Annotated in this window: 52 protein-coding genes (1 of these 52 running past the window's edge); 27 read left to right on the top strand and 25 right to left on the bottom strand. The window is 69.0% G+C overall.

Translation table 11 applies throughout. The features are described from left to right. Together K2F54_RS07330 and K2F54_RS07325 are read left to right on the top strand one after the other, a co-directional pair. Positions 1 to 238: the 3' portion of a sensor histidine kinase gene (locus tag K2F54_RS07330; RefSeq protein WP_220605213.1), read on the top strand. It extends 998 nt beyond the left edge of the window; 238 of the gene's 1236 nt are visible here — the last part of the coding sequence; its start codon lies off the left edge, out of view; the stop codon is at positions 236 to 238. Next, complete coding sequence (locus K2F54_RS07325) at positions 235 to 1284, top strand: hypothetical protein (protein ID WP_220605212.1); 1050 nt, start codon at positions 235 to 237, stop codon at positions 1282 to 1284. The genes K2F54_RS07330 and K2F54_RS07325 overlap by 4 nt, the downstream gene beginning before the upstream one ends. Positions 1285 to 1565: 281 nt before the next feature. On the opposite strand, the gene K2F54_RS07320 is transcribed toward K2F54_RS07325, so the two are convergent. Continuing rightward, positions 1566 to 1805: an acyl-CoA carboxylase epsilon subunit gene (locus K2F54_RS07320; protein ID WP_220605211.1), complete on the bottom strand. Its 240-nt coding sequence runs from the start codon at positions 1803 to 1805 to the stop codon at positions 1566 to 1568. Positions 1806 to 1813: 8 nt separating this feature from the next. Then, positions 1814 to 3412, bottom strand: a complete 1599-nt coding sequence (locus K2F54_RS07315; protein WP_220605210.1) for an acyl-CoA carboxylase subunit beta — start codon at positions 3410 to 3412, stop codon at positions 1814 to 1816. 182 nt (positions 3413 to 3594) lie between these two features. Here K2F54_RS07315 and K2F54_RS07310 point away from each other — a divergent pair, with 182 nt between their 5' ends. Further along, positions 3595 to 4437, top strand: coding sequence for a biotin--[acetyl-CoA-carboxylase] ligase (locus K2F54_RS07310; protein ID WP_220605209.1), 843 nt, complete (start codon positions 3595 to 3597; stop codon positions 4435 to 4437). A 6-nt stretch (positions 4438 to 4443) separates the two neighbouring features. Then, positions 4444 to 5007 (top strand): PH domain-containing protein, encoded by a 564-nt coding sequence (locus K2F54_RS07305; protein ID WP_220605208.1) that lies wholly within the window; start codon positions 4444 to 4446, stop codon positions 5005 to 5007. On the opposite strand, the gene K2F54_RS07300 is transcribed toward K2F54_RS07305, so the two are convergent. Next, positions 4966 to 5511, bottom strand: coding sequence for a GtrA family protein (locus K2F54_RS07300; protein ID WP_220605207.1), 546 nt, complete (start codon positions 5509 to 5511; stop codon positions 4966 to 4968). The two genes, K2F54_RS07305 and K2F54_RS07300, sit on opposite strands and share 42 nt — an antisense overlap. A gap of 106 nt (positions 5512 to 5617) precedes the next feature. On the opposite strand from K2F54_RS07300, the gene K2F54_RS07295 reads away from it, so the two are divergent. From K2F54_RS07295 to K2F54_RS07285, 3 genes are all read left to right on the top strand, one after another. Next, a complete protein-coding gene (locus tag K2F54_RS07295) occupies positions 5618 to 6784 on the top strand; it encodes a 5-(carboxyamino)imidazole ribonucleotide synthase (RefSeq protein WP_220605206.1) in 1167 nt (388 codons plus the stop codon). Positions 6785 to 6864: 80 nt separating this feature from the next. Continuing rightward, positions 6865 to 7332, top strand: coding sequence for a 5-(carboxyamino)imidazole ribonucleotide mutase (gene purE / locus K2F54_RS07290; protein ID WP_220605318.1), 468 nt, complete (start codon positions 6865 to 6867; stop codon positions 7330 to 7332). Further along, on the top strand, positions 7329 to 8693 hold the full coding sequence (locus K2F54_RS07285) for an LCP family protein (RefSeq protein WP_255576825.1): 1365 nt from the start codon (positions 7329 to 7331) through the stop codon (positions 8691 to 8693). The genes purE and K2F54_RS07285 overlap by 4 nt, the downstream gene beginning before the upstream one ends. 58 nt (positions 8694 to 8751) lie before the next feature. On the opposite strand, the gene K2F54_RS07280 is transcribed toward K2F54_RS07285, so the two are convergent. Genes K2F54_RS07280 through rfbB form a run of 3 tightly spaced genes read right to left on the bottom strand, consistent with a single transcriptional unit; the run spans position 8752 to position 11751 of the window. Continuing rightward, a complete protein-coding gene (locus K2F54_RS07280; RefSeq protein WP_220605205.1) occupies positions 8752 to 9897 on the bottom strand; it encodes a glycosyltransferase family 4 protein in 1146 nt (381 codons plus the stop codon). Beyond that, complete coding sequence (rfbD, locus tag K2F54_RS07275) at positions 9897 to 10748, bottom strand: dTDP-4-dehydrorhamnose reductase (protein ID WP_220605204.1); 852 nt, start codon at positions 10746 to 10748, stop codon at positions 9897 to 9899. The genes K2F54_RS07280 and rfbD overlap by 1 nt, the downstream gene beginning before the upstream one ends. Positions 10749 to 10764: 16 nt before the next feature. After that, complete coding sequence (gene rfbB, locus K2F54_RS07270; protein ID WP_220605203.1) at positions 10765 to 11751, bottom strand: dTDP-glucose 4,6-dehydratase; 987 nt, start codon at positions 11749 to 11751, stop codon at positions 10765 to 10767. Positions 11752 to 11826: 75 nt separating this feature from the next. Here rfbB and K2F54_RS07265 point away from each other — a divergent pair, with 75 nt between their 5' ends. Next, positions 11827 to 12435, top strand: coding sequence for a dTDP-4-dehydrorhamnose 3,5-epimerase family protein (locus K2F54_RS07265; protein ID WP_220605202.1), 609 nt, complete (start codon positions 11827 to 11829; stop codon positions 12433 to 12435). Between the two features lie 3 nt (positions 12436 to 12438). Continuing rightward, positions 12439 to 13305, top strand: a complete 867-nt coding sequence (gene rfbA, locus K2F54_RS07260; protein ID WP_220605201.1) for a glucose-1-phosphate thymidylyltransferase RfbA — start codon at positions 12439 to 12441, stop codon at positions 13303 to 13305. 56 nt (positions 13306 to 13361) lie between these two features. Here the strand turns inward: rfbA and K2F54_RS07255 are convergent, their stop codons facing one another. From K2F54_RS07255 to K2F54_RS07245, 3 genes are read right to left on the bottom strand one after another with little or no spacing between them, the layout of a single operon-like run. Next, positions 13362 to 14330, bottom strand: a complete 969-nt coding sequence (locus tag K2F54_RS07255) for an NAD-dependent epimerase/dehydratase family protein (protein WP_220605200.1) — start codon at positions 14328 to 14330, stop codon at positions 13362 to 13364. Continuing rightward, positions 14327 to 15343 carry a glycosyltransferase gene (locus K2F54_RS19525; protein ID WP_308287563.1) on the bottom strand — a complete coding sequence of 339 codons (1017 nt, stop codon included), beginning with the start codon at positions 15341 to 15343 and terminating at the stop codon, positions 14327 to 14329. Before K2F54_RS19525 ends, K2F54_RS07255 begins: the two co-directional genes overlap by 4 nt. 40 nt (positions 15344 to 15383) lie before the next feature. Next, the gene (locus tag K2F54_RS07245) at positions 15384 to 16292 is read right to left on the bottom strand and encodes a glycosyltransferase family 2 protein (protein WP_220605198.1); all 909 of its coding nucleotides are present in this window, start codon (positions 16290 to 16292) and stop codon (positions 15384 to 15386) included. An 81-nt stretch (positions 16293 to 16373) separates the two neighbouring features. Here K2F54_RS07245 and K2F54_RS07240 point away from each other — a divergent pair, with 81 nt between their 5' ends. From K2F54_RS07240 to K2F54_RS07225, 4 genes are all read left to right on the top strand, one after another. Further along, positions 16374 to 18635: a hypothetical protein gene (locus K2F54_RS07240; protein ID WP_220605197.1), complete on the top strand. Its 2262-nt coding sequence runs from the start codon at positions 16374 to 16376 to the stop codon at positions 18633 to 18635. Further along, the gene (locus K2F54_RS07235) at positions 18632 to 19591 is read left to right on the top strand and encodes a glycosyltransferase (protein ID WP_220605196.1); all 960 of its coding nucleotides are present in this window, start codon (positions 18632 to 18634) and stop codon (positions 19589 to 19591) included. Before K2F54_RS07240 ends, K2F54_RS07235 begins: the two co-directional genes overlap by 4 nt. Beyond that, a complete protein-coding gene (locus K2F54_RS07230; RefSeq protein WP_220605195.1) occupies positions 19588 to 20427 on the top strand; it encodes a glycosyltransferase in 840 nt (279 codons plus the stop codon). Before K2F54_RS07235 ends, K2F54_RS07230 begins: the two co-directional genes overlap by 4 nt. A gap of 183 nt (positions 20428 to 20610) precedes the next feature. Then, positions 20611 to 22959, top strand: a complete 2349-nt coding sequence (locus K2F54_RS07225; RefSeq protein ID WP_220605194.1) for a hypothetical protein — start codon at positions 20611 to 20613, stop codon at positions 22957 to 22959. 98 nt (positions 22960 to 23057) lie between these two features. Here the strand turns inward: K2F54_RS07225 and K2F54_RS07220 are convergent, their stop codons facing one another. The 4 genes from K2F54_RS07220 to glf form a co-directional block, all read right to left on the bottom strand. Then, on the bottom strand, positions 23058 to 23774 hold the full coding sequence (locus tag K2F54_RS07220; protein ID WP_374107274.1) for an ABC transporter ATP-binding protein: 717 nt from the start codon (positions 23772 to 23774) through the stop codon (positions 23058 to 23060). Between the two features lie 19 nt (positions 23775 to 23793). Next, entirely contained in the window at positions 23794 to 24666 is an 873-nt protein-coding gene (locus K2F54_RS07215) for an ABC transporter permease (protein ID WP_308287562.1), read from the bottom strand. A gap of 97 nt (positions 24667 to 24763) precedes the next feature. After that, a complete protein-coding gene (locus K2F54_RS07210) occupies positions 24764 to 26770 on the bottom strand; it encodes a glycosyltransferase (RefSeq protein ID WP_220605192.1) in 2007 nt (668 codons plus the stop codon). 15 nt (positions 26771 to 26785) lie between these two features. Next, positions 26786 to 27952 carry a UDP-galactopyranose mutase gene (glf, locus tag K2F54_RS07205; RefSeq protein ID WP_220605191.1) on the bottom strand — a complete coding sequence of 389 codons (1167 nt, stop codon included), beginning with the start codon at positions 27950 to 27952 and terminating at the stop codon, positions 26786 to 26788. A gap of 134 nt (positions 27953 to 28086) precedes the next feature. Here glf and K2F54_RS07200 point away from each other — a divergent pair, with 134 nt between their 5' ends. Next, the gene (locus tag K2F54_RS07200) at positions 28087 to 29967 is read left to right on the top strand and encodes a hypothetical protein (RefSeq protein WP_220605190.1); all 1881 of its coding nucleotides are present in this window, start codon (positions 28087 to 28089) and stop codon (positions 29965 to 29967) included. A gap of 13 nt (positions 29968 to 29980) precedes the next feature. Here the strand turns inward: K2F54_RS07200 and K2F54_RS07195 are convergent, their stop codons facing one another. The 3 genes from K2F54_RS07195 to K2F54_RS07185 form a co-directional block, all read right to left on the bottom strand. Continuing rightward, a complete protein-coding gene (locus K2F54_RS07195) occupies positions 29981 to 31264 on the bottom strand; it encodes a hypothetical protein (protein ID WP_220605189.1) in 1284 nt (427 codons plus the stop codon). Positions 31265 to 31347: 83 nt separating this feature from the next. Next, positions 31348 to 32652, bottom strand: coding sequence for an O-antigen ligase family protein (locus K2F54_RS07190; protein ID WP_220605188.1), 1305 nt, complete (start codon positions 32650 to 32652; stop codon positions 31348 to 31350). Beyond that, a complete protein-coding gene (locus K2F54_RS07185; RefSeq protein ID WP_220605187.1) occupies positions 32649 to 33962 on the bottom strand; it encodes an O-antigen ligase family protein in 1314 nt (437 codons plus the stop codon). Before K2F54_RS07185 ends, K2F54_RS07190 begins: the two co-directional genes overlap by 4 nt. A 121-nt stretch (positions 33963 to 34083) precedes the next feature. Between K2F54_RS07185 and K2F54_RS07180 the strand changes: the two genes are divergently transcribed. Both K2F54_RS07180 and K2F54_RS07175 read left to right on the top strand, forming a co-directional pair. Then, a complete protein-coding gene (locus tag K2F54_RS07180; protein WP_220605186.1) occupies positions 34084 to 34392 on the top strand; it encodes a rhodanese-like domain-containing protein in 309 nt (102 codons plus the stop codon). Further along, positions 34392 to 34682 carry a metal-sensitive transcriptional regulator gene (locus tag K2F54_RS07175; RefSeq protein WP_220605185.1) on the top strand — a complete coding sequence of 97 codons (291 nt, stop codon included), beginning with the start codon at positions 34392 to 34394 and terminating at the stop codon, positions 34680 to 34682. The genes K2F54_RS07180 and K2F54_RS07175 overlap by 1 nt, the downstream gene beginning before the upstream one ends. A gap of 98 nt (positions 34683 to 34780) precedes the next feature. Here the strand turns inward: K2F54_RS07175 and K2F54_RS07170 are convergent, their stop codons facing one another. The 3 genes from K2F54_RS07170 to K2F54_RS07160 form a co-directional block, all read right to left on the bottom strand. After that, the gene (locus tag K2F54_RS07170) at positions 34781 to 35224 is read right to left on the bottom strand and encodes an SRPBCC family protein (protein ID WP_220605184.1); all 444 of its coding nucleotides are present in this window, start codon (positions 35222 to 35224) and stop codon (positions 34781 to 34783) included. Between the two features lie 17 nt (positions 35225 to 35241). Further along, on the bottom strand, positions 35242 to 36711 hold the full coding sequence (locus K2F54_RS07165; protein ID WP_308287561.1) for a phytoene desaturase family protein: 1470 nt from the start codon (positions 36709 to 36711) through the stop codon (positions 35242 to 35244). A gap of 79 nt (positions 36712 to 36790) precedes the next feature. Beyond that, on the bottom strand, positions 36791 to 37969 hold the full coding sequence (locus K2F54_RS07160) for an acyl-CoA dehydrogenase family protein (protein WP_220605183.1): 1179 nt from the start codon (positions 37967 to 37969) through the stop codon (positions 36791 to 36793). A 130-nt stretch (positions 37970 to 38099) separates the two neighbouring features. Between K2F54_RS07160 and manA the strand changes: the two genes are divergently transcribed. After that, positions 38100 to 39398, top strand: coding sequence for a mannose-6-phosphate isomerase, class I (gene manA, locus K2F54_RS07155; protein ID WP_220605182.1), 1299 nt, complete (start codon positions 38100 to 38102; stop codon positions 39396 to 39398). Here the strand turns inward: manA and K2F54_RS07150 are convergent. Next, a complete protein-coding gene (locus K2F54_RS07150; RefSeq protein ID WP_220605181.1) occupies positions 39311 to 40354 on the bottom strand; it encodes a GlxA family transcriptional regulator in 1044 nt (347 codons plus the stop codon). The two genes, manA and K2F54_RS07150, sit on opposite strands and share 88 nt — an antisense overlap. Positions 40355 to 40443: 89 nt before the next feature. On the opposite strand from K2F54_RS07150, the gene K2F54_RS07145 reads away from it, so the two are divergent. The 6 genes from K2F54_RS07145 (at position 40444) to K2F54_RS07120 (ending at position 47806) form a co-directional block, all read left to right on the top strand. Further along, positions 40444 to 40587, top strand: a complete 144-nt coding sequence (locus K2F54_RS07145) for a hypothetical protein (RefSeq protein ID WP_220605180.1) — start codon at positions 40444 to 40446, stop codon at positions 40585 to 40587. A gap of 51 nt (positions 40588 to 40638) precedes the next feature. Continuing rightward, the gene (gene galE, locus K2F54_RS07140; RefSeq protein ID WP_220605179.1) at positions 40639 to 41604 is read left to right on the top strand and encodes a UDP-glucose 4-epimerase GalE; all 966 of its coding nucleotides are present in this window, start codon (positions 40639 to 40641) and stop codon (positions 41602 to 41604) included. A gap of 149 nt (positions 41605 to 41753) precedes the next feature. After that, positions 41754 to 42107 (top strand): WhiB family transcriptional regulator, encoded by a 354-nt coding sequence (locus K2F54_RS07135; protein WP_220605315.1) that lies wholly within the window; start codon positions 41754 to 41756, stop codon positions 42105 to 42107. An 85-nt stretch (positions 42108 to 42192) separates the two neighbouring features. Beyond that, positions 42193 to 45228 (top strand): glycosyltransferase family 2 protein, encoded by a 3036-nt coding sequence (locus tag K2F54_RS07130; protein WP_220605178.1) that lies wholly within the window; start codon positions 42193 to 42195, stop codon positions 45226 to 45228. After that, positions 45218 to 46672, top strand: coding sequence for a DUF5719 family protein (locus K2F54_RS07125; RefSeq protein ID WP_220605177.1), 1455 nt, complete (start codon positions 45218 to 45220; stop codon positions 46670 to 46672). Before K2F54_RS07130 ends, K2F54_RS07125 begins: the two co-directional genes overlap by 11 nt. 51 nt (positions 46673 to 46723) lie before the next feature. Further along, positions 46724 to 47806 (top strand): NAD-dependent epimerase/dehydratase family protein, encoded by a 1083-nt coding sequence (locus K2F54_RS07120; protein ID WP_220605176.1) that lies wholly within the window; start codon positions 46724 to 46726, stop codon positions 47804 to 47806. On the opposite strand, the gene K2F54_RS07115 is transcribed toward K2F54_RS07120, so the two are convergent. Both K2F54_RS07115 and K2F54_RS07110 read right to left on the bottom strand, forming a co-directional pair. Further along, complete coding sequence (locus K2F54_RS07115) at positions 47803 to 48936, bottom strand: sensor histidine kinase (RefSeq protein ID WP_220605175.1); 1134 nt, start codon at positions 48934 to 48936, stop codon at positions 47803 to 47805. The two genes, K2F54_RS07120 and K2F54_RS07115, sit on opposite strands and share 4 nt — an antisense overlap. Next, complete coding sequence (locus K2F54_RS07110) at positions 48933 to 49694, bottom strand: response regulator transcription factor (RefSeq protein ID WP_220605174.1); 762 nt, start codon at positions 49692 to 49694, stop codon at positions 48933 to 48935. The genes K2F54_RS07115 and K2F54_RS07110 overlap by 4 nt, the downstream gene beginning before the upstream one ends. 127 nt (positions 49695 to 49821) lie before the next feature. On the opposite strand from K2F54_RS07110, the gene K2F54_RS07105 reads away from it, so the two are divergent. Genes K2F54_RS07105 through K2F54_RS07095 form a run of 3 tightly spaced genes read left to right on the top strand, consistent with a single transcriptional unit; the run spans position 49822 to position 51790 of the window. After that, a complete protein-coding gene (locus K2F54_RS07105; RefSeq protein ID WP_255576832.1) occupies positions 49822 to 50463 on the top strand; it encodes a glycosyltransferase family 2 protein in 642 nt (213 codons plus the stop codon). Further along, positions 50460 to 51101: a TIGR04282 family arsenosugar biosynthesis glycosyltransferase gene (locus K2F54_RS07100; protein ID WP_220605172.1), complete on the top strand. Its 642-nt coding sequence runs from the start codon at positions 50460 to 50462 to the stop codon at positions 51099 to 51101. Before K2F54_RS07105 ends, K2F54_RS07100 begins: the two co-directional genes overlap by 4 nt. After that, a complete protein-coding gene (locus K2F54_RS07095; RefSeq protein WP_220605171.1) occupies positions 51098 to 51790 on the top strand; it encodes a class I SAM-dependent methyltransferase in 693 nt (230 codons plus the stop codon). Before K2F54_RS07100 ends, K2F54_RS07095 begins: the two co-directional genes overlap by 4 nt. Here the strand turns inward: K2F54_RS07095 and K2F54_RS07090 are convergent. Further along, positions 51739 to 52230 carry a hypothetical protein gene (locus K2F54_RS07090; protein WP_308287559.1) on the bottom strand — a complete coding sequence of 164 codons (492 nt, stop codon included), beginning with the start codon at positions 52228 to 52230 and terminating at the stop codon, positions 51739 to 51741. The two genes, K2F54_RS07095 and K2F54_RS07090, sit on opposite strands and share 52 nt — an antisense overlap. Further along, entirely contained in the window at positions 52227 to 53495 is a 1269-nt protein-coding gene (locus tag K2F54_RS07085) for a molybdopterin-dependent oxidoreductase (RefSeq protein WP_220605170.1), read from the bottom strand. Before K2F54_RS07085 ends, K2F54_RS07090 begins: the two co-directional genes overlap by 4 nt. A 109-nt stretch (positions 53496 to 53604) precedes the next feature. Between K2F54_RS07085 and K2F54_RS07080 the strand changes: the two genes are divergently transcribed. Further along, entirely contained in the window at positions 53605 to 55005 is a 1401-nt protein-coding gene (locus K2F54_RS07080; protein WP_220605169.1) for a glycosyltransferase family 87 protein, read from the top strand. On the opposite strand, the gene K2F54_RS07075 is transcribed toward K2F54_RS07080, so the two are convergent. Next, positions 54920 to 56503 carry a glycosyltransferase family 39 protein gene (locus K2F54_RS07075; protein ID WP_220605168.1) on the bottom strand — a complete coding sequence of 528 codons (1584 nt, stop codon included), beginning with the start codon at positions 56501 to 56503 and terminating at the stop codon, positions 54920 to 54922. The genes K2F54_RS07080 and K2F54_RS07075 overlap by 86 nt on opposite strands. Positions 56504 to 56810: the final 307 nt, after the last annotated feature.

The following is a 56810-nucleotide window of genomic DNA, read 5'->3' as shown; positions in this document are numbered from 1 at the left end:
CGTGCAGCGATCCGTGCGGATGAACTCCAACCTGCTGGGCGGCTGCACCATCGAGATCGTCGACACCGGGGTCGGCTTCGACCCGGCCGCGGTACCCAGCGAACGCCTGGGCCTGCGCATCTCCATCCAGGAGCGGGTCGCCACTGCCGGCGGTGTGGTGCACGTGCGATCCGCACCGGGCACCGGCACCTCGATCCTCATCGAGTGGCCGCTCACCGAGGGCGAGGTCGACGCATGATCACCGTGCCCAGGGGCCTGATCCTGGTACTCGCCGCCCTGTTCTCGACCTACCACGTGGTTTTGGCGTTCTACTCGCTGGATGTCGCCAGGGCGCCGGAGCCGGTGTTGCAGGCGGTGTTGCTCTACGTGGTGGCCACGATCATGAGCCTGTGGCCCACCAGCCCGGCCAGGATGTCGCTCTGGCAGGGGTTCTTCAACGTGGCGGTGTGCATCGCCATTCCGCTCCTGGTGGGCAGCCAACTCGACTGGTCGGTGTCCGACAACGGCTACGCCACCTGGTACGTGGCCGCCGTCGGCACCCTGATGACTATCACGGCCACGCGCAGGCGCGCCACCCTGGCCTGGGTGGGGTCGGCCTTCCTGGTCGCTCACACGCTCGTTTCGGCCAATGCGGGAGCTCTCGCCTCGATGGGCGTGATCGGCAGTGTGGTCTGGGTCGCCATCGCCGTGATGCTCTCCAGGGCGCTGGCGAAGGCCGGCAGAGACGCCCGCCAGTACGGCCTGGCTGAGCGCGAGGCCACCGAGTGGCAGGCGGCGCAGGAGGCGCACCTCTATGAACGCCAGGTGCGCCTGGCTCAGACCATCCGGCTCGCCGCGCCCATGCTGCGCCGCATCACCGACAGTGCCGGCGTGCTCTCCAACGCTGACCGGCTGGAATGCCGCTACCTGGAGGCCGCCATCCGGGATGAGATCCGCGGTCGCCGGCTGCTCAACGACGCCGTGCGCCGTGAGGTGATGAGTGCCAGGCGACGGGGGGCGATCGTGACCCTGCTCGACGAGGGCGGCATCGACGACCTCACCGGAGCCGCTCTCGAGGTAGTGCTGAACACGCTGGCCGACGCGATGGCCGGCACCACGGCGGCGACCATCATTGCCCGTACGGCAGCGGATGACGCCGGCACGGCCGTCACCGTGGTGGGCCTGAGCGGCCCTGACCCGCGGCTGAGCGCGCTCGGCCAGGAATCGCCAGACGAAGAGGTCGACCTGTGGCTGGAGATCCCGCGGGCCACCCCTGAGCTGCGCCGGGCCACCAGGCGGCACTGAGCCCGTGCGGTGGCATCCGCACCGGGCGCACGGGCGACGCACCGGACATGCGGAAGGGGACCCGCCCTTAGGCAGATCCCCTCCCAACAATCCGTGTCGAGGCGACAACCCGAATGTCGCCCTGACGCGCCCCCAAAACATTCGCCTGCTTACCCTAGTCGGCGAATGATTGAGTGTGCCGCTCCGAAGAGCGTCACCCAGCACTAACAATAATGGTGCCGACGCCCGTGCGGAAAAAGTCGTCATTTAGGGGGACAGTGTCCGCCGGCGATCCCAGCGGTTCAGGCCGTGAAGCCCCGCCAACGTTCGTCACCGCGAGCGAGCACCGGCCGGATGGCGCGCTGGCTGTCCAGCCAGGCGCTCCTGGTCGCCGCAGGGGCGGCCCGCAGACTGTCGGATTCCTCCCGCAGCAGGGCGCGCAGCACCGCGGTCACGGCCGCGGCCTCCTGGTCGGTGACGCCGCGGGTGACGAAGGTCAGGTCGGCAGGGTCGAAGCCGCTGGGGTTCTCGGTGTCGGTCATGGTGCCGCCTACAGCGGGATGTTCCCGTGCTTCTTGGCCGGCAGGCTGGCACGCTTGGTGCGCAACGCCCGCAACGCCTTCACGACGGAGACCCGCGTCGCGGCCGGTTCGATGACCCCGTCGAGCTCGCCGCGCTCGGCGGCGAGGAACGGGCTGGCCACGTTGTAGGTGTACTCGTTGGCCAGTCGGCTGCGAACGGCGGCCACATCCTCTCCACCGTCCTCGGCCTTCTTGATCTCGGCCCGGTAGAGGATGTTCACGGCGCCCTGGCCGCCCATCACCGCGATCTCCGCGGTGGGCCAGGCCAGGTTGATGTCGGCGCCGAGCTGCTTGGAGCCCATCACGATGTACGCGCCGCCGTAGGCCTTGCGCAGGATCACGGTGATCAGCGGCACGGTGGCCTCGGCGTAGGCATAGAGCAGCTTCGCGCCGCGGCGGATGATGCCGGTCCACTCCTGGTCGGTGCCGGGCAGGAAGCCGGGCACGTCCACCAGGGTGAGGATCGGGATCGAGAACGCGTCGCAGAACCGCACGAACCTGGCGGCCTTCTCACCGGCCGGGATGTTCAGGGTGCCGGCCATCGAGTTGGGCTGGTTGGCGACGATTCCGACGCTGCGGCCCTCGATGCGGGCGAAGCCGACGACGATGTTCGGCGCGAACAGCGGCTGGGTCTCGAGGAAGTCGCCGTGGTCGACGATGTGCTCGATCACGGTCTTCACGTCGTACGGCTGGTTGGGCGAGTCCGGGATCAGCGTGTTGAGCTTCTGGTCGGCATCCGTGGTCTCGAGCTCGACCTCGCTGTCGAAGACGGGCAGCTCGGCGAGGTTGTTGTCCGGCAGGAAACTCAGCAGGGTGCGGGCGTAGTCCAGCGCGTCGGACTCGTCGCTGGCGAGGTAGTGCGCCACGCCGGAGACCGAGTTGTGGGTGAGCGCGCCGCCGAGCTCTTCCATGCCCACGTCTTCGCCGGTGACGGTCTTGATCACGTCGGGGCCGGTGACGAACATCTGGCTGGTCTTGTCGACCATGATGACGAAGTCGGTGAGGGCGGGGGAGTAGACGGCACCGCCGGCCGCGGGCCCGCAGATGATCGAGATCTGCGGGATGACGCCGGAGGCTGCGGTGTTGCGGCGGAAGATCTCGCCGTACTTGCCGAGGGCGACGACGCCCTCCTGAATGCGGGCTCCACCGGAGTCGAGGATGCCGATGATGGGCACCCCGGTCTTGAGGGCCAGGTCCATCACCTTGATGATCTTCTCGCCGGCGACCTCGCCGAGCGAGCCGCCGAAGATGGTGAAGTCCTGCGAGTACACCGCCACCTGGCGACCGTGGATGGTGCCGGTACCGGTGACGACCGCGTCACCGTACGGGCGCTTCTTCTCCATGCCGAACGCCACGGTGCGGTGCCGCACGAACTCGTCGAGTTCGACGAACGACCCGTCGTCGAGCAGCTCGGCGACGCGCTCCCTGGCGGTCATCTTGCCCTTGGCGTGCTGTTTCTCGATGGCCGCCTCACCGCTGGCGGTCACGGCCTCGTGATAGCGCTGCTTGAGGTCGGCGAGTTTTCCCGCCGTCGTGTACAGGTCGGGTCCGGTCGGGTTCTCAGTCACGCCGTTCACTCTACCGGCCCCGCCATGCCCGCCCCAGAGTCGCCGCCCTCACCAGCCCTGCCCGGGTGCATAACTCCTGCAATTCCGCTGCCGTGGCCACCAAATACCCGGTTCCTGGTCAAACTGGGCAGAATTGCAGGAGTTATGCACCCCACGGCGGGGTGTGGGAAGCGACAGGACAGATGGAATTTCCGATCAGCAGCGGCATCGGCGCCCGGTTCGAGTACCTCGATGAGGCCGGCTCCACCAACGATGTGCTGGTGACGCGGGCGACGGGGCCGGATGCGCAGGCCTGGCCCGACCTGTCGGTGGTCGTCACCGACAACCAGACCAGCGGTCGCGGCCGCCTGGGCCGCACCTGGCTGGCTCCGAGCGGCAAGTCCCTGGCCATCTCGGTGCTGCTGCGGCCGAGGCTGGCCACCGGCCCGCTGCCCGCCAACCGGTACGGCTGGTTTCCGCTGCTGGCCGGTGCGGCGATGACCCAGGCCGTCCGGGGCGTGGTCGAAGCCGCAACGGAGGTCACCGTCGATACCGCCGCCGACGATTCGCCCCGGCACGAGGTGACCCTCAAGTGGCCCAACGACGTGCTCATCGACGGCTACAAGGTCTCCGGCATCCTCTCCGAACTGTTGCCGGACGCGAGCGGCCTGTGCATCGGCACCGGTCTCAATCTCGCCCTCGACGAGCACGACCTGCCCACGCTCACCTCCACGTCGCTGTTGCTGGTCACCGGCGCCGTTCCCGACCCGGATGCCGTCGTGGCGGCCTACCTCACCGAAGTGCGTGACCTCACCGAGGCATTCCTCGCCGCGGGGGCCGATCCCGTCGCCAGCGGCCTGCACGCGCGGGTCACCGCCCTGTGCGGCACCCTGGGTGCGGCCGTGCGGGTGGAGCTGCCCGGCGGGGAGGACCTGATCGGCACGGCCGTTGGCCTCGACCCCGACGGCCGGCTCATCGTGGAGGAGCAGGCGACGGGCGAGCTGCAGGCGGTCGCCGCCGGGGATGTGACCCACCTGAGGTATTAATGGGTTATGACCAACCCAGCGAGCACGAGCCCAGCGGCCCCGCCGGCAGAGGTGGTCGTCGCTCGTCTGCGCCCGCACGGCCGGGCCCTGTTCTGGCCCACCCTGATCCTGTTCAGTGTCTGCGGGGTCACCGGGTATTACTCCGGCAGCCTGAGCGAACCGTGGCAGAACACGCTCCTGCTCGCTGGAGCGGCGGCCGTGGTGACGCTGCTCTGGCTGCTGCCGCTGGTGTCCTGGCTCACCCGGCGGTACACCATCACCACCAGGCGGATCATCTTTGTGCACGGCATCTTCGTGCGCACCCGCCAGGAGCTCCTGCACAGCCGCGGCTACGACGTGAGTGTGCGCCGCACCTGGCTGCAGTCGCTGCTGCGGTCTGGCACCGTACGGCTGAGCTTCGGCGGGGAGCACTGGCTCGAGCTGCGGGACGTGCCGGATGCCACGCTCGTGCAGCAGGCGCTGCAGGAACTCTCCGAGCGGGCCAGGGCCCAGCAGGCGCGGGCGGCGCCGGGGTTCGGAACCGACCCGTCAGCGCTCGGTGACCAGTCGACCTTCTGGACGGGCCGGTAGCCGCAGCGAACCCGTCGCGGTCTGGCCGGCCGGCGCGGTCGGGGTCGCGCGTCGCGTCGGCGAGAACACCCAGTAGCGGTACAGCACAAACCGGAACACCGCGCCGAGCAGCAGGCCGACGACGTTCGAGGAGATGTTGTCGGCCAGCACGCTGGTGTAGCCGAGCACGTAGTGGCTCACCCACAGGCAGGCCAGGCCGATGCCCATGCCGACCAGGCTGACGGCGAAGAATTCCAGGCCCTCCCGCAGGGTCTGCGACTGGCGGTCCTTGGAGAAGGTCCAGTACCGGTTGCCCACCCAGTTCGCCAGGATGGCCAGAACCGTCGAGATCACCTTCGCCCAGATCGGGCCCGCCTCAACGGCATCCGGGGAGAGCACCGTGGCCCGCAGCAGGTTGAAGACCGTGATGTCGACCGCGAAACCGACCAGTCCGACCATGCCGAACTTCGCGAGCTGCGCCACGAAGGCGAGCAGTCGGTCTCTGCTGACGGTTATTCTCGACATGTATCCGTCCGGCCGATGAGTGAAAATGGAACATGGGGCGAGAACTGCGCTCCCTCGAAGTCTATGATGCGGCGAAATCCTGAGCCTGAGAGTTCCCCGCCCTCGGATGAACGCTCGCACAGAAATTGGTGAACAAATGAGCACGATCGTTGGTGTGATCGGTGGCGGTCAACTGGCCCGCATGATGATCCCGGCCGCGGTGAACCTCGGCCTCGACCTTCGGGTCCTCGCCGAAGCCGAGAGCATGTCCGCGAGCCTGGCAGCGGTGTCGGTGGGCGACTACCGCGACCTGGCCACGGTCCTCGCCTTCGCCGAGACCGTCGACGTCGTCACCTTCGACCACGAACACGTTCCGCAGGCGATCCTGCGTGAGCTGGTCAGCCGGGGTATCCAGGTGCACCCGGGACCGGACGCGCTGCTCTACGCCCAGGACAAGCTGCTCATGCGCGAACGCCTGACCGAACTCGGCCTGCCCGTGCCCGACTGGGCCCGGGTGCAGGACGCCGACGAGCTGGCCGTGTTCCTCGCCGACCACGGCGGCCGGGCCGTCGTCAAGACCGCCCGCGGCGGCTACGACGGCAAGGGCGTTCGTGTCGTCGAGCACGCCCACGAAGCCGACGACTGGTTCCTGGCCCTGGCCGAAGACGCCAACGGCGGCGCCCTGCTGGTGGAGGAACTCGTCGACTTCCGCCGCGAACTGGCCCAGGTCGTCGCCAGGCGTCCGTCCGGTGAACTGGCGATCTGGCCGGTGGTGGAGACCGTGCAGCAGGGCGGCGTCTGTGCAGAGGTCATCGCCCCCGCCCCCAAGTCGGCCGGCCGCGTCAGCGATCTCGCCGCAGAGATCGCCGAACGCGTCGCGGAGGGCATCGGGGTCACCGGGGTGCTCGCGGTGGAGCTGTTCGAAACCGTCGATGGCCGGCTGTTGGTCAACGAGCTGGCGATGCGCCCGCACAACAGCGGGCACTGGTCGATCGACGGCTCCACGACGAGCCAGTTCGAACAGCACCTGCGCGCCGTGCTCGACCTGCCGTTCGGCGGCACGGGGCTGCGCGAACCGTGGTCGGTGATGGTCAACGTGCTCGGCGGCCCGGCAACGGGCAGCATGGCCGACCGCTACCCGGCCGCGTTCGCCGACCAGCCCACCGTCAAGGTGCACAACTACGGCAAGGACCCCCGGCCGGGCCGCAAGATCGGCCACGTGACGGCGACGGGTTCCGATCTGGACTCGGTCACCTACCAGGCGCGTGCCACTGCGGCGTTTTTTCAGGACTAAAGCCTAAGATCGACTCCGTGCCAGACAACCCCGGAACTCCCGTGCCCGAAAACAGTCCCGCCATCCTCGTCGGAGTGGTGATGGGGTCGGACTCGGACTGGAACGTCATGAGTGACGCCGCCGCCCTGTTGACCGAGTTCGGTGTCGGCCACGAGGTCCAGGTGGTGTCCGCGCACCGCACGCCGGAGAAGATGATGCGGTACGGGGCGGATGCGCACGGGCGCGGCCTCAAGGTCATCATCGCCGGAGCCGGCGGTGCGGCGCACCTGCCCGGCATGCTCGCCGCCGTGACCACCCTGCCCGTCGTGGGTGTACCCGTGCCGCTTGGGCGGTTGGACGGCCTGGACTCGCTGCTGTCGATCGTGCAGATGCCGGCCGGGGTGCCGGTCGCCACGGTGTCGATCGGCGGCGCCCGCAACGCGGCGCTGATCGCGGTCAAGATCCTGGCCACGGCCGATGACTCACTGCGCCTCAAGCTTGAGGCGTACGCCGCCACCCTGAGCGAGCAGGTGGAGCAGAAGAACACGGCCCTCCAAGCGAAACTATGAGCAGCGCCAGCAGCCCGATCCGGTACCCGAATTCCGGTTCCAGCCAGCTCATGACCCGGCGGGCCTGGTGGCTCGTGGTCCTCAACCTGCTCATCCCAGGGTCGGCCCAGGTTTTGGCCGGCAACCGCAGGATGGGCCGGTTCGGGCTCGGCGCCACCCTGAGCTTCCTGGCGCTGCTGGTCGTGGCCGCCGTGCTGTACCTGGTCAATCCTGAGGTTCTGCTCACCATCGCCACCAACTCCATCGGGTTGTGGGTGCTCGCGATCGTGATGGTGTTCTACGCGGTGGTGTGGGTCGTCCTGACCCTGGACACCATCCGACTGGTCCGCCTGGTCAAGGCCCGCCCGAAGGCCCGCCCGTTCATCGCCGGGCTCGCGACCGTCGCCATGATCGTCGTGGCCGGCACCGCGGGCTACGGCGCCTACGTGGCCACCACCGCCAGCGGGTTCCTCTCCTCGGTGTTCACCGCCGGCCCCTCCGAGCCGCCCGTCGACGGCCGGTACAACATCCTGCTGCTCGGCGGCGACGCCGGCGCCGACCGGGAGGGCATGCGCCCTGACAGCACCTCGGTGGTCAGCATCGACGCCGACACCGGCAAGGCCGACATCATCGGACTGCCGCGTGACCTCGAGCACGCCCCGTTCCCGGCGGAGTCGCCGTTGAACGCGGTGTACCCGAACGGGTACGGCTACAACAACACCTGTGACGTGGATGTCTGCCAGCTCAACTCGATCTACACCGAGGTCGAGCTCAAGAGCCCGGAGATGTACCCCAACGCCGTCGAGGAGGGCAGCGAGCCCGGCATCGAGGCCATGCGCGACGCGGCCAGCGGCGTCACCGGGCTCACTATCCAGTACTACGTGCTCATCGACATGGAGGGCTTCTCCCAGCTCATCGATGCCCTCGGCGGCGTCGACATCAACGTGGAGGAGCGGCTGCCCATCGGCGGCCAGCTGGAGGACCTGAGCGACGTTGAGGGCTGGGTGGAGCCCGGTCAGCAGCACATGGACGGTTTCACCGCCCTCTGGTACGGCCGGGCGCGGCACGGCTCCAGTGACTACGACCGGATGGCCCGCCAGCGCGTCCTGCAGGAAGCCATCCTGCAGCAGTTCAACCCGGCGAACGTGCTCACCAAGTTCCAGGGCGTGGCGCAGGCCGGCGAGCAGGTCGTCAGGACGGATGTGCCGCAGGGCATGCTCGGGTACTTCACCAACCTCGCCACCAAGACCCAGAAGCTGCCGGTCGGTTCCGTCGAACTGGTCCCGGACAACGGCATCGACCCGACCGAGCCGGACTACGAGTACATCGCCGAGCTGATCGACGCCGCACTCAACCCGCCCACCGAGACGCCTGCCCCCTGACCCGTCCGCTTGCGCGGGACATACTCGCGGAACGGAACGGTGGGAGGCTGCCGGTGGATCAGAGGTCGGCGTGCAGCTGCCAGACCCGCTCGGCGGTGTCGCGCCAAGTGAAGGCCTTGGCCCGGTCGCTGCCGAAGATGCGCAACCGGTCGGCCAGTTCGGTGTCGCCGAGCACCCGGTCGATGGCGGCGCCGAGGCGCTCGGGGTATCCGGCCGCGTCGTCGCGTTCCACCGTGAAGCCCGCGTCGCCGCCGGCCTCGACCAGGGCGGGCGCATCCGAGTGGATGACGGGCGTGCCGAACGTGAACGCCTGGATGATCGGCAGGCCGAAACCCTCCTCCAGGCTCGGGTAGACGAACACCGACGCCCGGGAGATCACCAGAGCGAGTTCCTGGTCCGTCAGGGCGTCCAACGACCGCACCCGGTCTGGGGCCAGTCCGGCCTCGTCGGCGACGGAGGCGAGCGTCAGCTCCCCCCAGGAGTCGGGGCCGAGAACGAGCAACGGCAGGTCGGAGGCGCCGGGCCGAGCCAGCGCGTCGATGAGCGCGGTGACGCCGCGGCGGGGCTCGAGGGTGCCCGCTGTGAGGATGTACTGGTCGGGCAGGCCCAGCTTGGTCGCCAGGGCCTCGGTGGCGGCGGAGTTCGTCGGCAGGCGCAGATTGCTGCTCACCGCCCCGCCGATGACGCGGATGCGGTCGCCGAAATCCATGATCTCGCCGAGCTGGTCGGCCAGGGCGTGGCTGGGAACCACGATGGCGTCAGCGTGCTTGCGGGCCCGCTTGAGCATCAGCTTGGTGCGCGCCACCGTGGTCGGGGTGAGCGATTCCGGATGCGTCCAGGCGAGCACGTCGTGCACCGTCACGGCCACCTGGGTCTCGTCGCGCACCCGGTCGTGACGGCGCAGCGGAGCGAACAGTCCGGGGGCGTGCACGAGGCCGTGCCCGGCGGAGGTGGCCACGCCCAGCTGCCAGGCGGCAGAGAGTTCCCGCCGCGCCAGGGCCATCTTGTGCAGGCCGGCCAGGCCGGGTAGAGCCGTGGTGATCTGGTCGTAGTGCTCGGCGGTGGTGGCCGAGACGATGCCCTCGACGACGCAGTCGGTCGGCGCGGTGCTGATCAGCGACCTGGTGAGTTCTTCGGTGTACCGGCCGAGACCGCCGGGAACGGGGGAGACCAGCTGATCGACGATGACGCGGAGGGTGATCACTATGGGGTGAATGCGCCGTGGGCGGCGGCGTCGGTGAGGGCCTCGGTCCAGGGGCGGATGGGCTCAAGGCCGGCGGCGGCCCAGGCGTCGTGGCCGAGCACGGAGTACGACGGCCGCGGAGCCGGGCGCACGAACTTGCTGCCGTCGGTGGGCAGCACCCGCTCGGGGTCCAGGCCCGCGCTGGCGAAGACGGCCTTGGCGAAGCCGAACCAGTTCGTCTGCCCGGCGCTGGTGCCGTGATAGATCCCGGCCGGCGCATCCGCGTCGAGCATCGCCACGATCTGGCGGGCCAGGTCGACGGTCCAGGTCGGCTGGCCGAACTGGTCGGCGACGACGGAAACCGTGTCCCGGCCGGCCGCGAGAGTGAGCATGGTGCGACCGAAGTTCGGCCCGTGCGCGCCGTAGAGCCAGGCGGTGCGCACGATGTAGCTGCCGGCGGGGTTCTCGGTGAGCACGAACTGCTCCCCGGCGGCCTTGGTGCGGCCGTATGCGTTGATCGGGTCGATCTCGGTGTCCTCCGGGTACGGCGTGCTGCCGGTGCCGTCGAAGACGTAGTCGGTGGAGATCTGCACGAGCTTGGCGCCCACGGCGGCGGCGCCGATGGCCAGGTTGCGCGGGCCGATGGCGTTCACGGCGTACGCGGTCGCCTCGTCGTCCTCAGCGGCATCCACCGCGGTGTACGCGGCCGCGTTGATGATCACGTCGTGGCCGGCAACGGCCTCCCGAACAGCGGCGAGGTCGGTGATGTCCAGCTCGCTGCGGTCCACAGCGGTGACCTGGCGGCCGCTCAGGGCGTCCTGCAGGTCACGGCCGAGCATCCCGGCCGCGCCGGTGATCAGGTAACGGGTCATGTCGGTCAGGCGCCGTTCAGCTCAGTGCCGCGCGGGCCTTGAGGGGTTCCCACCAGCTGCGGTTGTCGCGGTACCACTGCACGACGTCGGCCAGGCCCTGTTCGAAGGGCACCTGGGGGGTGTAGCCGAGTTCGGCCTGGATCTTGCTGATGTCCACGGAGTAGCGCAGGTCGTGGCCGAGGCGGTCGGCGACGCGGTCGACGTATGACCAGTCCTTACCGGCGGACGTAAGGAGCATCTCGGTGAGTTCCTTGTTGGTCAGCTCGGTGCCGCCGCCGATGTTGTAGATCTCACCGGCGCGCCCGTCGACGAGTACCATCGCGATGGCGCGGGTGTGGTCGTCCACGTGCAGCCAGTCCCGGATGTTGTTGCCCTCGCCGTAGAGGGGAACGTGCAGGTCGTCGATGAGGTTGGTGACGAACAGCGGGATGACCTTTTCGGGGAAGTGGTACGGGCCGTAGTTGTTGCTGCAGCGGGTGATCGACACGTTCAGGCCGTGGGTGCGGTGGTAGCTGCGGGCGAGCAGGTCGCTGCCGGCCTTCGACGCGGAGTACGGCGAGTTGGGCTCGAGGGCGCGTTCTTCGTTCCAGGAGCCTTCGGCGATGGAGCCGTAGACCTCGTCGGTGGAGACGTGCACGAAGCGGGGCAGGTTGTTGCGCAGGGCCGCGTCGAGCAGCTGCTGGGTGCCGAGCACGTTGGTCTCGACGAAGATCGACGCGTCGCGCACGGACCGGTCCACGTGGGACTCCGCGGCGAAGTGCACCACCGCGTCCAGGCCGGGGAAGAGGGAGTCGAGCAGGGCGCCGTCGCGGATGTCGCCCTTGACGAAGGTGTAGCGGGGGGAGTCGGCCACTGGGGCCAGGTTCTCCAGGTTGCCGGAGTAGGTGAGGGCGTCCAGAACGACGACTTCAGCGCCTTCCAGTCCGGGGTAAGCGTCTTGCAGGGTTCGGCGAACGAAGTTCGAGCCGATGAACCCGGCGCCGCCGGTGACGAGAATCTTCATAGAGTAAGTAACCAATCCGTTTTGCGTAAGGTGCCTACGCGATTGTAACGGACGCGCATTGCTAGGCTGGCAAACGTGCAGATTCGCGAACTATCCGTGCCCGATTCCTACGAGGTGACCCCGAAGCAGTTCGGGGACGACCGGGGAGTGTTCCTCGAGTGGTACCGCTTCGACAAGCTCAGTGAGGCCGTCGGCCACCCGCTGGACCTGCGTCAGGCCAACACCAGCGTGTCCAGCCGCGGTGTGGTGCGCGGCATCCACTTCGCCGACATCCCGCCGGGCCAGGCCAAGTACGTCACCGCCACGCACGGCGCGATCATCGACTTCATCGTCGACATCCGGGTCGGCTCGCCCACCTTCGGCCAGTGGGACTCGGTGCTGCTGGACGACGTCGACCGCAAGGCCGTGTACCTCTCCGAGGGCCTCGGCCACGCCTTCGTCGCCCTGACCGACAAGGCCACCGTGAGCTACCTGGTCTCCTCCACTTACAGCGCCGGCGCCGAGCACGGGATCAACCCGCTCGACGACGAGGTCGGCCTGATCTTCCCGTCCGCGGCCGGTGAGCTGCTGCTCTCGCCCAAGGACACCGACGCGCCCAGCCTCGCCGAGGCCGCCGCGAGCGGGTTGCTGCCCAGCTGGGACGCCGCCCGTGCCTACTACCAGTCGCTCAACGAACGGAACTGACCCATGCGCGGAATCATTCTCGCCGGAGGCTCTGGCACCCGCCTGTGGCCGATCACCAAGGGCATCTCCAAGCAGCTCATGCCCATCTACGACAAGCCGATGATCTACTACCCCCTCTCGACGCTGATGATGGCCGGCATCCGCGAGGTGCTCATCATCACCACCCCCGAGTACAACGACCAGTTCCGCGCCCTCCTCGGCGACGGCAGCGACTTAGGCCTGCGCATCGAGTACGCCGTGCAGCCCTCGCCCGACGGCCTCGCGCAGGCGTTCACCATCGGTGAGGAGTTCATCGGTGACGACAGCGTCGCCCTGGTCCTGGGCGACAACATCTTCCACGGCGCCGGCCTCGGCACGGCGCTGCGCAACAACGCCGACATCGACGGCGCGCTGATTTTCGCGTACCACGTGTCCAACCCCACCGCCTATGGTGTGGTCGAGTTCGACGACGACTTCACCGCCGTGTCGATCGAGGAGAAGCCCACCAAGCCCAAGAGCAACTACGCCGTGCCAGGCCTGTACTTCTACGACAACTCCGTCGTCGAGATCGCCAAGTCCATCGAACCCTCCGCCCGCGGCGAGCTGGAGATCTCGACCGTCAACGAGCGCTACCTGCAGCGTGGCAACCTGCACGTGCAGGTCTTGGACCGCGGCACCGCCTGGCTGGACACCGGCACCTTCGAATCGATGATGCAGGCCTCGGAGTACGTGCGCGTGATCGAAGACCGCCAGGGTCACAAGATCGGCTGCATCGAAGAGATCGCCTGGCGCGCCGGCTGGATCGACGACGCCCAGCTCGCCGCTCTCGCCGCCCCGCTGGCCAAGAGCGGCTACGGCGTCTATCTGAGCGGACTGCTCAAGACCGACTAGCAGCTCGCCCATTCGCCGCACAGGCCCCGTGGAACGCATCCACGGGGCCTGAACGTTTAGCCGCCGGACTGGATGTGGGTGAGGACGTCGTCCATGGTGGCCTTGATGCCGGCGGGCAGGCTGGTCAGCTGCCGCCGGTCCAGGTCGGGCCACACACTCGAGCTGATGCGCAGGTCCAAGCCCTGCATCGACGCCTCGGCCGAGTAGCCGAGCATCACATTGGGCTGGCCCTTGGCCAGCGAACGGATGTGTCCGAGCAGGTTGCTGATCGTCACGGCCTGGCCGGAGGCGAGGTTCTTGATGATCTCGGCGCGCCCGGTTGTCGCGGTGACGGTGAGCAGCCTGGCGACGCTGTCCAGCAGCAGTTCGGCGCAGTCGCGCACGAAGATGTAGTCCCGCATGGTCTCCAGCGGCACGAAGATCGACGCCGGCTTGGGCGAGAACTGGGCCTTGGCCAGATGGGAGATCAGGCCCTGCATCTTGCCCAGCTTCTGGCCGGGGCCGTACAGGTTGGCGATGCGGCCGGCGAGCACCGAGACGCCGGTGCTGCGGGAGAAGTCGAACAGGGCGGCCTCGGCGTCGAGCTTGAACCGGCCGTACCCCGAGATCGGTACGGGGGTGCTGTGCTCGTCGAACGGCGGATGCGCAGAACCGCCGTACACACCGCCGGCGGAGGACGCGTAGAAGACGCCGCCGGTGTGGGCGGTGCCGTGCGACCCGGCCGCGAGGCCGACCGTGTCGAGCACGAGCCGCAGCTGGTGCAGCTCCCGCTCGATGGCGGCGGGCGGCGTCGAGGTGACCGCGTTACCGGCCAGCCAGAGCACCACCCAGTTCGCGGAGTCCGTCGCCGCGACCCGCAGCAGTCGTTCGGCGGTGGCAGCGGCCGCGTCCACCAGGGCGGTGTCGTCGTCCCAGGGCAGCGGGTCCGCCGGCAGCAGCACCCAGTCGGCCCGGCGGGCGATGGCGGCGGAGGTGGCGCTGCCGAGCAGGCCGCGGGCGCCGATCACCCAGGCGTATGTGGTCACTGGACGGACTTGCGCGTCCGCCCGAGAGGACCGTCCGCCGGGTCGGTCGTGATCAGGTACGGCGGCTTGCCCATGGCCATGTTCACGTTGATGCCGATGTACTCGGCGATGACGCCGAGGGAGAAGAGGATGAACCCAGCGCTGAGCAGCACCAGCACGCTGAGCGACGCCCAGCCCTGGATGGCGATGTCGCCGGCGAGGCGCTGGATGAAGATGACCACGGCGAAGACGACGCCGACGAGCGCGAACACCACACCGAGTCCGCTCACGAGGCGCAGGCCGCGTGTTCCAGTGGTGAGGATCATGCGCCAGAAGTGCGAGAACAGGCGTCGGGCGGAGTAACCGCTGGAGCGTTCGCCCTCCTCGCGCAGTTCGACGGGGGAGGTGGTGACCCTGGCGGCGACCCAGCCGATGGCCACGTCGAGGTAGACACCGCTGCCGGCGTACGCGGCGACGCTGCGGCCGATGTTGCCGAGCATCAACCGGTAGCTCTGGTAGTCGGCCGCGGCACCAGACCCGCTCAGCTTGGTGAGCAGGTACTTGGCGCCCTTCGAGGCGCTGTTACGCAGGGCACCGTGCGGCGCGGGGTTGGTGGGCTTGGCGTACACGACGCTGGCCTGCTCACGCATGGCCGTGTCGAGCATCCCGCCGATCGCCTGGGGGTCGTGCTGGCCGTCCTCGTCCAGGGTGACGATCCAGTCGCCGCCGGAGGACGCCATGCCGGCCAGGGTGGCGGCGTGCTGGCCGAAGTTCTTGCTCAACCAGATGCCGCGGGCGAACGGGTACTGTGTGGTGATGTCACGGATTGTCGACGCCGAGTTGTCAGGGCCGTGGTCGAAGACCAGCAGAACCTCTTCAACCTGGAAGGTGTACCCGTCGGGCGTGATGCTCAGTCGGGTGAGGGGTTCGATCTCGTCGAGCACGCCGGCCAGGGTCCGTTCGCCCTGGTAAACCGGGATGACGATGGAGATGCTGTGGTCGGCGACGCCGGGTTCTGCTGCGGGGAGTGTCACGGGTTCAGAACCTATCACACGGCCCGTTTCACCGGCCGGATCAGGAGCTTGCTGCTGCATCCGCCTTCACCGCCTTCGACATGCGGCGGCCGAGCCAGACATAGGCGAGGCGACGGGCCTGGGCCATGACCCTGGCGCGGGTGTTGCCGATCAGACGGTCGGTGTTCGACACCACATCTGGCCGGGTCTCGTGCATCCAGTTGTGGAAGCCCATCGCCTGTTCGGCCTGCTCGGCGACGAGACGGACGCTCCACTGGCTGTCCGAGATGCGAAAGCCGGCCAGGCTTCCGGGGACGCCGACGAATTTGCCCTCGAGCAGCACCCGGGAGTACGAGGCCTGGTCGATCAGGTACGGCCACCGGGAGTCCCACCAGCCGGTCTGCTCGAGCGCGGTGCGGCGCATCAGCACGCAGCCGGGTTCGCCGAAGATGTTGGTGCCCGCCATGATGCTCTTGCGCACGGCCACGGTGCCGTCGTGTACACCGGTGAGGCCGGCCAGCCCCCGGTTCTTGATCACCGGAGCGCCGTTGGCGTCGACGATGTCGCGCGGGGAGGCGGCAAGCACGGCGCCGGGCTCGGCAACGAGCGCGGCCACCTGCGCAGCGACGATGGTGGGGTAGAGCAGGTCGTCACCGCAGACGAGCTTGATCAGCTCGCCGGTGGCCGCCTGGCTCACCCGGTTCCAGTTGCGGAGGGCTCCGCCACCGCCCTCGGTGTGCAGCAGGATCACCCGGGGGTCGCTGCGGTAGCGCTGCATGACCGTCCAGGTGGCGTCGGTGGACGCGTGGTCGGAGACGATGACCTCGAGGTTGGTGTAGGTCTGACCGAGAACCGACTTCATAGTCTCGTCGAGGTAGTCCGCATTGTTGTATGCGGGAATGACGATGGAGACGAGGGGCTCGTCCGCTGCGGCGGGGGTGGGGCCGGAGGGCTGCGCGTGAATGCTCATATGTAGGTGATTGCTCGTTTCGTTGGGGAAACTACCCCACCACGATACCCGGTGGCCCCGCCGTGCGGTTGTGAAGGCACCGTGAGGGATAATCTTCTGGTGCAGTCCAAAATAGTGTGGCCCATGCTCGTCGTGGTGGCGGTACTGGCGGGAGCGAGTATCCCGCTGTTCTTCGACCCCGGTTTCTACTTCGTCGACGACACCCAGTCCGGCGCCTTCGGGCAGTGGTACGAGATCGGCCGCCGGGTGCTCGACCTGGACTGGTCGCTGATCAACCCCCGCGTCTGGCAGTCAGGCAACTACCTCGCCGAGGGCGCCTGGGGCATCTTCAGCCCACCGCTCTGGCTGGTCGGCATCGGCGCGTACTACGCCGGAAACGCCCTCATCTTCAGCACCGTCATCAAGATCGTCTGCCTGCTGCTCGGCGCCGTCGGCGTGTACGCGCTGGCCCGCAACTTCGGCGCGCTGCGCCCCTGGTCGGCCCTGGTGGCCGTCGCCGCCCCGCTGGCCGGGTTCACCTTATATATGGATGCGGCGTCCTGGGTCAACGGCCTGATGGCGTGGAGCTTCCTGCCGCTCACCTGGGTGCTCGCCCGGCGGGCCGTGCTGCACGCCAAGTCACCCGTGCTGCCCATCGTCTCGGCGATCTTCCTGGTCGGCATCGGCTACGCGCACGCCACGATCTTCCTCGCCCTCGTGCTCGGCGCCCTCATCGTCGAGGCCTTCGTCAGTGCGCACCGTCCCTCCATCGTGCGGTCGTTCGCCCTGTCGTTCGCGGCGGGCAGCTTCGCGGTGATCGTGCACCTGCCCGGCGTGCTGACCGCGCCGATCACCGGTCGCACCAGCACCTATGAGAACACCGGCCTGCTCACGGTCAACCTCAGCGGCCTGTTCGCGTCTTCCACCCCTGTCGGCACCCCCAGCATGCTGTTCTTCAGCGGGAACTTCCCGTACGCGCCGCTGCTCTACATCGCCTGGTTCCTGCCGCTGCTGGCGTTCGTGGATTTCGGCCGCCTGCGCACGCTGCTGCACACCCGCCTGAGCATCATGATCATCCTCATCGCCGCGCTGATCGGTGTGCTGCTGCCCAGCGACTTCGGTGCGCTGCGGTTCCCGGTGCGGATGATGCCGTACGTGACCGTGGCGCTGCTGGTGCTGCTGGCCGTGGCGATGTCGCACGCGCGAGCGCCCGTGCTGGGCCGCAGCCGGTTCCTGGTCGCCGCCGGCATCGTGCTCGTCGGCGCCGGACTCACCTGGTCGGCGGCGCCGCAGTACATCAAGCTGTTGCTGCTGGTCACCGCCATGATCCTGGTCGCCCTCTGGGTGGCCTACATGATCCTCTCCGATCGCAAGCTACCGCTGCTCGGCAGCAACTCGTCCGGTCTGCTGGCCGGTCGCGGCGTGGCCACGCTGGGCTGGGCCGGGATCGGCCTGACCGTGCTGCTGCTGGTTCCGCAGCACGTGTCATCGCCCACCTCGCCGTTGCCGGACTACAACGTGCCCAACGACGTGGCCGACTACCAGTCCCAGCTCGAATCCGCTGTCGGTGACGTCATCGTCGTCGGCGGGGTGCCAGACGTGAACGACCCGGATGCCTGGGACGAGCTGCTGGTCGGCAACCTCTGGTACGTGGCAGAGGAAGACGTGCAGAACGCCTACTCCGCGGTGTACTACAGCCCGTACAACAACCTCACCTGCATGTCGTACAACGGCTCCACCTGCCCCGACCTCTACGACCGGTTGTTCGAGCCGATGAAGGAGACCGGGTTGACCCCCGTCGACCTGATGGGCATCAGCTCGGTGCAGTCGGTGAAGGGGGTCGTGAAACGGCAGGACTGGAACGACGTGCCAGAGGGCTGGTCGATCGTCGAAGACTCCGACCAGACCCGTCTGATCGTGCGTGACGAACCCGTCGCCGGTGCCGGATCCGTCGTCTGGGCCGCAGAGGGCACCGAGGTCAGCGTGCTGAGCGAAGACGCCATGGGCGTGACCTTCAGGGTCGACGCCGTCGGACCGGACGGGGGACAGGTGGCGCTCAGCCGCCTCCCCTGGCCCGGCTACCAGGCCGACGGTGCCACCGTGTCCGCCGACCCCGTCGACACCTTCCTGCTCGGGGTGGACCTCGACGCCGACCAGGCCGGTGCGACCGTGACGGTGTCGTACTACGCGCCGGGCTACCCCCTGCAGCTGGCCGCCGCCGCGCTGCTCCTGCTGATCCTGCTGGGCTGGCCGCTGCTGCGCCTGATCGGCCGCCGACGGAGCAACGCCGGCGACGAGCGCGGCAACGCCCTGGTGCGCCTGGCCGTCGCCAGCCGTCGCCCGGTCACCGAGGTGACGGTATGACCGGTGCGGCCGGCCGCACCGTCGCCGTGGTCGTCGCGTACAACCGTCGGGACCTCCTGATCGAGGTCCTGGACACCCTGGCCGCGCAGAGCGAACCGGTCGCGGCCATCGTGGTGGTCGACAACGCCTCCACCGACGACACCGCCAGCGTGGTGCGTGAGCGCTACCCGCGGGTGGACCTGGTCTCCGTGCCGCGCAACACCGGGGGAGCGGGCGGGTTCGCGATCGGCGCCGCCCGCGCCGTCGTGCGTCAGGACGCCGATCTGGTCTGGCTGATGGACGACGACACGGTACCCACCGAGACCGCCCTGACGGAGCTGCTCAGCAGCATCGGCGACGACGAACGCGTCACCGTCGCCGGATCCCGGGTGGTGTGGACCGACGGGCAGGACCACCCGATGAACACCCCCAGACCGAAGCCGTTCGTGCGGGCCGCCGAACGCCGCGCGGCCGAGGCCCGCGGTGCGGTGCCGGTACGCAGCTCCTCGTTCGTGTCGATGCTGGTGCGGGCGGATGCCGTACGCGAGCACGGTCTGCCCATCGCCGACTACTTCATCTGGAACGACGACTTCGAGTTCTCGATGCGCCTGCTGCGCCGCAGCCGGGGCTTCTTCGTGCCAGGCAGCGTCGTGGTGCACAAGACCGCGAAGCTCGGCGCCACCGACGTCGACCCCGGCGCCAGGTTCTACTACGAGGTGCGCAACAAGGTCTGGCTCATCCGGCTGGCACGCGGACTCAGCCCGGCCGAGAAAATCCTCTACACCGGCTCGTCGCTGCGCCGGTGGGCGCGCACCTTCAGGGCGTCCGCCGACCGGCCGCTGTTGTGGACCGGGCTGCGCAGCGGCCTCCGCGACGGATTCCGCAGCCGCCCCCGACCCAACCGGGTCGTGCTGGCCGGGCTGGGCGAGGCATCCGACGACGTCGCGGCCTGCGAGGCCGGGGTGGCACGATCGTGACCGACACCGAGTTCTCCTTGCTGCTGCCGGTGTACGCCGGCGACAAGGCCGCCTACTTCACCAAGGCGTTCGCCAGCACCGTGGTCGAGCAGAGCCGTCGCCCCAGCGACGTGGTGATCGTGCAGGACGGCCCGATCGGAGCCGAGCTCGCGGCCGCCGTCGCGGCGGCGACGGCCTCCTCGCCCGTGCCGGTGAACCACGTGCGCCTGCCGGCGAACGTCGGGCTCGCCCGTGCCCTGGAGATCGGCCTGGGTCACTGCGCCCACGATGTGGTCGCCCGGATGGACGCCGACGACATCTCCCTGCCGACCCGGTTCGAACTCCAGCTCGCGGTGATGGACACCGGCTACGACCTCGTCGGCACCGGCATGCTCGAATTCGACGAGGCCGGCCGGGTGCTCGGCAAGCGCATCCCGCCGACCGACCCAGACGACATCGTCACCAGCGCCAGGTTCCACGACCCGTTCAACCATCCGACCGTGGTGTACCGGCGCTCCGTGGTCGCCCGCGCCGGCGGCTACCGGGAACTCCCGCTGATGGAAGACTACTGGCTCTTCGCCCGCATGATCCAGTCTGGTGCCCTGGTGGCGAACCTGCCTGACCCGCTGGTGATGTACCGGGTGGATGCCGGCGCCTACGGCCGCCGCGGCGGGCTCACGCTGTTCCGCAGTGAGATCGCCCTGCAACGCAGCCTGCTCAGAGACCGGTTCGTCACCCGTCGTCAGTTCGCCCGCAACGTGCTCGTCAGGGGCGGCTACCGCTTCGTTCCCGTCGCCGTGCGCCGGGTGGCGTATCGCCGTTTCATCGTGCGGAATTACAACACCGACGGCGACTGACCGGCGCGTCAGGCCGAGCCCAACCGGGGCCGCGGGGAAGCTCAGGTTAGGGTTATCTCACATGTGCAGTCGCGTGAGCGGAACCGTGGGGGGCGTTTTTCTCTCTCTCTCTCTCTCTCTCTCTCGGTGGACTTTCTCGTGCTTTTGCCAGGTTCGCAACCGACAAGATACCGAGGCTCCGACGTGTTCAGATCTGACCCAGACCGGCCCAAACGCCGGGGACTCCAGCGCGGCCTCGGCCGGCTGACCGCCACGATCGGGGTCTTCGCCCTGGTCATCGGTTTCCTCACCGTCGGTGCCACCACGACGGATGACGCGGCCGTCGCGGCGACCGGAAGCGACTTCAACCCCGGCAATATCATCAGCGACGCCCTCTTCTACAAATCGGGCACCATGGACAAGAACGAGATCCAGTCGTTCCTGAACAGCAAGGTGGCCAGCTGCCGCAGCGGCTACACCTGCCTGAAGAGCTACAGCCAGGCCACGGCCTCGCAGAGCGCCAAGCGGGAGGGCTGTGCGGCGTACGCCGGTTCCAAGAAGGAATCCGCCGCGTCGATCATCGCCAAGGTATCCACCGCCTGCGGCATCAACCCCCAGGTCCTCCTGGTACTGCTGGAGAAGGAAACCGGGCTGATCTCCGCCAAGGCGCCCACCAGCGGCACCTACCGCAAGGCCACCGGCTACGGTTGCCCCGACACCTCGGTGTGCGACTCGACCTACTACGGCTTCTTCAACCAGGTCTACAACGCGGCATACCAGTTCAAGAAGTACCAGGCCAGCCCCAACTCCCGCGGCTACGTCGCGGGGCGCTGGAACACCATCCAGTACCACCCCAAGCAGTCCTGCGGCACCTCGAACGTGTACATCGAGAACCAGGCCACGGCCGCGCTCTACATCTACACGCCGTACCGGCCGAACCAGGCCTCCCTGGACAACATGGGCCGCACCGGCGACGGCTGCTCGTCCTACGGCAACCGCAACTTCTGGGCCTTCTTCACCGACTGGTTCGGCGACACCAAGGGCGGCAGCTCGTTCGTGCGCGACGCGGGCACCGGCGCCATCTACCTCATCGCCGGCACGGTCAAGCACTACGTCCCGTCAACGTCGGTCTACAACGCCCTGGCCAAGCTCGGCACCTACCGCAACGTCAGCGCGACCTACCTGTCCGGCTACACCACGGGCACCAACGCCAGCCCGCTGGTGCGCAACCCCCTCACCGGCGACATCGCGCTCGTGCAGTCCAACTCCCGGCACCGCTTCACTAGCTGCGGCCAGGTGTCGGTGTGGGGCTACGACTGCGGTGCCACCACCGATCTGATGCCAGGCCAGTGGGGCAAGATCCCCACCGGCGGTGAGGTGTCGAACTACATGGTGGTGTCCGGCAAGAACACCACGTACTTCCTCAATTCCTCCACCCGCTTCCCGGTGGCCTCCTGGACCGGCGTGGTCAGGCTCAACGGCGGCAAGAGCCCCTGGGTCGGCACCATGGGCAGCTCGAACGCCCAGCGCTACCCGGTCGGCCGCACCCTCGAAACCCCGGGCACGGCCATCAAGTCGGCCTCGTCCAACGACGTCTTCCTGGTGGATGGCACGGCCAACCGCATCCGGGTGCCGTCGATGGCGGTGCTCGGCGAGTACGGCGCCTCGTCGGTCAAGACGGTGCCGGATGCGACGGTGAACGGCTACAGCCGGGCAGGGGCCGACCTCACCCTGGTCGCGAACTGCAACTCGAAGCTCGTGCTCGTCAACTCGAAGAAGGCGTCACCGCTCGGCTCGGGCAACGGGGCCGGAATCGCCACGACGAACCTGGCGTCCTCCACCTGCAGCGCCCTGAGCGGCGGGGCGTCGGTGCCTGGCAAGGTCTTCGCGATGGTCAAGGGGTCGCCCAACGCCTACCGCATCGTCGACGGTCAGGCCAGGACCGTCCTGGCCTGGAGCGATGTACTCGCCCAGAACGGCGGCAAGACCCCGAACATGGTGAACTGGTCCTCCGCGACCATCAACACCTTCGCCCGCCCTGGCGGTGTCGTGGCCGTCGGCTCGCTGATCAAGTCGGCCGGCAACCCCAACGTGTACCTGACCGACGGTCTCGACCGGATGCACAAGCTCGGATCGTTCGGAACCACCGACTCCCTGGGCATCACCGGCTACCGCACCGTGCCGGACTCCGTGCTCAAGGGCTACAGCACGGTCTCCGGTTCGTTGAGCCGCGTGGTCGTCTGCAAGGGCGCCCCGTACATCGCGCTCAAGGGCACCCTGTACAAGCTCAAGTCGGCCGGCGGAACCGGTCTGGCGGTCACCAACCTGCGGGACAGCACCTGTGCCGGGTTGAAGGTCGCCAAGGACGGCGCGACCGACAAGGTCTTCATCAAGGTGGCCAACAAGGCCCCGGTGTACTACCTCACCGGCGGAAAGTACCGCGAGGTGACCTCCTGGGGTCAGCTGGTCAGCCTGAACGGTGGCTCGGCGCCGCGCATCTTCACGGTCAACTCGTCCGAGCTGTGGTCGATGGCCAACGGCGGCAAGATGTAACCATCCGCTGAAGCGACGAAGCGCCCCGACCTCGGTCGGGGCGCTTCGTCGTGGTGCCGGCGTCGGTGCTCCCGATGCGCGGTGGAACGGGTGCGGTGTTACTGCGCGCGCATGCGCGCGACGGCCTCGTGCGATTCGCCGTCGAAGACGACCTTGCCCTTGTCGATCAGGATGCCGCGGTCGCAGAGATCGGCGACCATGCCCAGGTCATGGCTCACAACGACCAGGGTGCGCCCCTCAGCGTGCAACTGGCGGATCTTGGCCAGGCACTTGCGCTGGAACGGTTCGTCGCCCACAGAGAGGATTTCGTCGACGAGCAGGATGTCGACCTCGGTGTGGATGGCGACGGAGAAGGCCAGCCGCAGGAACATGCCAGAGGAGTAGTGCTTGACCTCGGTGTCGATGAACTGGGCGATCTCACTGAATTCGACGATGGCGTCGAAACGCGCGTCGATCTCCTTCTGGCTCATGCCGAGGATCGCCGCGTTCAGGTAGATGTTCTCCCGGCCGGAGAGGTCGGGGTGGAAGCCGGCGCCGACCTCGATGAGCCCGGCGACCCGACCGCGGGTGAGGACCTCACCGGTGTCGGGGCGGAGCACTCCCGAAATCAGCTTGAGCAGCGTGGACTTACCCGAGCCGTTGAAGCCCATCAGAGCGACGGATTCACCGGCATTGATCGTGAAGTTCACACCCTCGAGAGCGTTGAAGCTCGACGAGATGGGCTTGCGGCGCAGGGCGGCGATGACGGATTCCTTGAGGGAATGCGTGTGCCGCAGCAGAAAGGTCTTGCGCAGTTCGGTGACGATGATGGCCAGCCGTGGCGGCGCCTGCTCGTTAAAGGTCTTGGGCAAAACGACGCTCCAATCGGCGGAAGACCAGCTGTCCGATGACCAGCAGCAGGCTCGAGGTGACCAGCGCGCAGAGGCCGAAGAACCACAGGTTCGGCGGCAGCGGGCTGCTGCCGTCGGTGGTGGGGTACCAGAAGCCGGCGTGCAGCAGCTCGACCGCCGCGGTGATCGGGTTCAGCTGGTAGACGACCATCATCCAGTCCGGCAGGACCTGCGCGACGGTGCTCCACTGGTAGAGCACCGGCGACGCCCAGGTGGCGACGAGGAGGATCAGCTCGACGAAGTTCTGCGCGTCCCGGAAGGACACGTTGATCGAGCCGAAGAACAGGCTCAGGCCCATGGCCAGCAGCACGATGATGAGCACGCCGAGCAGGATGCCCAGGATCTGCAGCACGCTCGGGGTCCAGCCGGTGAAGACGCACACCACCGCCAGCACAAGGGCCTGGGGGAGGAAGTTGACGAACGCCACCAGGGTGGACGCGACCGGGAACAGCTCGCGGGGCAGATAGATCTTCTTGATCAGAGCCGCATTGTCGACCAGCGACTTGGTGCCGTTGCTGAAGGCCTCGCTGAACAGGTTGATCACGATCAACCCGGAGAACAGGTACACCGGGTAGTTCGGGATGCTGCCGTTGAGCTGCAGGAACACCCCGAGCGCGACGAAGAAGACCAGGAACTGGGTGATCGGCTTGACGTACGACCACATCCAGCCGAGGACGGAGCCGCGGTAGCGAACCTGCACCTCTTTGCGCACGAGCAGGGAGAGCAGGTACCGACGGCGGAATACGTCGATCAGTCCGGCCCCTTGACCTGGCCGGACAAAGCCGTCGAGGTCCGGTACAGGAGCGATTTGGGTCACGCGGTTCCTTTGATCCTTGGGTCGCCTGCCGGGGTATCCGGGCGGGGGCGACTGGCCCACCCGTGATTCTAGCTGTTCGCGCTTGCGCGCTCGTGTCCTACTCTCTGGCGGGCAGGGCGTCCGTGACCGGCGCCGCAGAGCGGGTTCCGGTGCCAGGCTCCAGCCCGAGGGTGGAGGTCCAGGACTCCATCGAGGTGAGGTCGTGCTGGCTGGCACGGTACTTCTCGCTGAGCGCGGACCACTGCCGGCGGAAGCGCAGGTTGTGGGTGAGGCTCGACCGCAGCAGCGACCGGAACATGGCCCGGTCGCGGATGTGCCAGGTGACCCCTGAACCCTCGGCGTTGGTGATGACCACGCTGTCCTTGTCCGGCACCGTCCACCACGGCGCGGTGCGCGGCAGGTGGGTGTCCGGCCGGTCGGTGCTGCCGGGGTGCGGGTGGGTCAGGCCGTGGCGAACGAAGTTCTTGATCAGGAACGAGTACAGCTTGCGGCCGCTCGGGCGCGGCTCGTCGCTGCCGGCGAGGTTGGTCATGGGGAACCGGCCGAACCGGCCGAGGTCCTTGATGAGGGTGGACTCTGGGTAGTCACCGGCGATGGACCGGATGGCGGGGAGCCGGCTGGTCAGCTCGGGGTGCAGGGAGTCCGGGCCGGCGACGACGCTCTCGTACGCCAGCTGGCGCAGCTTCACGGTGTAGTAGTCCATGGTCAGCAGGTGGCGCACATCGGAGGCCAGGTTGCTCAACGTCAGACGGCCGCCCTTGGCGTGCGGGGAGTGCAGCAGCGCCGCGACGAGGCGGTTGCGGGCGTGGTAGAACGCCTGCCAGTCGCGGGAGTCGTCCTTGTCGACCCAGGAGACGTGCCAGACCGCCGCACCGGGCAGGCTGACCGTCGAGTAGCCGCGCTCCGAGGCGCGCAGGGAGAACTCGGCGTCGTCCCACTTGATGAACACGGGCAGGGACAGGCCGACCTCGCGGATGACCTCGACCGGAATCAGGCTCATCCACCAGCCGTTGTATGCCACGTCGTTGCGCTGGTGCAGCCAGGTGGTCTGGCGCAGGTTGCTGGCGGTGAAGTCGTGCCGGGACGGGGTGATCGGGCCCCACATGAAGTTCCAGGTGTCGATGGACTCGGCGAAGGCGTGCAGCTTGGTCTTGTCGAACATGTCGAACATGTGCCCGCCGACGATGGTCGGTTCGGTGCACAGGCTGGCGAAGGCGAGGGCGCGGCGGATGCTCTCCGGCTCGGCGACGACGTCGTCGTCCAGCAACATCACGTAGTCACTGGTGCCGGCGGCGACGGTCTCGAGCATCCCGCGGGAGAACCCGCCTGAACCGCCGGCGTTGACCTGGTCGATGACGCGCAGGCGTCCGCCCAGTGCCGCGTCGACCTCGGCGTACCTGGCGTGCTCGCGGATCTTGTCCGTGCCCTGGTCGACGACGATGATCTGGTCGAGTCCGGTGAGAACGTCGGCGTCGGTGGCGATCGTTGCCAGCAGCTCAAGGCAGTACGCGGTGCGGTTCAGGGTGGTGATCGCGATCGTCAGCGAACGCGCGGGCGGCGCGGGGGCGTCGCTCGGCGGCGCCTGCCACTCGGCGTTGGTGAGGGCGAAGTCCTCACCGCGGGAGACGAGGTCGAACCAGTACCAACCACCGTCGATGAAGTACTCGAAGCCGAGGTCGAAGTCGACGGTTCCGGCTTCCTCCACGTGGGCGGAGTCGACGACCTGGATGACGCCGCGCGCGTTGGAGCGGTAGACGATGATGTCGCCGGGGCCGGTGGTGGAGATGCTCAGGCGCACCCCGGTCAGGCTGGTCCAGCGACGCCAGTAACTGGCGGGGAAGGCGTTGAAGTAGGTGCCGAGGGAGACCCGCTTGTCCAGGCCGGGCTTGAGGCCGCGTCGGCCGTCGAGCATCGGGGTGACGTTGTGGTGGGTGAGCCGCAGCGGCTGCTCGCTCGGCAGGGTACGGGGCCCGCGTCGGCCGGCCGGCTGCTGCCCGGGCGTGATGATCTGGGTCCACTCGTCCGGGTCGACGTACAGCGGCGCCACATCCGGGTCGGACGAGGACGGGAAGACGATTTTCTGCAGGACGATGGGCGTAGTCATAGAGGCTCCGAGTCGTTAGACGCTGCGGCCGCCGAGAAGCGGCTTGAGCTTGTTTTCGTACATGGACAGCGCAGAACCGATGGCCATGTGCATGTCGAGGTATTGGTAGGTGCCGAGGCGGCCGCCGAAGAAGACGTCGGGCTCGCCGGCCTGGAGGGCGCGGTAGGACTGCAGGCTGCTGCGGTCTGCGGGCGTGTTGATCGGGTAGTACGGCTCGTCGGCCTGGGTGGCGGCCCGCGAGAACTCGCGCATGATCACGGTCTTGTCTGTGGGGTACTCGGTGCGCTCGGGGTGGAAGTGCCGGAACTCGTGGATGCGCGTGTACGGCACCGTCGCATCCGCGTAGTTCATCACCGGGGTGCCCTGGTAATCGCCGATGGGCAGCACTTCCTGCTCAAAGTCGAGCGTGCGCCAGGTGAGCTCGCCGCCCTGGTAGTCGAAGTACTTGTCGACCGGTCCGGTGTAGACCACGGGGACACGTCCGACGACGGCCTTCTTGTTGATCTCCTGGGTCTCGTCGAAGAAGTCGGTGTCGAGGCGCACCTCGATGTTCGGGTGATCCGCCATCCGTTCGATCCAAGCGGTGTAGCCATCCACCGGCAGGCCCTCGTGGGTGTCGTTGAAGTAGCGGTTGTCGTAGTTGTACCGAACGGGCAGGCGGCTGATGACCTCGGCCGGCAACGCCGTCGGGGAGGTCTGCCACTGCTTCGCGGTGTAGTCACGGATGAACGCCTCGTAGAGGGGACGGCCGATCAGCGAGATCGCCTTCTCCTCGAGGTTGCGCGATTCACCGGTGGCGAACTCGCTGGCCTGGCCCTTGATCAACGCGCGCGCCTCGTCCGGCGAGTACGCCGAGCGGAAGAACTGGTTGATCGTGCCCAGGTTGATCGGCAGCGGGAAGACCTCACCGCCGTAGTTGGTGAACACCCGGTGCTCGTAGTTGGTGAACTTGGTGAAGCGGTTCACGTACTCCCAGACCGGCTCGTTCGAGGTGTGGAAGAGGTGCGCACCGTACTGGTGCACCTCGATTCCGGTTTCCGGCTCAGGGGCGCTGTAGGCGTTGCCGCCGATGTGGCTGCGCCGGTCGATGACCATCACCTTGAGGCCGAGTTCCCTCGCGGCTCGTTCCGCAACGGTCAAGCCGAAGAAGCCCGAGCCAACGACCACAAGGTCAACCGTCATATCAAAAGTCCTTTGTCTCAGCGGGTGCAGCCAACAATCTGCAACGTTCCACGATAGCCGATGCTTGCTGGGAGGGTCCCGCCCGGCGCTTTCCCCGGCGGAACGGCCGTCGTACCCCGATGTAGGGTGATGCAGTGACAGACGCGCGTGTGGCCAGAGTATCCGCCCTCCACCGTGTTCGAACCGTGGCCGTCGTCCTCGTCGCCCTGGTCCTGCACCTCGCCGCCCAGGCCGGGATGTACCTCTCCACCGCCGGGTTCTCCCTCGGCCGGTTCCGCGACTACTTCGTGCACGACCAGCTCGGCTATCTGGCCATCGTGAAGAACTTCTCAGAGGGCGAGTTCGCCGCCGTCGAACCGGACACCGAGACCGGCGCGATCAGCTACCCGCGGATGTACTACGAGGTGATCGGCATCATCGCCCGGCTGACCGGCTGGGACCCCATCGTCGCCTGGAACGTGTGCGGCCTGGCCGTGCAGCTCGCGCTCGTCGGCCTGCTGGCCGCGATCCTGATCGGGGTGAGCCGGCGCTGGTGGGTGGGCCTGCTCGCCCCGGTGCCGTTCATGCTCGGCACGTTCTCCACCTATACCGTGGCCGACTGGTACACCCCGCTCGAATCCCACGCCCTGATCTGGGGGCCGTTCGCGCTGCTGCACACGCTCAACGGTGAAACCGTGTCGCTGTCCATCGCGGCGATCTGCCTGCTGGTCCTGGCCCTGCTCTGGTTGCGGCCTGCGCGCCCCGTCACCCGGGTGCTGCTCACCACACTGATCTGCCTGGTTCTCGGCGGCCTCGCCAATGTGCAGACGTACTCCTTCATCGCCGCGGTCTACCTGCTCGCGTTCGGACTGGCGACCTGGATCATCCTCCGCGGCCGCCACATCGTCCTGGCCGTGCTGTCTGCCGCCCTCATCCCGGTCGTGTTCCTGCTCGGTCCCACCGTCGCGGAGACCGGCGGGCAGCTGCCGACGCTGGTCTTCGGGCTGCTGCCGGCCGTGCCCGGCATGATCGCCCTGATCGTGCGCAGCCGCGGTGTCGTGCTGCTCTACTGCGTCGCCGTGGTGCTCGGCGCCGCGCCCCAGGTCGTCGGAACCGTCAACGGCATCGTCACCGGCGACCCGTTCCTCGCCTATCGGGTGGAGTCGAACAGCAAGCTGGGTGTGCCGTTCGACATCGGCATGATCTCCGGGCTGGCGCTGATCGTTCCCCTGGCCGTGATCCTGGTCGCGGCCATCATGCGCCGCCGCCCGGTCTGGGGTGCCTATGCCGTCGGTGGTGCCCTCGCCTGGACACTGGTGGCCACCAACGACGTCTGGGGCGCCAACGCTGAGCCGTACCGGCTCTACATGGACGTGTTCTTCATGCTGGCGGCCACCATCGTGCCCGTGCTGGTGATGGTGTTCGCCGGACTCTGGAACGCCAGGACCGCGGATGCCCCAGCGGCGGACGCCGCACCGGTCACCCTGCACACCGGCCGGCATGCCGTCATCCGCCCGCGACGGGCACGAGGAACGGCGTCGCGCTGGGTCGTCATCGTGGCGGCGCCGCTCGTCATCGGTGTCGCGGCGGTGTCGCTGACCGACTGGTGGGTGTTCTCCCGCAGCGACGTGGCCGCGGCCCTCATGGTCACCGACACCCCCAAGGACCTGGCCGCGACGGAGCTGGCCCTGCAATCCGCCCAGGAACACCCCGACGCACTGATCATGGTCGACTTCTGCATCGACCCGAGGGTGCTCAAGGTGACCTCCGGCGTGCCGATCGCGTACTACCACCTCGGCATGGCCTGGCCCACCGAGTACGACGCCGTCGCGACCATCGTGTCCAGCCGGCTCGGCGGCAACCTGGACAGGGACGCGGCGATCACGGCCAACGCCACCCAGGTGCTCACCGACAGCGAGTGCGGCGACTTCTGGAACGAACGCTACGCTGCGGACCTCGAGGAACAGGCCAGCCTGCCGTACACCCAGCCGGACGGATCGACGGGCACCATCACGCTGTGGAGCCTGCGGCAGTAGTCACAGCGGGCCATCAGACCCGGGCGGGTTCGCCCTTGCGCACGACGGCGAGGTAGACGGCGTGCACGAGAACGCCCATGACCGGCCCGACCAGCAGTGCGAGCACGGTCTTCTCGATGAAGCCGAGCGGCAGCAGCAGGCAGACGACCGTGGTCGCGGCAGCGACGATCCAGCCGGCGCTGAACGCCGAGTGGGCGTTGCGGGACAGCACGGCAGGGGCGCTGATGCAGAGCGCGCCGACGAGGGCGCTGGAGAGCACGAACGTGGCGATCAGCCAGTCGGCCGGCACCTCCTCGCGGGGGAAGGCGAAAGCGAAAACGGCGGGACCGAGCAGGTAACCGGCCACCGCCAGCACCACTCCGATGGCGATGACCGCGGCTTCGAGCATCAGCAGGGTGCGCCAGAAGTGTGCCGCCCTGGCCCGGAAGAAAACGATCAGGAAGCTCTGCAGGGCCATGCCCACGACGATCAGCGGGGCGCGGGTGAGGGTGGCGGTGGCGATGACCAGGCCCATCAGTCCCTCGGGCTGGCCGGGCGAGGTGAGCTGCAGGATGAGCGGGAACCCGCTGATCATGAGGCCCATCGCGGTGGCCGCGACGATGGTGCGGGACACGTTCCAGGTGAGCTGGGGCAGTGACACGTCGAGTCGGGTCTTGCCGACGATGCGCGCCCTGGCGAACGGCCACACGACCAGAACGGCGACGGGGAACGGGATGGCGATGGCCCAGGCGAAGACGGCGGCCTCCGGCTGGAGGTAGGCAGCCAGGATCACCAGGACCAGCCGGAGCAGCCCTTCGATCGAGATCAACGCGAACAGAGCCTTCCAGTGGCCCACCCCGTAGAGCGACCCGGCCAGGACGGCCAGCGGCACGTACGAGGCCGCGCCGACGGCGAGGGGGATGACGAGCGCCCACCCGTGTTCGGGGAAAACGGCTGACTGCCACAGCGGTGCGGTACCGAGCACGGCCACGAGGACCGCGATCGCCGCGAGCAGGGCGAACGTCCCGGCCTGACCCGCGCGAGTGTGGTCGCCGGGTTCCCTGGCCTGGGTGCCGCGGGTGATCTCCTGCTGGATCCCGGTGAGGGCGGCGGCGACCAGGAAGGTGAACGCCCAGAACACCGCGAAGGTCGCGTACGGGCCGAAGCCGATCAGGTTCGGCACCCACACGGTGATCAGGTAGCCCGCGATCCCGACCAGTCCGGTCGCCGCCACGATCAGGACGAAGCCGTTTCCGGTGTTCGGGCTCGCCGGAGCGAGGGTGGGCTGGTCCTGGTCTGGCTCTTCGGTGTGACTCACGTGCACGGGTCCCGCTTCCATCAACTGGTTCGTTCCATTGTGCCTGTCGGGGATGTTGTTCCCCCGGGCCGAGTGTCGCACACCTAGTCGTCCAGGTCGCTGCGCGGGCTGGGCTTGAGCTGTCTGCGCCAGCTCTGCCCCTGCGCGGCCTTGACCGAACAGATCAGCAGCAGCAGCCAGCCGAATTCGACGAGCACGGTGCTCTCCGCCGCGGAGGTGACGAGGAGCGCGACCAGAACAAGCGGCGACCAGACGTAGACGACGGGCCGCTTGTTCGAGGCGAGCAGCCACGAGCGGATGAAGGCGAGGGTCACCAGGGTCAGGAAGGAGAGGAAGCCGACGAGGCCGACCTGGAAGTAGACATCCAGGAACGCGTTCAACGCCGAGCTGTGCTCGGTCCCGGTGACGAAGTCGAGCCAGCCGTACGGGCTCACGTCCGGCGGCCAGGTGCCGGTCCAGCCCCACCCCTCCAACGGATGCAGCTCCACCAGCCGCCACATCTCCAGCCAGAGCGACGACCGGGTCTCGAACTCGCTGCCGGCGTTGAGCAGGTCGATGATCCTCATGCGGCCGAGGAAGACCACCAGGGAGATGACCAGGACGGTGCCGAGCAGTCCCAGCTGCAGCCGCCAGCGGTCTTCGGCGGGGGTGCGGCGCAGCCCGTATAAGGCGAGGGCGGCAATGCCCACGGCGCTGGCGACGACAAAGAAGACCGGCGAGTGCGTGAGCAGAACCGCGGAGGTCGCCAGCGCGAGGGACCAGCCCGCCCTGGCCGGCCGCACCGAACGCGACCGCAGCTCGATGAGGAAGCTGACCCCGGCGATCAATCCGACCAGACCGAGAACGTTCCGCGAGCCGAAGACGCCCTGGATGGGCCCGAGAACGGCGATATTGCCCTGGATGCCGAGGAAAGCGATCGGCAGGTCAAGCAGCAGTCCAGACAGCACCTCCAGCCCGATCGACAGGCCGAGCAGCACCCGCAGCACATCGCCGGTGGCCCGCACGATCTGGATGGTGTCGCGCACCAGGGCGACATAGATCGCCAGGAAGGCGAAGGTGAGCTGGTAGCCCACACCGGCGACGGTGTGGCCGGGGTAGCCGGTCCACAACACCGACAGGGCGCACCAGATCAGGAAGACCAGGATCGATACCGGCAGGAGACCGTGCCATTCGATGCTGCGCCGCCTGGCCACGAGCGAGGCCGTGGCCAGGGCCACGAGGCAGGCCAGCGCGCCGAGGAGGCCGGGCCAGCCCATCAGGCTGCGCAGCAGGTGGGTGGCGAAGGCGACCCCGAGGATCAGGTGGGTCAGTGCCGCGCTGAATCGGGGGGAGGAGAACACCGCCGAGATGGCCGCAGGAACGGGCGGCCGTCTGGCACGGTCGGTCATCGCCTGCCCACGCCGAGGAGTTCCTCCGCCGCGCTCGGACGCTTGGTCTTCACCGCGAGGACGATGAGGAACACCCAACCCGATTCAACCAGGATGCGACTCTCCGCCAGGCTCTGCGCGAGGAGCGCGACCAGCAGCAGCAGGGGCAGCAGCGCCGCCACCGAGAACGGCGCCGTGTCAATGATGCCGAGGCGGGGGCGGTCGACGGCGAGGAACCAGGACCGCCACAGCGTCGACACTGCCAGAGCGCCGAAGACGATCAGGCCGAGGATGCCGAGCTGCAGCCAGACATCCAACCAGGCGTTGTGTGCCTGCAGATACTGCACACCCTTGCGCACCGCGAGCCCGTCGAAGGGTTCGACCCACGGGGCCCAATAGCTCACCCACCCCCAGCCGGCGACGGTGCGCTGGCCGGCCAGGTCGATGACCCGGCCCCAGATGTCGAACCGGCCGGTGAGGTCGTCGCTCTTGCCGAGCAGGCCGAGCAGGGTGGAGGAGAACACCGCGACACCGACCAGTACGGCCGCCACCCCTGCGGCGGCGGTCAGGTACAGCCCGCGCCGGCCCAACGGCGGCAGCCGGCGGGCCCAGAGCGCGAAGAGCAGCGCAACGGCGACGGCGAGGAGGGCGACGGTGACCGTGGCCGACCGGGTCAGCCAGAGCATCACGAGCGCCAGGGCGACCCAGAAGATGCCGCGGCCCCTGGCGACGGTGCCGGCGGCAAGCTGCACGGCGAACACGATGAGCGCGATCAGGGCGATGAAGCCGAGCAGGTTGCGGCTGGCCACGATGCCCTCGATCGGCCCGCCCTCGAGCAGCAGGCCGCGGGACCAGTAGAAGGCGGCCGGGATCTTGCCGGTGTATTCGACCCAGAACGGTAGTACCGCGTGGCCGATGACGACCGCGACGAAGGCCTCGAAGAGCAGCGACAGGGCCAGGATGAACCGCAGGGCGACCGCGAGGGTGCGCAGGAACTCCGGCCAGGTCAGGCACAGGGCCACGAACAGGGCCGTGATGGTCGTGATCCACTGCAGGGCGACACCGAGGGCGCTGACGCCGGGGTAGGCCGACCAGGCGATCGACAGGGTGGCCAGGGCCATGAACGCGACGAGTGACTTCGGGAAGGTGCGCCAGGACCACTCCGGCTTGGTCGACACCAGGAACCAGATGCTGCCGGCCAGCACGATCAGGGCGATGCCGCCGAATCCCCACCAGCCGAGCAGGTTGCGCCAGAATTGCCCGGCCAGCACGCTGAAGAACACCAGGGTCGCGAAAAGACGAACAGGGAGACGACTCTGCACGACGGGCATGTGTCTAGGGTACTGGGGTGTCCTCTGCAGGGCCTGCTCCCACCCTTGATACCCTGCGGGGTATAATTCCGGTACGGCCGGTCGTTTGGCCGCCTCATTTTTTCTCCGAAGGGACGCCCGCATGACCGATATCTCCGTGACCGACCTGTCTGCGCTGCCCGAGCCCGCCGTGATCGATGTGCGCGAACCGCACGAGTGGGAGGCCGGCCACGCCGCCGGCGCCATTCACATTCCGCTCGGTGATCTGCCCGCGCGCCTCGGCGAGGTGCCCCTCGGGGTGCCCGTTCACGTCATCTGCGCCGCGGGTGGTCGCAGCCTGCAGGGTGCCGCCTTCCTCGAGCAGCACGGCGTCGATGCGATCAACGTGACCGGCGGTATGACCGCCTGGCAGCAGGCGGGGCTTCCCTCCGTCACGGGCGGGGTCTCCTGATGACCTCGGTGAACCAGGTCGTGACCGACCAGGACAAGGCCGTCGACCAGAAGAAGGTGCTCAATCGCCTGCGCCGCGCGCAGGGGCAGCTCAGCGCCGTCATCACCGCGGTCGAGGCCGGCGGCAGTTGCAAGGACGTCGTCACCCAGCTGGCCGCCGTGTCCAGCGCCCTCGACCGGGCCGGCTTCACCATCGTTTCCTCCGCCATGCGGGACTGCATCGCCGACCCCGACAACGCCGAATCGCTCACCGTTGAGGAGCTGGAGAAGCTCTTCCTGGCGCTCGCCTAGCTGTACTGAGCCGCCCCCGCGACCGCTAACTGTTCCCGCTCCGGACAATTGCGCCCGGTGTGCCGGCCGCAATTGTCCGCTTGGGGAACAGTTCGCGGCTAGTCCGGGCGGGCGCCACCCTCGGCGAGGTAGGCGAGCCGCCGCAGCGTCTCCGTGTTGCGCACGCCGATGGCGGCGTCGCGAAGGAACGAGGGGATGAACCGGCCGGGACCGGCGGTGGCATCCTCGGTGATACGCACCACGCAACCGTGCGCGCGCGGCTTCACATCGATGGCCACGTGCGCCTCGCCGATCGGCCAGCCGCGGGCCTTCATCAGGACGTGCCGGGGCGGATCCCACTCCAGCACCGACGTCGAATCGTCGATCAGCGCCGGCCACACCCCCACCGAATGGTGAATGGCGCTCTGGGCGGCCGGCCACTCCTCGTCGACCTTCCGGATGCGGGAGGCACCGACGACCCAACCGGGGTACAGCCAGCCGTCGGCGAGCACCGCGAAGACTCTCTCGGGGGAACAATCAAACGGGCGATAGTTGACAGCCACGGTTTACCTTTCGTCGGTCAGGCGGGGGAAAGATCGGGGGCGTGTCTGACGCCCAGGTCGTGCCGCAGGGCGCTGAGCGCCGCGTGCCAGCCGGCCATGCCGTGCACGCCGGGGCCGGGCGGAGTCGACGACGAACAGAGGTAGACACCGTTCAGCGGGGTGCGCCACGGATCGGCCGACAGCACCGGTCGGGCCAGCAACTGGCGGATGCTGACCTCACCGGCAGAGATGTCCCCGCCGACGTAGTTCGGGTTGTGCGCCTGCACATCCTGCGCCGTGCGGCTGGCCGTGGCAAGGATGGTGTCGCGGAAGCCGGGCGCGTAGCGCTCGATCTGCCCGATGATCGCCTCCGTCTGGTCCACCGTCGACCCGCGCGGAACGTGGGTGTACGCCCAGAGGGTGTGCCGGCCGGCCGGGGCGCGGCTCGGGTCGCTCCCGCTGGGCTGCGAGACCAGAACGTAGGGCTCCTCGGCGTGCCGGCCGCGGGCGACGGTGTTCTCGGCGCGGCGGATCTGCGCCCGGGTACCGCCGACGTGCACGGTGCCGGCGGCGTGCAGCCCGGCCGCCGCCCACGGCACCGGGCCGGAGAGCGCGAAGTCGACCTTGGCGACCCCGTTGCCATACCGGAACCGGCCCAGCGCCCTGGCATAGGCCGGGGGTAGGTCACCGTCGGCCAACCGGAGCAGGGCCCGGGGGGTCACGTCCAACAGCACCACCCTCGCCGGTGGCAGGTCGCTCAGCCGCCGCACCTCTGTTCCGGTCACGATCTCCCCGCCGTGCGCCAATAGGTCGTCGACCATGGCGGTCACGATCGCACCACTGCCGCCGACCGGGATCGGCCAGCCGCCCGCGTGCGCGTGCGTGGCCAGGGTGAGGCCGGCGCCGGCCGTCGCGAGACTCGGCAGTGCCCGGATCGTGTGCGCACTGACGCCGGTGAGCAGGGCGGGAGCGGCGGCGCCGTCGAACCGCCAGTTCCAGAGCGGGCTGCCCTGCTCCAGGGTGCGCAGGCCGAACCGCAGCGCCGTCGCCGGATGCCGGGGGATGCGCAGCAGTTGGCCGCCGGTGAACTCCGCGACCTGGTCGGCATGGTCCACCAGTGGCGCGAACAACCGGCGCCAGGCCGGCCCGTCCCTGCCCAACTCGTCGACGGTGCGGGCCAGGCTCCGATAGGCCAGACCGGCGGCGCCACCGGGCAACGGATGCCCGTAGGACACCTCCGGGACCACCAGGTCGATGCGGTCGCTTAGGCCGAACCGGCGGAAGAACTCCGACGCCAGCGCCATCGGGTGCACGGCGGAGCAGACATCGTGGAGGTAACCCGGCAGGGTCAACTCGGCCGTCGCCGCGCCACCGCCGACCTGCTCCGATCGTTCGTAGACGCGCACCGACAGGCCGGCCCTGGCCAGGGTCACGGCGGCAGCGAGCCCGTTCGGGCCCGAACCGACCACGATCGCGTCGACCTCCGGCGCTCCCCGGCGCACGTTCACGCGGTCATGCCGTTTCCGTTGCCGCACGCTGATGCCATGAGCCCATTCTCACCCCGCGGCGGCCGCCGCCGCAGCCCGATCAGACAAACGCGGCCTGTCCGGTGATGCTGCGACCCACGATCAGGGTGTTCATCTCCTGCGTGCCCTCATAGGAGTAGATGGCCTCGGCGTCGGAGAAGAACCGGGCCACGTCGTAGTCGAGCACGATGCCGTTGCCGCCGAACAGTTCGCGGCACCAGGCCACCGTTTCGCGCATCCGTGACGTCGTGTACGACTTCACCAGCGCGGAGTGCTCGTCGCGCTGGGTGCCCTCGTCGAGCATCTGCGACACCCGCACCACCATGCCCAGGCTCGCGGTGATGTTGCCCAGGCTCTTCACCAGCAGGTCCTGCACCAGCTGGTGCCCGCCGATCGGCTTGCCGAACTGCACCCGCTCGCCGGCGTAGGCGACGGCGGCCTCGTACGCGCCGATCGCCAGCCCCACGGCCGCCCACGACACCTCGGCCCTGGTGAACCGCAGTACCCTGGCGGTGTCCTTGAACGAGTTGGCCTCCTGCAGCCGGTTCTCCTCGGCCACGACGACATCCGTCAGCGTGATGTCGGCGTTCTGCACCGACCGCAGGCTGATCTTGCCCTCGATCTTGGTGGCCGCGTAGCCGGGGGTGTCTGTCGGCACGATGAAGCCCTTCACGGCGCCGTCCGCGGTGTCCTTCGCCCACACGATGGTGATGTCGGAGAAGGTCGCGTTGCCGATCCAGCGTTTCTGCCCGTTGAGCACCCAGGAGTCCCCGTCCCTGGTCGCGGTCGTGCGCAGACCCTGCGCGGAATCCGAGCCGCTCAGCGGCTCGGTGAGGGCGAACGCGCCCACGATCTCCCCGCTGGCCAGCCTGGGCAGCCACTCGGCCCGCTGCGCAGCCGACCCGCAGGCCGCGATCGAGCCGGCGACGAGTCCGTTCTGCACGCCGACGAAGGTCGCCACGGATGCGTCCACCCGCGCCGTCTCCAGCGCCACGAAGCCGCGGAACACGGCCGAGTTCGGAAACGGTCGGGTCTCCTCCCAACCGAATGAATATGCGCCGAGCGCGCCGAGCGGTTTGATGACCTGGCTGGGGAATTCGGCGCGTTCCCAGTACTCGTTCACGATGGGCCGTACCTCGGCCTCGAGGTAGGCGCGGATCCGGGCCAGCGCGGCCTGCTCCTCGGCGCCGAGGAGGGTACCGTATCCGAAGAAATCACTGCTGAGCGGCTCGAATGTCATCGTGCTCCTTTGCGACGAAGATGATCGGCCGCGCAAACGCTCCGACCGGGACTTTAGCCTAAGACGACGAGATGGCAGCCGGGAAAACGGTTGGTAGTTTGGTCTAAACCCTTCGACTCAGGAGCCAAGCATGTTTGTGGGCATCAGCAACACACCGCGTGATTACGCATGGGGTTCACCCACCGCGATCGCCGACCTGCTCGGCCGGCCGGCATCCGGCGGGCCGGAGGCCGAACTGTGGCTCGGCGCCCACCACGGCAGCCCGGCGCGGATCACCACGCCGGAACTCACCGGGGGAGCGGCGGACCTCGCCGACTGGATCAGCCGGGACCCGGCGACCGCGCTCGGCGGAGACCTTGCCGGCGCGGCGCGGCTGCCGTTCCTGCTCAAGATCCTCGCCGCACACAGCCCGCTGTCCCTGCAGGCCCACCCGTCGCCCGAGCGCGCCGCGGCCGGCTTCGCGCTCGAGAACGCCGCCGGCATCCCCGTGCACGCCGCCGACCGCAACTATCGCGACCCGTTCCACAAGCCGGAGATCATCTTCGCGCTCAGCGACACCTTCCAGGCCCTGTGCGGCTTCCGCGACCCGAAGCAGATCCGGTCGATCCTGGCCGAACTCCGCGCCCTCGACGCCACCATGGACGACCCGCAGCCCGCCGCCCTGCTCGCACTGGAGAACCGGCTGGTGGGGCCGGACCCGCTGCGCGACGCCGTCGACTGGCTGCTGCGCGACGGACGCGGCGGCGACTCCGGCGAGGTGTCCTGGCTGGTCGAACGCGTCGTGGCGCTCGCCGAGCAGGCCGCATTCCTCATCGACGGAGGAGCCCAGGTCAGTTTCGCCGACGAGCTGGCCACGGTGCGTTCGCTGTCCGACGCCTACCCCGGTGACCCCGGCATCGTCATCTCCCTGCTGACCAACCTCGTCACCCTGGCCCGCGGCGAGGTGCTCTACCTGCCGGCCGGCAACATCCACGCCTATCTCAGCGGTCTCGGCGTCGAGGTGATGGCCGCCTCGGACAACGTCCTCCGCGGCGGACTCAGCCCCAAGCACATCGACGTCGACGAGCTCCTCGAGGTACTCGATTTCACCCCGTTGCCGGTGCCATACCTGGCACCCCAGGTACAGGCAGACGGCGTCGCCGTGTACCGGCCGGACGTTCCGGACTTCGAGCTGGCCCACATTGCCATTCCGGCGGATGCCGCGACCGGCGTCGACGGCGCGGCGGGCGTACCCATGCGGCAGGTCACCCTCGCCGGTCCCGCGATCGCGATCTGCACTGCCGGTCGTTTCCTGGTTGCCGGCGCCGCATCGTCGCTCACCCTGGCCAGGGGGGAATCGGTCTACATCACGCCAGACGAGGGCACCGTCACCTTCGCCGGTTCCGGCGAGGTCTTCCTGGCCACCACCCCGGAGTCCGCCGCCGCATAGGACGCCGCCCGACGCCGGCCGAAGGTGCGTCGGTACGCCGTCGGTGTGGTCTGCAGGCCCCGCACGAAGTGATGCCGCATCACCGCAGCAGCGCCGAAACCGGCCCTGGCGGCGATGAGATCGAGGGTCTCGTCGGTCTCCTCCAACAACTGCTGCGCCAGAATCAGGCGCTGCCGGTTCAACCACGCCGTCGGCGTCGTCCCCAGTTCGGCCCTGAACCGGCGCGCAAAGGTGCGTGGCGACATCAGCGCCCGGCGCGCCAGCTGGTCAACGGTGAGGTCCCGGTCCAGGTGGCGCAGCATCCAGTCGGTGATCGCCGCGAAGGAATCGCTCTGCTGCACGGGAACGGGCGCCTGAATGAACTGGGACTGGCCACCGTCGCGCTGCGGCGGAACCACCATGCGCCTGGCGATGACGTTCGCGGCCGTCGCGCCGAGCTCCCGGCGCACCACGTGCAGGGCGGCATCGATGCCAGCCGCGGTGCCGGCCCCCGTCACGACCCGGCTGTCCTCGACGAAGAGCACATCGGGGTCGACCACCGTATTCGGGTACGCCTCGGCGAGGGCGTCCGCGTACATCCAGTGCGTGGTGCTGCGCCGCCCATCGAGGACGCCGGCTGCGCCGAGGATGAACGCGCCGCTGCAGACGCTGAGCACCCAGGCGCCCCGCGCCTCGGCGTCCCGCACCACCCGCAGCACCTCGGGGTGGATCTCCGAACCGGCCTCGTAGGCGGGGATGGCGACGAGGTCCGCATCCGCCGCGGCCGTGAGGTCGTCGTGCACGACGATGTCAAAGCCCATTGTGGTGCGCAACGCCCCCGGAACCGCCGTCACCACGTGGAAATCGAAGACCGGTCCGCCGTGCGCCGTCCTGTCGATACCGAACACCTCGCAGATCACCCCGAACTCGAACGGGGCCATTCCGGGGATGGCGACACAGACGATCTTCTTGAGCATGGTGCCTCCATCAGCAATGGCAGGAATGTGCGGATATGCGGCAACTCTGCCACTAGTGGCAGAAAGTAGCAAGGCCTACCGTTACTGCCATGATCCTCTTTGTGAGTTTATTGTCGGCCCTGGTCATCTGGGCCGTGGTGGCGAGTGTCGTGGCGCTGCGCTCCGACGGACTCGGGGATGCCGAACTGGCCCGGCGCAACCGGCATCCCGAACCGTTCCCGCGCGGGCGATAGTGTGGAGGAGAACGGCAGCACACGGTTGCCTCGAAAGCTCAGGGGCACCACATGGCTTGGCTTGTTACCGGAGGGGCCGGATACATCGGCTCCCACGTTGTTCGCGCGTTCCTGGCCGAGGGAATGGAGGTCGTCGTCCTCGACGACCTGTCCAGCGGCCACGCTGACTTCGTCCCCGCCGGAGTCCCGTTCGTGCAGGGCACGCTGCTCGACACCGCTCTGCTGGCGAAGACCTTCGCCGAGCACACCATCAGCGGCGTTGTGCACGTCGCCGGCTTCAAGTACGCCGGTGTCTCGGTCTCCAGGCCGCTGCACACCTACGAGCAGAACGTCACCGCGACGGCGCTGCTCCTGGCCGCGATGCAGGACGCCGGAGTCGGTCGCATCGTCTTCTCCTCCAGCGCCGCCGTCTACGGCACCCCGTTCACCGACCTCGTCACCGAGGAGACCGCCAAGAGCCCAGAGTCGCCCTACGGCGAGACCAAGCTGATCGGGGAGTGGCTGTTGCGCGACCAGGCCGTCGCCACCGGCCTCGCCCACACCTCGCTGCGGTACTTCAACGTCGTCGGGTCCGGCGCCAAGGAGCTGCGCGACACCAGCCCGCACAACCTGTTCCCGATGGTCTTCGAGGCCCTCATCGACGGCCGCACCCCCCGCATCAACGGCAACGACTACAAGACCGCGGACGGCACCTGCGTGCGCGACTACATCCACGTGGCCGACCTGGCCGTGTCGCACGTCGCCGCCGCCCGTCGCCTGGATGCCGGCGAGGACATCGAGCCCGTCTACAACCTCGGCAGCGGCGATGGCGTCTCCGTCGGGGAGATCATGAGCACCGTGGCGGCCGTGACCGGCATCCCGTTCACGCCGGAGATCGGCCCGCGCCGCACCGGCGACCCCGACCGTATCGTGGCCTCCGGCGACCTGGCCGCCCGCGACCTGGACTGGAAGATGCGGCACAGCCTGGAAGAGATGGTGCGGAGCGCCTGGGAGTCCCGGCAGGCATCCGCAGGCTGAGCCGCACGACACGATTCGGGCACGCGGGCGCGTCGTAAACCCTCCAGCCCGCATTGAGGGTTTACGATCCGTGACTTGACGCAGGCGAACTACACGGGTGTAATTAGTTCTAGCGCGGAAATGTGCAGAAGCTGATGGTGGGAGGCGATATGACGTTGTCCGAATATCGTTCCGGAGTACCTGACGACTGGTTCGTTGATCCAGTACGGCTCGGTGTACCCGGGGTGCGCAAGCAGCCCACGACGCCCGACGGCGTCGGTTCCACTTCGGGCGAAGACGATAACCCGCTCGCCTGGCAGACCGATTCGCTCTGCGCCCAGACCGATCCAGAGGCCTTCTTCCCCGAAAAGGGCGGCTCGACCAGGGACGCCAAGAAGATTTGCGGCTCCTGCGAGGTGCGACCGCAGTGCCTGCAGTACGCCCTCGCCAACGACGAGCGCTTCGGCATCTGGGGCGGACTGTCCGAGCGCGAACGCCGCAAACTCCGCAAGCGCGCCGGCTGAACCACCTTTTCCGGCGGGTTTCGTTTCGTGGCGCGCCTGCCGCTTGATGGGTCTCCACAGATATCCGACCTAGGCTGTCCACGATATGCAAGCCAGAGTCACCGCCATCATCGTCGCCCGCAACGGAGCTGCGCACCTGCAGCGAACTCTCGAGGCGCTGCGCGGGCAAACCCGCCAGCCCGACACGGTGGTCGCCGTCGACTGCGGGTCCACCGACTCCTCTGCCGAACTCCTGGCGGCATACGGCCCCACCCACTTCATCTCAGCGGATGCCGACCTCTCCTTCGGAGACGCGATCAAGACCGCCGTGCGGGTCCTGCCAGAGCCTGAGGGCGAACACGAACTGCTCTGGCTCCTCGCCCAGGACACCGCCCCCGAACCCGCCGCGCTGCAGAAGCTGGTCGCCGAGCTCGAGATCGCCCCGTCCGTGGCCGTCGCCGGTCCCAAGGTCATGGAGTGGGTCGCCGAAGACTACATTCACGATTTCGGCCTGTCGATGACGCCGTACGGCTCCACGGTGACTCTCGTCGAGAGCGAACTCGACCAGGAACAACACGACGACATGAGCGACGTCCTCGCCGTCAGCGCCGGCGGCATGCTGGTGCGGCGCACGGTCTGGGACCACCTCGGTGGCTTCGACTCCGCGCTGCCCGTCGTCGACGATTCCCTCGACTTCTGCGTGCGGGTGCGGCTGGCGGGATTCCGCGTCTCGGTCGTGGCGCCCGCCAGGGTCAGCTATGCCGCCGACGGAGTCGCCGGCCCCGACGGGTCCTCTCGCGGACGGGCGAGCCGCCGCCGGGTGCGGGCAGAGCGCTCCGCCCAGTTGCACCGCCGGCTCGTCTACGCCCCCGCCTGGGCCCTGCCGGTGCACTGGCTCTCACTGGTCCCGCTTGCCTTCCTCCGCTCGATCATCGACCTGCTGCGCAAGGAACCCGGCGCGATCCTCGGTGAATTCGCCGCGGCGTTCTCCGCCGCCTTCCTCGGCAGCCGGGTCCGGCAGGCGCGGCGGCGCCTGGCCGCCACTCGAACGCAACCGTGGTCGTCGATCTCGTCTTTGCGCGTGTCCGCCGCCGAGGTGCGCCGCAGACACGCCCTCACCAGGGAGGCCGCGCTCACCGGTGTGCGCGGCGACCGGCCGGAGATCCGCTTCTTCTCCGGCGGTGGCGCCTGGACCTTGCTCGGCTCCGCGGTGCTCGGGGTCGTTGTCGTCGGCTCGCTCCTCGGCGCGCAGACCCTCTCCGGCGGCGGCCTGCTCCCGTTGTCCGACACCATCGGCGCCCTCTGGTCGAACGTCGGCTACGGGTGGCGCGACATCGGGCTGGGCTTCGTCGGCGGCGCAGACCCCTTCGCCGTGGTCCTGGCCGTCCTGGGCACTCTCACCTTCTGGTCGCCGTCCTACTCGATGGTGCTGCTCTACCTGCTCGCCCTGCCCCTGGCCGCCACCGGGGCCTGGATGGCCGCGACCCGGCTCACCCACCGCGGCTCGCTCCGTGCGGTCACCGCCGTCCTCTGGGCGCTGTCGCCCACCTTCCTCACCGCCATCGCGGCCGGCCGTCCGGCCGCGATCCTGGTGCACCTGCTGCTGCCGTGGCTGTTCTTCGCCGGTTTCGCCGCCGCCAGGTCCTGGTCGGCGTCAGGGTCGGCCGCGTTGCTGTTCGCCGCGATCGTCGCCTGCGCGCCCTCACTGGCACCCGCCCTGCTGGTCGGCTGGCTCCTCTGCGTGATCGCCAGCGGCCGCCGGGTGATGCGTTTTATCGGGATTCCGCTTCCGGCGCTCGCCCTGGCGATACCGCTGGTCTGGAACCAGGCGCTGCGCGGGAACTGGCTGGCGCTGTTGGCCGACCCCGGCGTGCCCGTGCCCACCGCGCCGGTGCCGGTCTGGCAGCTGGTGCTCGGCTTCCCCGCCGGCAACTTCGGCGGCTGGACCCAGCTCATGCCGCTCTGGGGTGGAGACTCCGGTGCGGTACCGCTCTTGATACCGCTGCTCCTCATCCCGCTCGCCGTTCTTGCCCTGGTCGCGCTGCTGCTGCCGGGCGCTGCCGGTGCCGCGTTCGCCCTGCTCGCCGCCCTGCTCGGCCTGGGCACCGCGATCGGTGCTTCGTCGGTCTCTGTGGCGACCCTCGGCGACGCGGCCGTGGGCATCTGGCCCGGCGCCGGGCTCAGCCTGTACTGGCTCGGCATCGTCGGTGCCGTGCTCTTCTCGGCCCGCGGGCTGCACAAGGTGGCCGTTGCACCGCTGGTCGCATCGGCCGTGGCCCTGGCCGTGGTCTCGCTTCCCCTCGCCGCCGCGCTCCCGCTCGGTACCTCCGTCGTGCAGGAAGGTGTCGGCCGGACCCAGCCCGCGTTCGTGACGGCCGAGGCTCTCGTCGATGCACGGGTCGGTACCCTGCAGATCGTGCCGCAGCAGGACGGCGGCATCCTCGCCACCCTCGTGCGCGGGGAAGGCGCCCGCCTCGACGGGCAGTCCACCCTTGACAGCACCGCGACCGAGATCACCCCGGAGCAGGCCGAACTGGCCACCCTCGCTGGCAACCTCGCCTCCAAGAGCGGACTGGACGCCTCCGCCGACCTGGCCAGGTTCGGCATCCGCTTCGTACTGCTGCGCCCAGCCGCAGAAACGCCCGCCGCCTGGGGCTCCACCGGAGAGGTGACCGCCGCCGCTACCCAGACCACTACCCGCACCACCACGTCGCTGGACGGCACCGCCGCCCTCGTCCCGGTCGGGGATACCGCCTTCGGCCAGCTGTGGCGGTCCGATGCGCCGACTGACACCGCCGAGTACGGACCGATCCCCGCCGATGCCGGGGGCGCGTTCGGGCTGATCACGGCCATCATCGCGGCCGTCGTCATCGGTGCAACCGTGTTGTTGTCCATCCCCACCGGCGCCGGCCGTGAGGCCGTGCGGCAGGCGCACCGGGACGCGATCCGCCGGGCGTCCAGGCTGAGCAAACCGCCCAAGCCCGTGCGGGTGCCGCGGAACGCCCGTCCCGCACGAGGTCGTCGTTCGGACCGCGCCGGAACCAAAGCGAAACCGACCCCCAAACCCAAGCCGACCCCGAAACCCAAGCCAACCCCCAAGCCCAAGCGCACCAGTGCAGAGGATGACAACCATGGCCACTAAGCGCAGGGTCGCCCTCGTCGGGGCCAGGGTCACCGCCGGCCTGATCGGCATGGCCGTTGTCGTGGTCGTCGCGGGCGGAGCGGCCCTCGTGCCGTGGCCGACGATCGCCGCGGAGCCGTCGTCAACCCTCGTCACCCCGGTGGCCGGCGACCAGCTGAGGGTGTGCCCTGGCCCGCTGCTCACGCTCGCCGCCGACTCCAGCCAGGCGGATGTGGCCACCTCCGTCGGTCGGTTCGACACCGTGTACGGCGCCAGGGTTCCCGACACCGGCGGAGTGGCCGTCGACGTCGTACGCACCGATGTGTCCGCCGTCGACAACGCCGAGAGCGTCAGGGACGGGGCCCCGCAGTTGCTGACCGTGCCCGTCGACCCGTCGGCGGCCCAGGCACCCCTCATCGCCGGCGCGCAATCCCAAACCGCCGCGAGTGAAACCCTGAGCGGGCTGGCCGCGTCCGCGTGCACCGAAGCGTCCAGTGACTCCTGGCTCGTCGGCGGCTCCACCGATGTGGGCCGCACCAGCCTCGTGCTGCTGAGCAACCCCTCGACCGTGGTCGCCACGGTTGACCTCACCGTCTACGGCGAGACCGGCCAGGTGGACGCCCCGGGGTCAACCGGCATCCTGGTGCAGCCGGGAACGCAACGCATCGTCTCCCTCGCCGGACTGGCGCCCAACCTGCTCTCACCCATCGTGCACGTGCAGTCCACCGGTGGGCTGGTGGCCGCGGCCCTGGAGCAGAGCATCATCAGGGGCATCCAGCCTGGCGGCGCCGAACTGTCCGGTCCGACCACGAACGCGGCGACCGAACAGACCATCCCCGGTGTCGTCGTCACCCCGCCCAGCGTGGAGGTCTCCGTTGACGAAGGCGCGGTGTCAGAGGACACCCCGACGGTGCGCGTCCTGGTACCAGGCGAGACGCCGGCGACCGTGAGCGTGGGTGTGGTGAGCGAAGACGGTGCCTCCACCGGTACCTCCATCGAGGTGGTGATCCAGCCCGGTGTGGCGACCGAGATCCCGCTCAGCGGCGTCGCCGCCGGCAACTACACGGTGAACCTGCAGAGCGACCAGCCACTTGTCGCCGCGGCGTTGACCACCGTGAACGGTTCCGTCAGCCGGGACTTCACCTGGGCAGCAGCCGCCGCACCGCAGACGGGGGAGTTCCTCGTCTACGTCGCGGGAGGCCCCGCGCCGGCTCTGCACCTCGCCAACACCGGCACCGTCGACCGTGCGGTCACCCTGACCGCAGACGGCGGCGCCGTCACCCAGGTCACCGTACCGGCCGGCCAGGCCGTCGTCGTCGCGGTGACGCCATCCATCGCGTACCTGGTCACGGGCGGCGAGGGGATCGCGGCATCCGTCGGCTACACCGGCGACGGCCAGTCGTCCTCGTACACCGTCAGCCCGATCGGGCCGCAGGCTGAGGCCATCCCGGTCTTCTCGCACTGATCGAGCAGCCGTTCCGGACCGCCCCGCCCGCCCCATCCGAAGGAGTCCGCCGTGACCGTCAGCACCCCAGAGTCACCCGGCCGGCTGCTGGTCACCGGAGGCGCCGGCTTCATCGGTGGTGCGATCGTGACGGCGGCGCTCGAACGCGGCTGGCAGGTTCGAGTGCTCGACTCCCTGCGCCGGGACGTGCACGGCGGCCTGCCGACCCCTGACCCCCTGGTGGACTTCGTCGTCGGCGACGTGACCGACCCCGCCGTCGTCGCGCACGCGCTGGGCGGCATCGACGTGGTCTGCCACCAAGCGGCCAAGGTCGGTCTCGGCGTGGACTTCTCCGACGCCCCCGACTACGTGCACAGCAACGAGGTCGGCACCGCCGTGCTCCTCGCCGGCCTGCAGGCTGCCGGCATCCAGCGGATGGTTCTGGCCTCGTCGATGGTCGTCTACGGTGAGGGCAGCTACCGTGGCAGCGCCGGGTTCGCCCGGCCGGGCCCCCGCCGTGCGTCGGACCTCGACGAGGGCCGGTTCGACCCGCTCGATGAGACCACCGGCCAGCCGCTCGAACCGGCCCTGGTGGGCGAGGACGACCCGCTGGATCCGCGGAACGTCTACGCGAGCAGCAAACTGGGCCAGGAATACCTGGCAACCTCCTGGAGCCGCGGCACCGGAGGGCGGGTGGCGGCGCTGCGGTACCACAACGTCTACGGCCCGGGGATGCCGCAGAACACGCCGTACGCGGGAGTCGCGTCGCTGTTCCGATCGGCCCTGCAGCGCGGCGAGGCCCCGCGGGTATACGAGGACGGCCGGCAACGACGCGACTTCGTGCACGTACGCGACATCGCCTCGGCCAACCTCGCCGCCATCGAGTGGACGGCCGCCTCCGCCGAAGGCGCCTTCCGGGCGTTCAACGTCGGCAGCGGCACCGTGCACACGATCGGCGACATGGCCGCGGCGCTCAGCGCGGCGGCCGGAGGACCTGCACCCGTCGTCACCGGCCAGTACCGCCTGGGCGACGTGCGGCACATCACCGCCTCGTCTGAGCGGCTCCGCACCGAACTGGGCTGGCGGCCGTCGGTCACCTTCGAGGAAGGCATGCTCGAATTCGCCACGGCCCCCCTGCGTGCCGCGGTGCGCTAAGACACCGGCAGCAGGAGGTCGAACCGGCAGCCGCCGGCCACATTCTGCACGGTGACCTCGCCGCCGTGGGCGGCCACGATCCCCTCCACGATGGCCAGGCCAAGGCCGGCCCGGCCACGCTCCGTCGGCAGCACGGCCGGGGTGCGCGGTTCACTGCCGCGCCAGCCCGCTTCGAACACCCGGTCGAGGTCGGCCGGGTCGATCCCGCCCGCGTCGTCCTGCACCGAGATGACGGCCCGACCGTCGTCGTGTTCGGTGACGGCCACGACGATGGCACTGCCAGGCGAGGACTGCTGCACGGCGTTCATCACGAGGTTGCCGACGGCGCGGGACAGCTCACCGGCATCCGCCCGGATCGTCAGGCCCATCGCGCCCTCGAAACGCAGGTCGAGGGACTTCTCCCTGGCCACCGGACCGAGATCAGCCACGGTGTCACTGATCAGGTCGTACAGCGCCACCTGGCTCAGCCGCAGGCGCAACGTGCCCGAGTGGATGCGGGACAGCTCGAACAGGTCATCCACCATGCCGGACAGCCTGTCCACCTGGCCGCGAATCTGCCGGTGGTACCGGGCCGGGTCCTCGACCATGTCGTCTTCGAGCGCCTCCGCCATGGCCCGGATCCCGGCCAGCGGGGTGCGCAGATCGTGCGAGATCCAGGCGACGAGATCCCGGCGGGAGGCCTCGATCCGGCCCTCGCGGTCACGCAGCTCCTGCAGCCGCGCCCCGGTGGCGGCGAGCTGACCGGCCAGGGCGGCGAATTCGGTGTTGCTGTGCCGTTCGGGCGACGCCAGCGGCTCACCGCTGCCGAGGCTCGCCGCGGCGAGGGTGAGATGCCGGCTGTCCTTGGCCAGCGCCCGCCCGAGGATGCCGGCCATGAGCAGCGACACGAGACCGGCGACGCCGGCCACGAAGTAGAACACCGTCAGGTCATGCTCAGAGACGTACATCAGCGACGCCGCCGCGGCCATCCCGCTGACCACGGACACAATCGTGGCCAGGGCCACGATCAACAGCTGAAGCACCAGGGAGTAGCGGGCGAGCAGCCGCAGCGTGATGAGGCCGACCGCGCCGACGATGATCGCACTGGCCAGGGCGATCACGACCACGCTGACCAGACCGGAGACGTTCACCGCTGGGCCCCTGCGTCCGGCTGGAATGACACGGGAGCGACCAGCGGCTCCGGGTCGAACCGGTAACCGACTCCCCACACGGTGTTCAACAGGCGCGGCCGGGTCGGGTCGGCCTCGATCTTCTCCCGTAGCCGCCGCACGTGCACGGTGACCGTCGACAGGTCGCCGAAGTCCCAGCCCCACACCGACTTGAGCAGGTCCTCCCGGCTCAACGCCCGGTGCGGATGCCCGATCAGATGGGCCAACAGGTCGAACTCCCTCGCCGTGAGCACGAGCGGCACACCGTTCATGCGCACCTCGTGCGCGGTGAGGTCGAGGGAGAACGACCCGACCTCCGTGGCACCGCCGGCAACAGGTTCTGGACGATTCCGGCGCAGCACGGACTGCACTCTGAGCACCAGTTCTCGCGGCGAGAACGGCTTGGCGAGATAGTCGTCAGCGCCCGCCTCGAGCCCATCGATCCGGTCCTCTTCCTCGTTCAGTGCGGTGAGCATGATCACCGGCACCGCCCAGGTCGCCTTCAACCGACGGCACATCTCGATCCCGTCCAGGCCGGGGAGCATCCGGTCGAGCACGACGAGGTCCGGCCGGTCGGCTTCGGCCCGGCTCAGACCGGTCGGACCGTCCTGAGCCTGGTCAACGTGGAAACCGGCCGCGTTGAGATACCGGCAGACTATTTCGGAGACCGTCGGGTCATCATCGATGACCAGGATACGGCGGGGCACGTCGGCCAGTGTCTGGTTGGGCGGGGGATTCACCCTTGAAGGTTATGCGCTCGGCCGCCCGCCTGGTGATCCGTCCGCAGTCCGTAACGTTTCGCGCACCGAATGCCCTCCGGCCTCGACATAGGGTCGAGGGGTGAGTAAGTTCCAGGTCGATGTCGTGATGCCGTGTTTGAACGAGGCCGGAGCCCTGCCGTGGCTGCTGGAGCGACTGCCGGCGGGGTACAGGGCGATCGTCGTCGATAACGGTTCAACCGACGGTTCGGCCGACGTCGCCCGAGCCGCCGGCGCCACCGTGGTGCACGAAGCCCGTCGCGGTTTCGGTGCCGCCGCCCACGCGGGGTTGGTGCACGCGACCGCGCCGATCGTGGCGTTCTGCGATGCCGACGCGTCGATGGACCCTCGCGACCTGCCGCTGGTGGTGGACCCAGTGGCCGCCGATGACGCCGACCTGGTGCTCGGCCGGCGGCGCCCGACCGCGGCGGGATCCTGGCCGCTGCATGCCCGGATAGCAAATACCACTCTTTCCTGGCGACTGCGCCGAATAACTGGTGTGAACATTTACGACTTGGGCCCGATGCGGGCCGCCCGGCGCGAGGACCTCCTCTCCCTCGACCTCCAGGACCGACGCAGCGGTTACCCCCTCGAGGTCTTCCTCAAGGCAGCCGAGCGTGGCTGGCGCATTCGCGAGGTCGACACGCCGTACGCACCGAGGGTGGGCCGCAGCAAGGTGACCGGCACCGTCCGGGGCACCCTCACCGCCATCGGTGACATGTCCAGACTGCTCAAGGAGGCCAGACGATGACCACCCTGATCGTGATCGCCAAGGAATGCCTGCCAGGCAAGGTGAAGACCAGACTGCACCCGCCGCTCAGCCTCGAGCAGGCCGCACTGCTGGCCGCCGCCAGCCTCGATGACACCCTCGTCGCCGTGGCGACGCTGCCGGCCACCCGGCGGGTGCTCGCGTTCGACGGACAGGTTCCGCCGAGTGCCGCTGCCGGCTACGACCTGGTTCCGCAGGTGGCCGGTGCGCTCGATGAGCGCCTTGGCGCCATCTTCGACGGCTGCACCGAGCCCGCCGTGCTCATCGGAATGGACACACCGCAGGTCTCGGCCGCGGTTCTGGCCCCGATCTTCGCGCCCTGGCCCGACGACGTCGACGCCTGGTTCGGCCCCGCCGCAGACGGCGGATTCTGGGCTCTCGCCCTGCGTGAGCCGGATGGCGACCTGATCCGCGGTGTGCCCATGTCGCGCGACGATACCGGGCAACGCCAACTCGACAGGCTCAGAGCCGCCGGCCTGACCGTGCGCTTCCTGCCGACCCTCACCGACGTCGATCACATCGAGGATGCCTACGAGGTCGCCGCCATCGCGCCCTCTGGCCGATTCGCGGCGACCCTGGCCGGCTTCGGCGCGGCCGTGCCGAGCGGAGCACGCCGATGACGCTGCTCTCCGGCCGGTCAGACCTCGACGCGCCCCGCACCTTCGGGTCCGGCGGCACCGAACCGTACGCCGCCGCGCTGCAGACCGAGTCCACGGTGCTCTACCTGACGCACGGCACCACGCACCAGCCCGCCGCGGCACCGATGGACACCGGCCGGTGGAGCGCAGACGCCGACGCCACCGACCTGGAGCTCCTCGCGGATGCCCTCGGCCCCGTTCTCGACATCGGCTGCGGTCCCGGCCGGATGATCCGCGCCGCCATGGATCTCGGTCTGTCGGCCGCGGGCGTTGACGTCTCACCCGCCGCGGTGCGGATCGCCACGGCGGCGGGGCTGACGGTCTTCAATCAATCGGTCTTCGAGACCGTGCCGCTCGAGGGCGGCTGGGGAACCGCGTTGCTCCTCGACGGCAATATCGGCATCGGCGGAGACCCCGGCGCCCTGCTGGAACGCTGTGCGCAGCTTCTCTCCGCGGACGGCGCCGTGATCGTCGAGGTCAGCCAGGACGCCGAGAAGGACCACGCATACGAGGGCACCATCGAAGACGCCCAGGGGCGCCGGAGTGACGTGTTCCCGTGGGCCGAAATCGGCATCGTCGCCCTGCGGGAGCGCGCTGAGTTGTGCGGTCTGCGGGTCGCTCAGGACTGGAGCCGGGACGGACGCTGGTTCGCCCGCCTGGTGCGCAGGTAGAGCCAGACCGCGAGCAGCGCGCCGCCGACCGCGAGGGCCAGCCAGAACAGGCCCAGGTTCAGCGCATAGTCCAGCGGGAGGATGGTCGGATTCTTCGGCCCGATCCGCTGCGCGACGATGGCCGGCAGCACGATCAGAGTCATCAGCGAGCCCAGCACGATCACGGCCTGCACCGTCACGATGATGCCGCCGGCCAGCCTGTGCCCCGCCCGCCGGGTGAGTATGCCGAGCCCGAACACCACCGGGGAGATCACGGCATCGTGCAGCACGATGGCCGCGCCGATCCACAACGCCAGCCCCGGCAGGCGACGCAGGGCAACGCTGTCGACCAGCACATACGCGCCGACGGCGAGCACGAGCACGCCGGCGATGATCAGGGCCAGCCGGATGGCGAACATCCGCCGCGAGGGCAGCACGGGGGCGGTGTATGTGGTGTTCACGCGTCGATCGCCTCGATCCGGCTGAGCCATTTGGTTTGCAGCACGCCAGGCCGGCCCGGCGCGATCATGCGCGCCGGATAGCCGTGCTCGAGGTCGAGGGTCTCGCCGTTCAGCTCGAGGGCGACCAGGGTGAGCGGGTCGCTCACGTACTCATGCCCCATCTCGGTCTGCTTGAAGCCGCCGCGCTGCTCGAGGCTGATCAGCCGCAGATCGGTGGTGGGGGAGCCGCCGGCCGTCTCGACCAGGTCGCGCAGCCGCACGCCGCGCCACGACGCCATCTGGCTCCAGCCCTCCACGCAGGAAATCGGCAGGTCCACATCCGTCTGCGGCAGCGCGAGCAGCTCGGCACGGCTGAAGGAACGCTCGGTGCCGCCGAGCATCAGGGTCAGCACCCAGTCGGCCGCCAGGGCCGTGCTGCCCACGCCGGCCTGTGCGGAGGTGCGGTTGACGGGAACGCCCTGCTGGCCGACGCCCTTCTTGCGCGGACCGAACACGTTGAGGGCGTCCAGTGGTGCGAAGGTCTGACCGGCGGTGAGCCCGACCACGGCAGCGACACCCAGCGCCACGGTGGCGAGGAATCCGCGACGGCTGGTGCGCGCCGGCAGTGCGGGCGTCGAATCGATGTAGCGGAGCAGGCGTCCGGTCACCCCCCTGGTGCGCGGCAGTCCCTCCGCCGTGTTCACCGCGGCCGTAGTCACCGTCGCCACCACGCCGGTGTCCACGGGGTGTCGCTCATCGGACTCCGGGGTGGGCGCGGCCCGCCAGTGCGCCATGATCAGGGGAAGTTTCACCCCGATGTGGATGATCAGCGACCCGATGATCACGAAGGCCAACGCGAAGTGCACCTGCTTGAACGGGAACGGGAACGGGTACCACTGGTAGGTGTTGAGCAGGCCGATGGTGATCTCCACCAGGGACGCGCCGACGAAGAGCGCGATCGACGCCCGCTCCAGGAAGTTCTTGAACGACGTCACCGGCGGATACTGGAACAACTGGGGGAAGACGACGTAGAGCTTGGCCAGCAGCAGGGGGAAGCAGGCGATCCCGGCCACGATGTGGGTGCCCTGCGTGAACTGGTAGAGCCGGGCGGGCCGGGTGGGGAAGGTCATCCAGGCCAGCGGCTGTTGCAGGAAATGGCTGTACAGGCCGGTGCCGAAACAGAGCAGGAACGCCAGCCCGAGCAGGCGACCGATGACGGTGGCCATGCGCGGATTCCGCACCGGTGAGGCGAGCTGGGCCCTGGCCTCGAACATCAATCGGCGCATAGTCCATTCCATCACTTCCGCGCCCAGCGAGGTGCCCCGAATCCTTACGGTTCACTGACGCCGAGCGGCCCGGTCAGCGGGGGCGCCGCGACTCGGGGAGGATGGCAGGGTGCGCACCTTCGTCGTTTCGGCTCTCCTGGCGGCCAGCACCGCCCTCACCGCGGTCCTGGTGCTGACCTTCGACCTGTTCCGTCCGGTGCGGGACACGGTGCCGCTGCTCGTGGGCACCCTGGTGCTCTGGGCGCTCTTCGCCGCGGCCGTGCTGGCTCTGCGCCGGGTCGAGGGCAGGGCGGTGGTGGTGCTGGTACTGGCCGGCTCAGTGGTGCTGGGCGGGGCCGCCATGGTCGGGCCGCCGAACACCAGCACGGATTCCGCCCGGTACGCCTGGGACGGCATCGTCCAGAACGCCGGAATCTCGCCGTACGCCTACGTGCCCGCTGACGCGAGGCTCGACGACCTCCGGCCGGACTGGCTGTTCCCCGCCACCGAGACCGTCGCCGGCGAGCCGGCCTGCGTGGGCGAACGCATCGCGACCGTCGACCGAGACGAGCGGGGCTTGCTGTGTTCAGCGCTCAACCGCACCACGGTGCCCACGATCTATCCGCCGGCATCCGAGATCTACTTCGCCGCCGTTCGCGCCGTGGTCGGCTCGGACGCGGAGTATTGGCCGCTGCAGCTGACCGGCCTGCTGCTGTGCGTCGGCATCACCGGGATGCTGCTGGTCGGGCTTGGCCGGCGCGGCCTCGACCAGCGGCACGCGGCACTCTGGGCCTGGTGTCCGCTGGTGGCCACGGAGGGGATCACCAATTCGCACGTCGACCTGCTCGGCGTCGCCTTCGTTCTCGCCGCCGCGTTCTGGGTCAGCAGCGGCAAGTACCTGCGCGGCGGCGTCATGCTCGGCGTGGCCATCGGGGTCAAACTCATCCCGGTCATCGCCGCGCCGGCCATGCTGAAGAGGCAGGGCTGGAAGGTCGTGCTGGCCGCGGTCGTCACCTTCCTGGTGCTGTACGTGCCGTATGTGCTGTCCACCGGGATCGGTGTGCTCGGCTACCTGCCCGGGTACCTCTCCGAGGAGGGGTACGAGGACGGCTCCAGGTTCGCCCTGGTGTCGCTGATCGCACCGGGCGGCTCGGCGATCGTGGTGTCGGCGATCCTGCTGGCCGCTCTGGCGGTTGTCACGATCTGGAAGACCGACCCCGACAGTCCCTGGCTCGGCCAGCTCGTCATGATCGGCGGCACCCTCCTGGTGCTCAGCCCGCGCTACCCCTGGTACGCGCTGCTGCTGGTGCCGTTCATCGCGCTCAGCGGACGCTGGGAATGGTTGGCCATCCCGCTCGCCCTCACCGTGCGGCTGCTGGTGCCTTCACTCACTGTGACGCGGGTGTCGCTGCTGATCGCGCTGGTGATCATCGTCGTCGTGACGCTCACCGTTCGTAACGGAGCACGTTCACCCCGGTCAGTCCCCATTCCTCGACCAGGCGGTAGCCCAGGGCGGCCATCTTCTCTGTGACACTCGGCCGCCAGTCCTGCTTGTCGCTGGTGACCAGCCAGACCGCGTCGACGCCGACGAACCGGTGCGTGACCTCGTCCAGCGGGTAGCGGGTCTCCCACAGGCCGCCGCTCTGGGCGGCCGGAGTCTTCAGCTTCACGTCGATCAGCCCGGCGAAGGCATCCGGGTACGAATACGCGATCACCCGGGTGGTGGCCGACGGATGCTGTCGCACCGGCCCGTAGATGATGGCGGCGTTCTCGTCGCGGTGCGCAGCGCGCTCGCCGGCGATGAGGTCGGCGACCTCGCTCCAGGACGAATTCTGTTTGGCCTCTGGCTGCCGTTGCGCCACGAACTGCGGTGCGGCCAGGCCGACCAGCGCCACCAGCGCGACCACGATCAGCCAGCGGCGCCGCAGCGCGTCGAGGCCGACGCCGATCAGGATGGCCACGGCGGGAGCGCAGAAGGTGAGATACCGCGGGGAGTACAACGGCGACACCAGCGCGGAGACGCCGATCACGCCGAGGGTCGGCACCACCAGCCAGGGCAGGGCGACCGCCAGGAGGGACGGGTTCCGGTCGCCGGCACCGGCGCCGGCAGAGCGGTCTCGCCCGAGTCGGCGTCCGGTGATGACCAGGGTGGCCAGCCCGACGACGACCAGCGCCCAGCCCGCCACCGCGAACAGCGGATTCAGGTAGAACCACTGGGTGACGAAGACCCCCCGCCAACTGCCCCAGCTGATCGGCGCGATCCAGCTCACCTGGCCGGACTGCCGCACCACGCTCAGGGCGAAGGGCAGCAGCAGTACGGCGGCGGCGCCGGCGCCCAGGGCCCAACCGAGCACAGACGAACGCACGAGCCGGTCGCGCCGCCCCAGCCACAGCATCCACAGGGCGGTCACGCCGTGGGCGGCGACCAGGAAGGCCAGGTAGATGAACGTCACCGTGCCGACGATGGCGGTCGCGCCGTAGAGCGCCCACCACACCAAGCGGATGCGCCGGGGCGCGGGGCCACGGCGCCAGGCGGCCAGGAAGACCAGGGTCATCGTCACCGCGAGGGCCGCCGTCAGCGCGTACGACCGTCCCTCGGCGCCCATCCAGGTGACCCTGGGCAGCAGGCAGAAGGCGATCCCGGCCAGCACGGCGGTGCGGCGGGAGGCCCGGGAGCGCACCAGCAGCACCGTCAAGGCGGCGGCAATGCCCACCGCGACGGCGCTGGGGAGGCGCAGGGTGAACGGGGTGTAGCCGACCAGGTCGAACCACAGGTGCATTCCGGCGTAGTACAGGCCGTGCACAGCGTCGATGGTCTGCAGCATCCGCCACATTTCGGGCCAGCTGCGCATGGTGGCCGAGACCGTCGCGGCCTCATCGAACCAGAGCGACGCCTGCCAGGACCAGGCCAGGGTGAGCAGGGTGCCGAACAGGCCGACCATCAGGGCGTCCCGGTATCCCCGTTTGACCGGGATGCGGCCGGCGCGCACGATCTCGGGCCGAACTGCCGTGCTGGTGGGGGCGGTCATGGTGATCGGTCTCCCGTTCCTAGCCAGTCAAATCGGTCGGTGGCCACCGCGACCCCTTTCTACGAGGGTAGGCGACCTTTCCGGGGAATCTACCCGGAGCCCTCTCCCGCGGCCGTTGCCGCGCCCGTTTCGCGAGAGCGGGGTTGCGGCTGCGTGCGGGGGCGCGAAAAACGGCCGAGCGGGTGCTCGGCCGTTTTCGTGTGCAGCGGTTGTGCTGCGGGGTGTGGTGTGGGTGTTACTTGGTGTTGACGGTGATGGTGGCGATGCCGACGAGGAGCTGGTCGGCGACGGCGTCGGTGTTGAAGGT

The organism is Cryobacterium inferilacus (genome assembly GCF_019599185.1).
GTDB lineage: Bacteria > Actinomycetota > Actinomycetes > Actinomycetales > Microbacteriaceae > Cryobacterium > Cryobacterium inferilacus.
The sequence above is the reverse complement of the archived record's forward strand: the minus strand, read 5'-3'. Positions and strand labels throughout refer to the sequence as shown.

Coding starts and splice junctions, on each gene's coding strand:
- K2F54_RS07310 (WP_220605209.1), top strand. CDS start 3,595: ATGGAATTTCCGATCAGCAGCGGCATCGGCGCCCGGTTCGAGTACCTC.
- rfbB (WP_220605203.1), bottom strand. CDS start 11,751: ATGAAGATTCTCGTCACCGGCGGCGCCGGGTTCATCGGCTCGAACTTC.
- K2F54_RS07125 (WP_220605177.1), top strand. CDS start 45,218: ATGGCCACTAAGCGCAGGGTCGCCCTCGTCGGGGCCAGGGTCACCGCC.
- K2F54_RS07190 (WP_220605188.1), bottom strand. CDS start 32,652: ATGACCGACCGTGCCAGACGGCCGCCCGTTCCTGCGGCCATCTCGGCG.
- purE (WP_220605318.1), top strand. CDS start 6,865: ATGGGGTCGGACTCGGACTGGAACGTCATGAGTGACGCCGCCGCCCTG.
- K2F54_RS07150 (WP_220605181.1), bottom strand. CDS start 40,354: ATGCTCAAGAAGATCGTCTGTGTCGCCATCCCCGGAATGGCCCCGTTC.
- K2F54_RS07160 (WP_220605183.1), bottom strand. CDS start 37,969: ATGACATTCGAGCCGCTCAGCAGTGATTTCTTCGGATACGGTACCCTC.
- K2F54_RS07100 (WP_220605172.1), top strand. CDS start 50,460: ATGACCACCCTGATCGTGATCGCCAAGGAATGCCTGCCAGGCAAGGTG.
- K2F54_RS07325 (WP_220605212.1), top strand. CDS start 235: ATGATCACCGTGCCCAGGGGCCTGATCCTGGTACTCGCCGCCCTGTTC.
- K2F54_RS07295 (WP_220605206.1), top strand. CDS start 5,618: ATGAACGCTCGCACAGAAATTGGTGAACAAATGAGCACGATCGTTGGT.
- manA (WP_220605182.1), top strand. CDS start 38,100: ATGTTTGTGGGCATCAGCAACACACCGCGTGATTACGCATGGGGTTCA.
- K2F54_RS07085 (WP_220605170.1), bottom strand. CDS start 53,495: ATGCGCCGATTGATGTTCGAGGCCAGGGCCCAGCTCGCCTCACCGGTG.
- K2F54_RS07095 (WP_220605171.1), top strand. CDS start 51,098: ATGACGCTGCTCTCCGGCCGGTCAGACCTCGACGCGCCCCGCACCTTC.
- K2F54_RS07130 (WP_220605178.1), top strand. CDS start 42,193: ATGCAAGCCAGAGTCACCGCCATCATCGTCGCCCGCAACGGAGCTGCG.
- K2F54_RS07320 (WP_220605211.1), bottom strand. CDS start 1,805: ATGACCGACACCGAGAACCCCAGCGGCTTCGACCCTGCCGACCTGACC.
- K2F54_RS07145 (WP_220605180.1), top strand. CDS start 40,444: ATGATCCTCTTTGTGAGTTTATTGTCGGCCCTGGTCATCTGGGCCGTG.
- K2F54_RS07075 (WP_220605168.1), bottom strand. CDS start 56,503: ATGACCGCCCCCACCAGCACGGCAGTTCGGCCCGAGATCGTGCGCGCC.
- K2F54_RS07105 (WP_255576832.1), top strand. CDS start 49,822: ATGCCGTGTTTGAACGAGGCCGGAGCCCTGCCGTGGCTGCTGGAGCGA.
- K2F54_RS07285 (WP_255576825.1), top strand. CDS start 7,329: ATGAGCAGCGCCAGCAGCCCGATCCGGTACCCGAATTCCGGTTCCAGC.
- K2F54_RS07210 (WP_220605192.1), bottom strand. CDS start 26,770: ATGACTACGCCCATCGTCCTGCAGAAAATCGTCTTCCCGTCCTCGTCC.
- K2F54_RS07305 (WP_220605208.1), top strand. CDS start 4,444: ATGACCAACCCAGCGAGCACGAGCCCAGCGGCCCCGCCGGCAGAGGTG.
- rfbA (WP_220605201.1), top strand. CDS start 12,439: ATGCGCGGAATCATTCTCGCCGGAGGCTCTGGCACCCGCCTGTGGCCG.
- K2F54_RS07175 (WP_220605185.1), top strand. CDS start 34,392: ATGACCTCGGTGAACCAGGTCGTGACCGACCAGGACAAGGCCGTCGAC.
- glf (WP_220605191.1), bottom strand. CDS start 27,952: ATGACGGTTGACCTTGTGGTCGTTGGCTCGGGCTTCTTCGGCTTGACC.
- K2F54_RS07235 (WP_220605196.1), top strand. CDS start 18,632: ATGACCGGTGCGGCCGGCCGCACCGTCGCCGTGGTCGTCGCGTACAAC.
- K2F54_RS07300 (WP_220605207.1), bottom strand. CDS start 5,511: ATGTCGAGAATAACCGTCAGCAGAGACCGACTGCTCGCCTTCGTGGCG.
- K2F54_RS07245 (WP_220605198.1), bottom strand. CDS start 16,292: ATGAGCATTCACGCGCAGCCCTCCGGCCCCACCCCCGCCGCAGCGGAC.
- galE (WP_220605179.1), top strand. CDS start 40,639: ATGGCTTGGCTTGTTACCGGAGGGGCCGGATACATCGGCTCCCACGTT.
- rfbD (WP_220605204.1), bottom strand. CDS start 10,748: ATGACCCGTTACCTGATCACCGGCGCGGCCGGGATGCTCGGCCGTGAC.
- K2F54_RS07185 (WP_220605187.1), bottom strand. CDS start 33,962: ATGCCCGTCGTGCAGAGTCGTCTCCCTGTTCGTCTTTTCGCGACCCTG.
- K2F54_RS07135 (WP_220605315.1), top strand. CDS start 41,754: ATGACGTTGTCCGAATATCGTTCCGGAGTACCTGACGACTGGTTCGTT.
- K2F54_RS07180 (WP_220605186.1), top strand. CDS start 34,084: ATGACCGATATCTCCGTGACCGACCTGTCTGCGCTGCCCGAGCCCGCC.